This window comes from Kitasatospora herbaricolor (assembly GCF_030813695.1).
GTDB lineage: Bacteria > Actinomycetota > Actinomycetes > Streptomycetales > Streptomycetaceae > Kitasatospora > Kitasatospora herbaricolor.
Genome location: NZ_JAUSVA010000002.1, coordinates 1,142,512 through 1,198,859, shown reverse-complemented (window position 1 = coordinate 1,198,859; position 56,348 = coordinate 1,142,512). Strand labels below are relative to the sequence as shown.

Sequence of the window (56,348 nt, the reverse complement as noted above, 5' to 3'; positions counted from 1 at the left end):
GCGCGCCGGCCGCCGGAACGGGCCGGTTGCCCCGATGCGCCCACCGCGGGCCGGCCTCCTGTCACCCTGTCGACGGCGGGCCGGACGACCGGTCGCCGCACCGGCCTGTCGCTGCGCCCCGCACGCGTCCGCCGGGGCACAATCGAGGCGGCCACCGGTCGCGGAGCGCGCCGGCCGGGCCGGGAGGAGCCCGCGATGAACTGTGCCGGTCTGCTGGCCGACGCCTTCGGCCGGATCCGGACGGCCGTCCACGACGTGGTGGAGGGGCTGGACGCGGACGCCCTGGGGCTCCGCCTCGACGAGGGCGCCAATTCGATCGCCTGGCTGGTCTGGCACCTGACCCGGATCCAGGACGACCACATCGCCGACGTGGCGGGCACCGAGCAGGTCTGGACGGCGCAGGGCTGGGCCGACCGCTTCGCGCTGCCCTTCCCCGCCCGGGCCACCGGCTACGGCCACACCGCCCGCGAGGTCGCCCTGGTCCGGGTACCGTCGGGCGGGCTGCTCACCGGCTACCACGACGCCGTGCACGAGCGGACCCTGGCCTTCGTCGGCACGCTCACCGGCGCCGCCCTCGACCGGGTGGTGGACGAGGGCTGGACGCCGCCCGTGACCCTGGGCGTGCGGCTGGTCAGCGTGCTCTCGGACGACCTCCAGCACATCGGCCAGGCGGCCTTCGTGCGGGGCGCGCTGCTCCGGCGGTAGCCCCGGCGCCGACCGCACCCGCGCCGCAGCCCGGCTGCGCCGGTGGATCGCCGCCGCCGACCCGCCGAGCCGTGGCGCCCGGTTCGGCGACGCTCTCACCTCCACCGACTCGCTACCTGGAGCCGCGAGCCGGGGCCGGGGCTCGGCGCCGGGCTCAGGCTCCGGCCGTTCCGGTGGCCGAGCCGCCCTCGACGCCGCCCCCGCTCCGGGCCTCGCGCCCGCCGAGGCCCAGCCGTGCCAGGAGCCCGCCCGACCACTCCGCCGAAGGGCCCGGCGCCCGCGCCGAGAGGTCCCGCAGCCTGCGGGCCGTCGCCAGCCACCGCGCGCAGTCGGTGCAGGAGTGCCCGTGCCCGTTCGCCTCGACGGCCTCGACGGGCCCGCCGGTGTCCTCGCCGTCCAGGCGGGCGGACGTCGCGGCGCGGTACTCGGCACAGGTCATGGGTCCATCGTCCCGCAGCCCGCCCACCGGCCGTCGGGGTGGTCCTGCCGCGCTGCGCCGTCCCGGCGGTGCCCGGTGACCGGCCTCGGCGCTCTCAGGGCTGGGCGGCCAGGTCACCGGTGAAGCCGTCGACCTCCAGGTGCAGGCTGCCGTCGCTGTTACGGGTGTAGATCTGCCGCGCCGGGTTCGCCACGCAGCCGCTGAGGCCGGAGGTCGGCGCGGTCCGCAGCACCAGGCGGTCGGAGCCGACCGAGATCAGCAGGGCGTTGCTGTCGCAGTACGGCGTTCCGGCGCCGGTGTTGTTGTGGATGCTGCCCACCGGGTCGTCCTTCCCGCCCTGGCCGATGGTGATCCGGAAGTCGGCCCTGAGCGCCACCGCCGGGGAGGTGAGCACCCCGGACCAGGTGCCCAGGTACTCGGCCGGGACCAGGCCCGCCGGCTGCTGCCCGGTCGGCCCCGCCCCGGTGCCGGGCCCGGTCACGGACGGGGTGGCGGCGGGCGTGCTCCGCTCCGGCGATGCCGTACCCGACCCGCTGCTCGACCCGGCGCCGGGCGTGGTGCCTGCGGCCGGCCCGGTGGCGGCCGGAGGCGCGCTGTGTTGGTCGCCGGAGGAGCCCCACCCGTCGGCAAGCCAGCCGGCCAGGCCCGCGACGGCCAGGACCGGCAGGACGGCGAGGAGCAGGGCGCGTCGTCGCCGTGCCGCCGGAGTCCGGGGCGCGGCGGGCGGGTTGACACCGGTCGCGGTGCCCGGGCCGGGCTGTCCGGGCCGGCGGCCCGGGGCGGCGGCGGGCGGCGGGGGCGAGACCCACGGCTCCGGCGGTCCGAAGTGGCCGCCGGTGGCACCCGGTGCCCCCGGCGGGCCGGCTGGGTGGTTGCCGGGAGCGGTGGGCGTCGGCCCGCCGCCCTGGCCGGTGACCGGGTGGGCCGCGCCGGCGGGGAGCGCCTCGCCCGGTGCGGCCGCAGCGCTGGCGGAGTCCAGGTCCAGCAGTTCGACGGCCAGGCGGGCGAGCGAGCCGGCGACCGCGGGGGGCAGCCAGTCCCCGCCCAGCCGGTTCGCCGCCGGGCCCGCTCCGGGCCCGCTCGCCGGGGCCAGCAACTCCCGCAGCCGCTCCGGCGTCGGTCTCCGTCCGGGGTCCTTGGCCAGGCAGGCGGTCAGCAGCTCCAGGAACTCCGGTTCCTGCCCGCCGAGTCGGCCGAGGTCGGGCTCCTCGTGCACCACCCGGTAGAGCAGCGCCGGGGCGCCGGTGTCCGACCCGAACGGGGCGATGCCGGTGGCCGCGTAGGCGAGGACGGCGCCGAGCGAGAACACGTCGCTCGCCGGCCCGGAGGGCAGACCCTGGGCCTGCTCGGGGGAGAGGAACCCGGGGGAGCCGATCACGAATCCCGTCCGGGTGAGCGCGGTGGCCGCGTCCAGCGACCGGGTGATGCCGAAGTCGATCAGACGCGGACCGTCCAGCGCCAGCAGGACGTTGGACGGCTTGACGTCCCGGTGCACCAGACCGAGCGCGTGCACGGCCGCCAGCGCCTCGGCGAGTCCGAGCGCCAGCACCCGGACGGCCGGGCCCGGCAGCGGGCCGAACTCCCGTACGGCGGTGGCGAGCGACGGCCCCGCGACGTAGGCCGTGGCGACCCACGGCCGCTCGCCCTCGGTGTCGGCGTCCAGCACCGGAGCCGTCCACCGCCCGCCCACCCGCCGTGCCGCGCTGACCTCCTGGCGGAACCGCACCCGGAACTCGTGGTCCGCCGCGTACTCCCGGTGCACGGTCTTCACCGCCACCGTCCGCCCGCCCGCCGTGCGGCCGAGATAGACCTGGCCCATGCCCCCGGCCCCCAGTCGCCGGAGCAGCCGGTACTGGCCGATCTGCCGGGGATCCGCCGCGTCCAACGCCTCCATGGCCTGCCCCGCCCCACCGATTGCGCCGAGGACCGGGCTCCGGCACCCGTGCGTCCCGCTCCCCGCGGTGCGCTCGGGCCGGCCCGGCCGATTCCACCACGGACTGTACGTCAAAGCCCCTACCGGGGGGCCGCCCCGAAGGCGTGCTCCGCCCTCGTCGGCGGTCCGAGGTCCCGGTAGCTCGTGAACCGGGGCCCGGGGCGGCGTCCTGGCCTGGCCGGCCTTCCGGCGGAGGCCTGGGCGGCGCTCGGCGAGGGCGGCGACCAGTCGGTCTCAGGCGCCGGACATCGCCGGTGGCAGGCAGCCGGTCAGGCCGTCGACGCGCGGCGGCCGCCCCGGTGGCGGAGTTCGTCCCGCACGGCGCAGGGCCGGCACCACCGGGTGCCGGCCCTGCCTGCCCACCGGATCAGGGGAGGATCAGTAGAACAGGACGGAGAGGCGGGCCGTGTTCGGGGCCGTGTCACAGAAGTACGTGACCGCCTGACCGGACGTCACGTACGCCTTGCCGGCGCTCTCGCACGCGGCGGCGCTCGGGTACATGCCGATGTAGGTGTAGCCGGACGCCTGGGCGGCCGGGGCGGTCAACAGCGCACCGCCGGCGAGGAGTCCGGCCAGGGCCAGGGTGGAGACTGCCTTGCGAATAGCCATGATGGTGTAGTCCGTTCTTGTAGAGGAACACCAGGAGGCCGCACCCTCGCTGTCTGTGAGCGAGCCTCTCCCACTCGCGTACCGCCGGGCAATGGGCCTCGGGAACTTCGGCCGGAAGCCACCGGATCATGAACAGCCCGCAACCGGAACCGAAGTCCTCACCTGTGAAAACGGGCACACAATCCATTCAAACCTCGGCGGGCCGCGGCCGGAATCCGCCCGCGACCGCCGAACCGGGCGGCCGCGGGGCCGAGGCGCGGGCCGACGGGGCCGGCGGCGTTCACGCAGGCCATGGTCGGTCGTCCCGGTACGTCGGGCACGGCCCGCCCGGCGGTGGCCGGCCTGAGCCCGGCCGATCGGCTCGGCCTCGGAATGTGAAGAACGGCGTGCGCAAGCGCCGCCGAGCGATGGTGACCGGAGGTGGGGGAGAGGTCCGGACCGGTCCCGTCGCTCGGGGACGGGCCGGGGTCGGTGTGCCGGGCACACCCCGTGCGAGGGGAACGCCGATCAGCCCTTCTTGCTCGATCATGACCATTTCTGCTTGAATCCGCGCACGACAGTGCAGGCGCCTCTGCATCCTTGACGGCGGGCCGGCCGGCCGGTGCCCGTCACTTCCGCCGAGGTCCGCCGTGAAGTGTCGCGAGTTGCGCCCGACCCGGGTGCGAGGTCGTCCCGGTCGATCCGCCGTCCCGTGCGTACCTCGCGCCGGCAGTCCGCCGCCTGGTCCCTCCGGCCCGAGGGCCGCCCTCGCGCCGCGGGACACCCGCTCCCCGGCGGGCGCAGAACGCGCGCCGGCCTCGGCGTGCGTCGGACGGGCGCTGCGGCCGGGGTGACGGGTGCTCCGGCCCCGGCGGCCCCGGCGGCCTCGTCCGGTTCGCGGTCCGGAGGCGGCGGCAGGCCGGCCCGTGCATGAAAGGATCTTGGACATGAACGACAGGTTCTTCGGGCTCCCGGTCCTCCGGACGATCAGCGCGTCCGTCAGCGAGCGCCGGCTGGACCAGTTGCCGGTCCTGGTGATCGACCATCCGCGGGCGCGGGCCGCGGTGACCCTGCAGGGCGCGCAACTGATCGCCTGGCAGCCCACCGGGGCCGAGCCGGTGCTCTGGCTGAGCGAACAGGCACGGTTCGAGCCGGGCCGGGCCGTCCGGGGCGGGGTGCCGATCTGCTGGCCGTGGTTCGGCCCGGCCGCCGAGCCCTCCCACGGCTTCGCCCGCCTGCTGCCTTGGGAGCTCACCGAGTCCGGCGAGGACGGCTCCGGCGTGACGCTGACCCTGACCCTGCGGGCGAGCCGGCGGTCGAGGACGTACTGGCCGCACGCGTTCACGGCACGCGTCACCATCAGGCTCGGCCCGGACTGCGCGATCGACCTCGAGGCCCACGGCGACTACGAGAGCACCGCGGCTCTGCACAGCTACTTCCGGGTCGGTGACATCGACACCGTCACCGTGGCCGGCCTCGGGAAGACCTACCTCGACGACCTGCTCGGGACGGAAGGCCGGCAGGAGGGAGACCTGGCCTTCACGACCCCGCTGGACCGGGTCTACCCGCAGGCCGATGACGTCAGCCTGATCAACGACCCCGGCCGGGGGCGCACGATCGAGGTCCGGCACCGCGGGCAGAGCGACGTGGTGCTGTGGAACCCGGGGGAGCCGGGGTGCAGCGACCTGGCCGCCGGAGGCCACCACGACTTCGCCTGCGTGGAGACCGCCAGGATCCGCCGACCGCTGGTCAGCACCCCGGGCAGCCCCGCGCGTCTCGGGCTCACCGTGCGGGTCGGGCAGCGCTCGCGGGCGGGCGGGGAACCGCCGGGATCGAGGTCGGCGGTGGACCCGCACCGGTGAACCGGCTCTCCCCGCGCGGCCGGCGCGGTTCTGGTCACCGAGGGCGCCGGCTCGCACGCCCGGCGGGGGACACCCGGTCGCCACGGGGTGTCGGCGGGATCGTTCCGCTGGCTGCCGCCGGGGGTGCCGCACACCTACGGCCCTACGCCGGGCACCTGGTCGGAGTACCGGGTGCTGTTCGAAGGGCCCGCCACCGGCCGCTACGAGGACCTCGGTCACCTGGCCGCCGGCCCGGCCCTCGTCGAGCCGGCCGACCCCGCCGGCACCCGCGCGGCCCTCGACACGCTGCTGGAACGACACGCTGCTGGAACTCGGCCCACGACCCGAGTCGTCGAGCTCCCACGTCGCCGCGGCGGCCACCCTGCAGGTACTGATCGCCGCGGTCGGCACCCCGCTCGTGGCACCGCGACCCGCGGCAGACGCGTCGCTGGACGTCGGACGACGGGCGCTGGCCGTCCTCGCGCGTGACGCGGCCGGCCCGGTGAGCATCAGCGCGGTCGCCCGGGAGCTGTCGGTATCCCGCGACAGGCCGGCCACCCAGGTCCGTCGCCTCACCGGTTCGACGCCCACCGACCACCTCACCCGGCTGCGCCTGAACCGGGCCAAGGGGCTCCTCGCGTTCACCGACCGCTCGGTCGCCGACGTGGCCCGCGCGGTCGGCTACCCGCACCCCGCGTACTTCACCAGGGCCTTCACCCGCCGGATCGGAGTCCCCCCGAGCACCTTCCGGCAGCAGCAGGGGACATGAGGGAGTGTGCTTCAGGGCTGCCGCTGCGGCGGAGCCGGCCGGCCGTGGCGGCGAGGGGGACGACGTCCCGGCTGCGGGGAACCTAGGGGAGCACCTCGGCCGGGCCGGGGCTGCCGAACTCGCGCAGCGACTCCTCCACGATCGCGTTCAGGCTGGCGTGGTGGGCGCCGCGCCAGTAGACCTGCCCGCAGTCCGTGCACTGCGCGAACGCGTCGTACGCACGCTCGGTGCCGTCCTGCAACTGCTCGTGCACCGACTCCTTGGCGGCCTCGCGGAGCGTTCCGTTGCAGGCCGTGCACCTGGTCCAGGGGGCGAGCGGCGGGGCGAAGCGGGAGAGGACGTCCCGCAGCTGCTCGGGCGGGCGGTGGCTGTAGACGTACGCGCCGGCCCAGAGTTCGCGCCGGTGGAGCAGCCCGCGGTCGCGGGAGAGCATCACCCGCTGCTCGGCGGCCGAGCGGGTGGCCAGGGCCGCGTCGCCGATGTCGACGCTCTCGTAGGCGGCGTCGACGCCCAGCAGCCGCAGCCGCCGGGCCAGGGTGCCCAGATGGACGTCGAGCAGGAAGCGGGGCGGGCCGGGGAGCGGTTGCGGCCGGGGGACGGCCAGGACGGTCACCTCGTCGCCGTCCCCGGGGACGTGCGAGACGGGTACCGGGCGCCCGCCGACCAGGAGCGCGCCCGCCTCGGTGAGCGGGACCCCCAGCGACTCGACCACGTGCCCGAGCGTGGAGACGCCGTCGGTCCGCACCGCCGACCGTCCGGCCCGCCGTACCGCGGCGACGAAGAGGTGCAGTTCAGGGGCAAAGCTCAGCCAGATCTCCGGTTTCTCCACCCGGCCAGCATGCCAGTGTCCGCCGGGCGGCTGCCAGGCAATTCGGGGACGGCGCGGGCGGGGCCGGGGCCCGTAAGCCCGGCGGTGGCGGATCAGCGGACGATGCCCACCAGGGCGTCGCCCTCCCGGGCGCAGACCAGCGCGCCCGGGCAGCAGGTTCTCCAGCCGCCGGAGCCGGGGCCGAGCAGCGTCACCCCGCGCCAGTCCGCCGACTCGGAGGGCCCGCCGCGCCACAGTCGCAGGCCCAGGGGCTCCACCATCACGTCCGCGGGGGCGGTGCCGGGCACGTCGGCGGGGTCGGGCAGGACGCTCGCTATCTCGTCGGCGGGGTAGCCGAACAGGTCGATGTCGTCCCAGGCGACCACACCCGGTCCGGGCCCGGCCGGCGGCTCGTCGGCCCGGATGTCGATCCGGGCCAGGCCCTCGGGGGCGCCGGGACCGCCGCCGCCGACGGTCAGCACGACGCCGCCGACGACCGCGCTGAGGTTCCAGTCGGGTTCGAAGAGCAGGCCGCTCAGCCAGGCGTCGTGGGCGTGCCGCAGTTCCGCGTACTGCGCCAGGGACAGTCGCATGCACGGGCGGCTGCGCCTCACCTCGCCGCCCGCCGTCAACAGGCCGTGGACCTCGGCGGGGGACATCCCGAACCTCAACAACCCGGCCGCGTCGGGCAGGGCGACACCGACTCCAGGGCGCAACGTCAACATCGCACCATTCTTCGCCCTGGGACCGACAACGCAAGAGCCAATGGCACCCGGCTCCGGAATTCCGCCCGCGCCGTCACCCGGCCGACGGTGAACGGCGGGCTGCCCCGGTCGGCCCGGTACGCGCCGGGGAGCGTGCCGACGGCCTCACGCGCGGGCCTGCGCCCTCGGCCGCACGCCCAACCCGGCGCGGCCGGCGGCCCGGACCGTCCCGTCGGCGCCGCCGATGCCCTGCCAGGGGTCGTGGGCGAGCAGCAGGTGCCCGTCCAGGTCGACCCAGTGGGCCCGGTCCACGAGATGGACGGCGGGTGCGATGCCCAGCGAGCTGGCGGTCAGGCAGCCGAGCATGACCCGGGTGCCGCTGCCGCGCAGCGCCTCGCAGATCCGCAGGGCGGCGAACACCCCGCCGCACTTGGCGAGTTTGACGTTGACGCCGTGCACCCGGCCGGCCAGCCGGACGGCGTCCCGGTGACCGGCGGCGTCCTCGTCCGCGATCACCGGGAGCGGGGAGTCCGCGGCCAGGGCGGCCAGCGCCCGGTGATCGCCGGGGGCGATCGGCTGCTCGACGGCCGAGACCCCCAGGGCGGCGAACCGCGGGAGCAACTCCCCGGCCCGGGCGGCGGTCCAGGCGCCGTTCGGGTCGAGCAGCAGCCGGGCCTGCGGGGCCGCGGCCCGGACGGCCTCGACCCGGGCGAGATCCTCGGCCGGGTCGGCGCTGCCCGCCTTGACCTTGAGCACGGTGAACCCGGCGGCGGCCAGCCGGGTGGCCAGCGCGGCGGCCCGGGCCGGGGCCGTGATGCCGATGGTCCGCGCGGTGGCGGCGGCCGGGGCGGCGGCCGTGCCGAGCAGCCGGTGGGCCGGCTGCCCGGCCCGCCGGCCGGCGAGGTCCAGCAGTGCGGCCTCCAGTGCGGCGGCCACCCCCGGGGCGAGCGTGTCGAGGAGCGCGGTGCCGTTCCCCAACTGCTCGACGGCGGCCTCGGGCCCGGTCATCGCCTCGATCCTCGCCCGCACCGAACGGAACTGGCGAACGATCAGCGCGGTCGGCAGGCCCAGGTAGTGGCTGCTGACCACCTCGCCCGAGCCGCTCAGCCCGTCCTGCCGGAGGGTGACCACGACGGCGTCCCGCGCGGCCGTCACCGACCGGGAGATCCGTAGCGGCTCGGCCAGCCGCAGCCGCACGGTCCGGGTCTCCATCCTCATCGCCGGCCTCCGAGGGGGTCGGTGACCGTACGGCAGCGGGCCCAGCCGGCCACCTCCACCGCGCCGGGGTGCGGGATCTCCACCGGCCGGACGGCCGCGTGCTCGGGGCCCAGGCGGTGGGTGCGGCAGTAGGCGTCGTCGTAGATGGTTCCCAGGTAGCGGTGCGGCCCGTCGGGGAAGACCGTGGCCACGGCGGCTCCCGTGTCGGTGCGCGCCGCCCAGGCGGCGACCAGGGCCACCGCTCCGGTGCTCCAGCCGCCGCTGACGAAGGAGTGCGCGGCGAGCCGGCGACAGGCGTCCGCCGCCTCGGCCGGGCCGACCCAGTGCACCTCGTCGAAGGCCTGGTGGGCGACGTTGCGGGGGTGGATGCTGCTGCCCAGCCCGCGCATCAGGCGGGCCCTGGCCGGCTGGCCGAAGGTGGCCGAGCCGACCGCGTCGACGCCGATCACCCGCAGGCCGGGCCAGCGTCCGCGCAGCGGTCCGATCAGCCCGGCGCTGTGCCCGCCGGTTCCGACGCTGCAGACCAGGGTGTCCAGGTGGTCCATCCGGCCGATGATCTCCTGCGCCATGGTGTGGTAACCCGCGGCGTTGTCAGGGTTGTTGTACTGGTCCGGCCAGTAGGCGTGCGGGTGCCGCCGGAGCACCCGGCGGACCCGGGCCAGCCGCGCCGCCTGCCAGCCGCCGTGCCGGGCGGGCCGTTCCACGATCTCCAGCGCGGCGCCGTAGGAGCGCAGCAACTGCCGCATCGAGGGTTCGAGTTCGGCGTCACCGACCAGGACCACCGGGTGCCCGAGGGCCTGCCCGGCGAAGGCGAGGCCGATCCCGAGGGTGCCCGAGGTGGACTCCACGACCGTTGCCCCCGGCCGCAGTTCGCCGCGCGCACGGGCCCCGCGCAGCATGGCCACGGCCGGGCGCGCCTTCATCCCGCCGGCGCCGAGGTACTCCAGTTTCGCCCAGAAGCCCGGCTGCGGGAACGGCAGCGCGGTGCGGATCCGGGCCATCGGCGTGCGTCCGAGCAGGGGCAGCAGGTCCGGGTTGGCCGGGTGCGTCAGGTCGGCGGTGGCCGCCGGGGCGCTCACCGCCCGCCACCGGACGGCCGGACACGGACCGGCCCGCCGTAGCGGTGGACGACGCCGGGGCCGCCGTCCAGCCAGAAGAAGGGGTACGGCTCGGCGCACACCGCGCTCACGCCCCGGCCGAGGAACTGCGGGAGCACCGCGCTGCCGCTCTGGGCGAACATCACCAGCGGTTTGCCGGTCGCCCGGGCGTGGTCGAGGAAGGTGTCGAAACTGCCGTTGCCCAGCGTCATCCCGGAGACCAGCAGCGCGTCGCAGGCGCCGAGCCGGCCGACGGCGTCGGTGTGCACGGGTTCGCCCCACTCGGTGGTGCCGCCCTTGAGGTCGCAGGGCAGGTAGCCGACGCCGTGCCCGCGCAGCTGCTCCAGCAGGGAGTTGACCACGCCGACGACCAGGACGTTCCGCACCCGCCGCAGCGGCAGCAGGTCCACCACGGCCCGCGCCCGGGCCCGGGACTTGGCGAGCGGGTCGCCGGCCGGCAGCGGGTACGGCTGGGCGCCGTTGCCGGGGGAGTGCGGCCTGGCCAGCATCAGCAGCGCGTCCAGGGCCGCCACCCGGACGGCGGGCAGCGGGTGGGCGAGCAGTTCGCCGAGGCCGGCGCCCGCGCAGTCGTCCAGAATCGAGGCGCCGACGGTGCCGGGCTCGACGGCGCAGGAGCCGACCGCCGGGCCGAGCCGCAGGCCGAGCACCTCGTTGCGGTAGCCGCCGGCCCGGCCCTGGTGCCGGACGGCCTGGGTGGTGGTGAAGGCGAGGGCGACGCGCTGCTCCGCCGGGTCGAGGCCGAAGCCGCCCGCGAGGGCCCGGCGCAGGAGGGGGTCCAGGTGACTCATGCCGGGACCTCGGCCGTGGTCCGGTAGCCCACCGTGAGCCGGTCGACCAGGTGGGCGGCCCGCCGGCCGGCCTCGCCGCCGCCGGCGCCGGTGGTCATCACATGCCCGAGGTAGTCGTTGTTGCTGGTGGCCCGGCGCACGACCCGGCCGGGCCCGGCGAGTTCCAGTTCCAGCACGGACCGGTCCTGTCGGACGTGCTCCGCGCCCTCGACGTGGCTCAGTTCGCCGTCGCGGTCCGGGACGAGGAAGGCGATCGCGGCGCCCTGCACGCCGGTCGGGCGGGCGGCCAGCCCGGGTTCGCGGCCGAGCGCGACGTCCACGCAGGCGGCGGCCAGGTCGACGCCGGTGACCCGGCGGATCAGTTCGGTGATCCGGTTGCCGGCCGGGCGCGGGTTGACCTCGATCACCCGGGGGCCGTCCGGGGTGAGCTTGAGTTCGGTGTGCGCGACCACCTGGTCGAGTCCGAGGGCCCGGACGGCCGCGACGGCGGTGCCGGCCGCGGCGGCGGCGAGCGCGGGGTCGAGGTCGGCGGGGAAGTGGTGCCCGGTCTCGACGAAGGAGGGGTCGCCGGCGACGGTCTTCCCGGTCACGCCGACCACGCGCGTGCGTCCGCCGGCGGTGACGGTCTCGACGCTGACCTCGGGCCCGGTGAGCAGTTCCTCCAGGAGGACGGCGGGCTCGCGTCGCTGACCGCGCGCGTTGACCGGGAAGGCCGCGAGGGCCCGGTGGGCGTCGGCGAGTTGCGCCTCGTCGGCGATCCTGCGGACGTACATCCCGGCGCACAGGTCGACCGGTTTGAGCACCAGGGGGTAGCCGATCCGCCGGGCGGCGGCGGCCGTGGCGGGCCAGTCCCGGCCGAGGGCGTGGCGGGCGCCGGGCACGCCGGCGGCCGAGAGTCGGTCGTGCGTGAGGTCCTTGCGGCAGGCGGCCAGCACGGCGTCGGGGTGCGGGCCGGGCAGGCCCAGGCGGGCGGCGACGGCGGCCACCGCGGGGAGGTAGTAGTCGCAGGAGGAGACCACGCCGTCGAATCCGAGGGCGTCGTGCAGCCGTTCGACGTGGGGGAGCAGCGTCCGGGGGTCGTTGGTCTCCGCGTGGAGGATGTTCTCGGCCGCGAGCAGCGGGTGCGGGCCTTCACCGGGTGGGTGGCGGAGGTAGTGCGCGAGGTCGCGGGTGAGGAAGCTGAACCGGTGACCGCCCTCGGCGACGGCCCTCGGCAGCAGTCGGCTCATTGAGCCGACCCAGCTCTCGATCACCAGTAGATGTGCCATGTGTTCCCTCTCGGTGGGTGGCGCCCGGTGCGGCGGTGCCTGGGAGAAGCTAATCCAAAAGCGTTGTCATTTTCAATAACCACGGAAGGTCATCGTTCTCGGGCGTCCCGGGCGGGAGTCGACGGCGGGGCCGGTCGCGGCTCGTCCGGCCGTTCCGGGAGTCCGGTGGGCGGTGGTCATGACGGGTGCTCCAGGCGGCAGGCCCCGCCGGCGGAGCCGTCCTCGGCCGGGGCGTCCCGCCCGCCGTCCGCCCGCCCCGCCCCGGCGCCGTGGGCCCGGCCCTCTTGTCCAGCGCCTGTTGATGCGTCAACCTTGTTGCGAACAAGTCGACTTGACGGATATTCAGCAATGCATGATCGCGAGGGCGATGGACGGGTCGCGGTACCGGACCGAGGGGGACCGATGGCGGCAAGGCGGCATGTGTACCGGGGACTGGCCGCGGTGGCGGCGGCGTTGGCGCTCGGCGCGGGCGGCGCCCTGCCGGCCGCGGCGAGCGCGCCGGAGGGCGTGGTCCGCGGTGCGGGGGCGCCCGGCACGGTTCCCGGCAGCTACCTGGTGCTGCTGCACCCGCAGGCGGCCAGGTCGGCCGCGGGGCAGGGCGCGGCGCTCACCGCGCACTACGGCGGCACGGTCCGGCGGACCTTCGGCTCGGCGCTGCACGGCTTCTCCGCCGCGCTCACCGAACGCCAGGCGCGTCGGCTGGCGGCGGATCCGGCGGTCGCCGAGGTGGTCCGGAACCGCACGGTCTCCCTCGACGCGAGCCAGCCGGCGCCGCCCTCCTGGGGGCTGGACCGGATCGACCAGAAGCGCCCGCCGATGACCGACCGCTTCGACTACCCGGGCGGCGCCGGACGCGGCGTCACCGCGTACATCGTCGACACCGGCGTCCGGATCACCCACGAGGACTTCGGCGGCCGGGCCTCGTACGGCTTCGACGCGGTGGACGGGGACGCCGAGGCCGACGACGGCCACGGGCACGGCACCCATGTGGCGGCCACCGTGGCCGGCGCGACCTACGGGGTGGCCAAGCAGGCGTCGGTGGTGGCGGTGCGGGTGCTCGACGACTGGGGCTCGGGCACGGTGGAGGGCGTGGTCGCGGGGATCGACTGGGTGACCGCCCACGCGGTCAAGCCCGCCGTGGTCAACCTCAGCCTCGGCGGCGACCCGGACGACGTGCTGGACACCGCCGTGCGCAACTCCATCGCCTCGGGGCTCACCTACACCGTCGCGGCGGGCAACGACGGCGTCGACGCGTCGCAGCACTCGCCCGCCCGGGTGCCGACGGCCATCACCGTCGGGGCGACCGCGAGCGACGACCGGGTCTCCTGGTTCTCCAACCACGGCCCGCTGGTCGACCTCTACGCCCCGGGCACGGACATCACCTCGGCGGGGATCGCCTACGACCAGGACTCGACCACCATGTCGGGCACCTCGATGGCCTCCCCGCACGCCGCGGGCGCCGCCGCCCTCTACCTGGCGGACCACCGCACGGCCACGCCGGCCCAGGTCGCCGCCGCGCTGACCGCCTCCGCCACCGTGGGGTCCCTGCGCGACCTGGTCGAGGGCACGCCCGACCGGCTGCTGTACACCGGCGGCATCCCCAACCGCCCGCCCGGCCCCCGTTTCACCAACGCCGTGGACGTCCCGATCGAGGAGGCCACGGTCGAGTCGCGGATCACCGTGACCGGCGTCCCCGGCCGCGCCCCGGCCGACCTCGACATCGCGGTCGACCTGCCCCACCAGTGGCCGGACGACCTGGTGCTCGACCTGCTCGCGCCCGACGGCACGGCCTACCGGCTCAAGAACGCGGAATTCACCAGCGGTTGGGACGACGGCATCCACACCGTCTTCGGCGTCGACGCCTCCGCCAGGACGGCCGCCGGCGTGTGGCGGCTGCGGGTGGCCGGCGGATCGGAGTACTTCTCCGGCTACCTCGACAGCTGGGCCCTGCAGTTCTGACGCCCGGCCCGCCGGCCCGGTCGCACGGCCGTGGGGCCACCCGGCCGGGCCGGCGGGAACGGCGGTCCGTGCCGGGAATAGGCGGTGGCCCGTGGCGACTTGTGCTGAGACATGACTGCCACCTCGTTCGACCCGCGCACCCTGCTCGGGGCAAGCCGGCTCGGAGTCCTCGCCACCATCAAGTCGGACGGCCGCCCCCAGCTCTCCCCGGTCATGCCGTTCTACGACCGGGAGGCCGAGATCCTCTACGTTTCGATGACCGAGGGCCGGGCCAAGACGGCGAACCTCAGGCGGGACCCGCGGGCCGCGCTGGAGGTCACCAGTGCCGACGGCCGCTCCTGGGCCACCGCCGAGGGCGAGGTGACGCTCACCGGGCCGGGGACGGATCCGCACGGCCCCGAGGTGGAGGCGCTGGTGCGCTACTACCGCACCGCCGCCGGGGAGCACCCGGACTGGGACGAGTACCGGGCGGTGATGGTCGCCGACCGCCGGGTGCTGATGACGATGAAGGTCGACCACGTGTACGGGGCCCAGGCCGGCTGACCCGGGTGGCGGCCCCTCCCCGGGGTGTCAGCCTCGCTGCATGAAGGCCGCCACCCGGGCCCGGCGCCGCCGCCTCGCCCGCTGACGCCGCCACTGCCGCAGTGTCAGCACGACGAGCCCGGCCAGCGGCAGCGCCAGCAGGGCGCCCCAGCGGGCGACCAGTCGCGCGCCGGCCAGGGCGGGGTGCTCCGCGGCCTGCCGCGCGGGGGCGTCATGGCCCGGCGTCGCGGTCGGGGCATGGACCAGGGAGCCGACCGGTGCGACCCGGGCGCGCGCCGCGAATCCCCAGTCGAGCAGTTGCCGGGTCTCGTTGTAGACGGCGTTGGACTTGCCGCTCTGCGGGTTGAGGACGGTCGCGACCAGCGTGTGACCGTCCCGGGCGGCGGCCGTGACCAGGGTGTTCCCGGCCTGCGCGGTGTAGCCGTTCTTCCCGGCGATCAGGCCGGGGTACCGGGTGACCCCGTCGGTGCCCGCCAGCAGCCGGTTGCCGTTCTGGATCTGGAAGGAGGGGACGAGCCCGCCCTTGGCGTCGCGCCCGCCGGGGAACTGGGCGACCCTGGTGGCGGCGTAGCGGGTGAAGTCCGGGTTGGCCAGCGCGGACCGCAGGAACAGCGTCAGGTCGTAGGCCGAGGACACCTGCCCGGGGGCGTCGTAGCCGTCCGGGGAGATCACCCGGGTGTCCCGGGCGCCCAGCGTGTCGGCCAGCGCCTGCATGGCCGTGACCGCCGCCGGCACCCCGCCGTTCATCATGGCGAGGGTGCGGACGGCGTCGTTGCCCGAGCGCAGCAGCACCCCCAGCCACAGGTCGGACACCTTGTAGGACTGCCCGGCCTGGATGCCGACCAGGCTGCTGCCCGTGCCCAGGCCGGCCAGCTCGGCGGCGGTGACCTTGTGCACGGTGTCCGCCGGCTGGCGGGGCAGCTCGGCCGCGGCGAACAGCGTCTTGAGCGTGCTGGCCGGAGGCAGCGGCCAGTGCGCGTTCTTGGCCGCGAGGACGTCGCCGGTGTCGATGTCGCTGATCATCCAGGCGAGCGCCGACAGCTCGGGGAGGGTGGTGGCCCCGGCCCGGTCGACCTGTACGCCGGGTTGCCCGAGCCGGGCCCCGCCGACCACGGACATGCCCGGCGGCGGCTGGCGCGGCGGCTGGACCTCGGCCCGGGCGGGCGCGACGGGCAGTACCGCGACGGGCAGTACCGCGAGCACCCCGGCGCCCAGGGCGACGGCGGTGCGGATCGGGAGGGTGCGGGGGAGTCCTGGGCGGCCCATGCACCACGGTAGGAACGCGCCGCGGACACCCGCAGCGCCGACTGGGCCACCCGGCGTAACGGCGCCGGTCCCGGCCCTGCCCGACGGGCTCGTCCACCGGGGGGTCGGTGGCCGCCCGGCGCTCAGCCCCCACCAGGGGCGAGCGGAGTGATCGGGGGGCGACCCAGAGTGGCGGCCGGGGTGTCGCCCGGGGCAGGAGTAGGGTCGGAATGGCTCGGTTCGTCCGGGCGGGTGGCCCGAATGGCGCATCCGGGTGTGGCATGGGTCACGGCGTCGAAAATCGTCTGACGGACCGTCAAAACAACTGACGCACAGTCATATCGCTTGTGCGGCAGGGCATACATGGGCTGATGGATCGTCAGGTCCGATTGATTGTGCGCCAGTTGACTGCATCGCCGGCCGGTCGTGCCGGTCACAGCCGGGCTAGTATCGATCGGGTTGCCCTGCTCCGGCCTGGAGCGGAGCGCCCGGCCGGACTCGTTTTCGCAGTCCTCGAAGGCCTGGCACCGGTCCGTCGGCCGGCACGAGGGACGAGGAGCGAACCGCTTTCATGACGCACAGTCTCACACCGCGGAGCCTGAGCACGCCGGGCCTGAGCACGTCGGACCTGGACCTGCCCGGCCTGGACGCGGCCGGCCTGGACGCGCCGGGCGCCGGCACGCCGGACCTGGGCGGGCCGGACCTGAAGCCGCTCACCGTCGCCCGGCTCGATCTGGCGCCGCTCGAACTCGCACCACCGGAGCCCGTCGCCGCGCCGGAGCCCCCTGCCGCGCCCGAGCCCGTCGTGCCGGACCCGGCGCCGCAGAACACCGCGGCGCCCGCGGCACCCGCGGCGCCCGCGGCACCGGTGAACGCGTCCCCGGTCGCACCGGTTCCCCCGGTCTCCGACGGCCTCGCGCTCTTCCCCGGCCGCCCGGCCCCCGCGCCGCGGACCCTGGTGGACCTGCTGGACGCCACCGTGCGGACCCACCCGAACGAACCCGCCCTCGACGACGGCCGCACCGCGCTGAGCTACCGGGCCCTGGCGGCCGAGGTCGAGACCCTGCGCAAGCGCCTGGTCGCCGCGGGCGTCGGCGTCGGCGACCGGGTGGGGGTGCGCGTCCCCTCGGGCACGAACGACCTGTACGTCTGCATCCTCGCCGTCCTCGCGGCCGGCGCCGCCTACGTCCCGGTGGACGCCGAGGACCCGGACGAGCGCGCCGCCCTGGTGTTCGGCGAGGCCGCCGTCAGGGCCGTCCTCGGGGCCGGCCGCAGCATCACCCCGACCGGCACCGGCACCCCGTCCGCCGAGGGCGCCCCGGCCGCGCCCGGCCGCCCCGGACCCGGCGACGACGCCTGGATCATCTTCACCTCCGGCTCCACCGGCCGGCCCAAGGGCGTCGCCGTCACCCACCGCAACGCCGCCGCCTTCGTCGACGCCGAGGCCGCGCTCTTCCTCCAGGACGAGCCGATCGGCCCGGGCGACCGGGTGATGGCCGGGCTGTCCGTCGCCTTCGACGCCTCCTGCGAGGAGATGTGGCTGGCCTGGCGGCACGGCGCCTGCCTGGTCCCCGTCCCGCGCTCCCAGGTGCGCAGCGGCGCCGACCTGGGCCCGTGGCTCGCCGAGCAGGAGATCACCGTGGTCTCCACGGTGCCGACCCTGGCCGCGCTCTGGCCGGCCGAGGCGCTGATCGAGGTCCGGCTGCTGATCTTCGGCGGTGAGGCCTGCCCGCCCGAGCTGGTCCAGCGGCTGGTCACCGAGGGCCGCGAGGTGTGGAACACCTACGGCCCGACCGAGGCCACCGTGGTCGCCTGCGCGTCCCTGATGACCGGCGAGGGCCCGGTCAGGATCGGCCTGCCGCTGGACGGCTGGGAGCTGGCCGTGGTCGACGAGGCCGGCGACCCCGTCCCGATGGGCGCCACCGGACAGCTGGTGATCGGCGGCGTCGGCCTGGCCCGCTACCTCGACCCCGAGAAGGACGCCGAGAAGTACGCCCCGCTCAAGTCGCTCGACTGGGAGCGCGCCTACCGCAGCGGCGACCTCGTCCAGGCCGAGCCCGAGGGCCTGCTCTTCCTCGGCCGCGCCGACGAGCAGATCAAGCTCGGCGGGCGCCGGATCGAGCTGGGCGAGGTGGACGCCGCCCTGCAGGCCCTGCCGGGCGTCGCCGGGGCCGCCGCCGCCGTGCGGACCGCCCGCGGCGGCAACCAGCTGCTGGTCGGCTACCTGGTCACCCAGGAGGGCTGGGACCACGCCGCGGCCGTCGTGCGGCTGCGCGCCGAGCTGCCCGCCGCCCTGGTGCCGCTGCTCGCCCCGGTCGACTCGCTGCCCACCCGGACCTCCGGCAAGGTGGACCGGGCGGCGCTGCCCTGGCCGCTGCCCGGCCTGGAGACCGGCGGGCCCGCCGAGCAGCTCTACGGCACCGAGGCCTGGCTGGCGGAGCAGTGGAGCGAGATCCTCGGCGTGCAGGTCACCGGCGCCCAGGACGACTTCTTCGCGATCGGCGGCTCCAGCCTGGCGGCCGCGCAGCTCACCACACTGCTGCGGACCCGCTACCCCTCGGCGGCCGTCCTCGACATCTACCAGCAGCCCGTTCTGCGCAAACTGGCCCGCCACCTGGAGCGCTCCGCCCAGGGCGACGGCGCCACCCGCACGATCGCCCCGGTGCCGGCCCGGGCCAAGATCCTCCAGCTGCTGCTGATGCTGCCGCTGCTCACCCTGGTCGGGCTGCGCTGGACGACCGCCCTGCTGGCGCTGGGCAACGTGCTCGCCTGGTTCGGCGGCTACCTCTGGGCGCCCACCGCCTCCTGGTGGGCGGTCGGCGCGGGCGCGCTGCTGCTGTTCAGCCCGCCCGGCCGGCTGGCCGTCTCGGCCGGCGGCGCCCGGCTGCTGCTGCGGGGCCTGCGACCCGGCAGCTACCCGCGCGGGGGCAGCGTCCACCTGCGGCTGTGGACCGCCGAGCGGCTCGCCGAGCTGAGCGGGGCGACCTCGCTGTCCGGCGCCTGGCTGGTCCGGTACGGCCGGGCGCTGGGTGCCCGGATCGCCCCCGAGACCGACCTGCACTCGCTGCCGCCGGTCACCGGCATGCTCCGGCTCGGCCGGGGTTGCGCCGTCGAGGCCGAGGTCGACCTCTCCGGCTACTGGCTGGACGGCGACCGGCTGGAGGTCGGCACCGTCCGGATCGGCTCGGGCGCCGTGGTCGGCACCCGCAGCACGCTCTTCCCCGGCTCCCGGGTCGGCAAGCGGGCCGAGGTCGCGCCCGGCTCGGGCGTCACCGGCCAGGTGCCGACCGGCCAGCGCTGGGGCGGCGCCCCCGCCAGGAAGCTCGGCAAGGCCGACCGGAGCTGGCCCAAGCAGCGCCCGCGGCGCCGGGCCCGCTGGGCGGCCGCGTACGGTGCCAGCGGCCTCGGGCTGAGCCTGCTCCCGGTCCTCTCCTCGCTGGCCGCCCTCGTCGTGGTCAGCGGCTTCGTCCGGCCCGGCGACACCCTGGCCGAGGCCCTGCGCGGCGCGCTCCTCGCGGTGCTGCCCGCCACCCTGGCCTTCGGCCTGACGTACGCGGTGCTGCTGGTGGCCGCCGTCCGGCTGCTGAGCGTGGGCCTGCGGCCGGGCCACCACCCGCTGCACGGCCGGATCGGCTGGCAGGCCTGGACGGTCAGCCAGCTGATGGACCTGGCCCGGGAGACGCTCTTCCCGCTGTACGCGGGCCTGGTCACGCCGCTGTGGCTGCGTGCGCTGGGCATGAAGGTCGGCAGCGGCGCCGAGGTGTCGACGGTGCTGGCGCTGCCCAGCCTGACCACCGTCGGTGACGGCGCCTTCCTGGCCGACGACACCCTGATCGCGCCGTACGAGCTGGGCGGCGGCTGGCTGCGGCTCGGCGAGGCCGAGATCGGCGAGCGGGCCTTCCTGGGCAACTCCGGGATGACCGCGCCCGGCCGGGCCGTCCCGGACCGGGGCCTGGTGGGCGTGCTGTCCGCCACCCCGAAGAAGGCCAAGAAGGGCAGCTCCTACCTGGGCATGCCGCCGATGCGGCTGCCGCGCTCCGCGGATGCCGGCGACCAGAGCCTCACCTACGACCCGCCGGCCCGGCTGCTCTGGGCCCGCGGGCTGGTCGAGGTCTGCCGGCTGGTGCCGGTGCTGGCCTCCGCAGCGCTGGGCGTGCTGACCCTGGCCGGGCTGGCGTGGCTGGCCGAGGCGGGCTCCGTGCTGCTGGCCGCGCTGCTCTCCGGGGTGCTGCTGATCGCCGCCGGCACGGTCGCCTGCCTGGTGTCGATCGCCGCGAAGTGGCTGCTGGTCGGCCGGTTCCGCGCGGTGGAGCACCCGCTCTGGAGCGGTTTCGTCTGGCGCAACGAGCTGGCCGACACCTTCGTCGAGGTGCTGGCGGTGCCGTGGCTGATCGGCGCGGTGCCGGGCACGCCGGTGCTCAACCTCTGGCTCCGCGGGCTGGGGGCCCGGGTCGGCCGGGGCGTGTGGTGCGAGAGCTACTGGCTGCCGGAGGCGGACCTGGTCACCCTGGGCGACGGGGTGACGATCAACCGCGGCTGCGTCGTCCAGACCCACCTCTTCCACGACCGGATCATGCGGATGGATACTGTGATCCTTCGCGAGGGCGCCACGCTCGGCCCTGGCGGGATCGTCCTGCCCGGCAGTACCGTCGGGGCCCGGAGCACCCTGGGGCCGGCCTCGCTGGTGATGCGGGCCGAGTCCGTCCCGCCGGACACCCGGTGGCTGGGCAACCCCATCGAGGCCTGGCAGGCGTAGCGGGCCCTCGCGTACCGCAGACCGGACGGCGGCACCGCCCCCGGCACGCCCGCCGTGCCGGGGGCGGGCGCCGCCCGACCGCGTCCGCCCCGCCCACCCGCAACCCAGGCCCCGCCCGCCCCGCAGACCACACCCGCCCCGCCGAGCACCAGTCATCCCGCAGAGCACACCCGCCCCGCACGCCATACCCGGAACTCAGGGCACACTCTTAACCCGGAGCACACCCGCCCCGCCCGCAAGCCAGCACACCGCACGCGGTACACCGCACATCGCAGGTCAGAGAACGCAGGGAGCGTACGAACCGGTGAGTCCCAAGCAGCTGCCCGCCCCCGGCGTGGACACCTACTTCCCGGGACACGGCGACGCCCGGTACCGGGTCCACCGCTACGAACTGGCGCTGGACTACCGGCCCGGCCCCAACCGGCTCGGCGGCACGGCGAGGCTCAGCGCGGTCGCGGGGGCCGAGCCGCTGCGCGAGTTCGCGCTCGACCTGGCCGACTTCCGGATCGGCCGGATCCTGGTGGACGGGCGGGCCGCGCACTACACCCACCGGGCCGGCAAGCTGCGGATCCGGCCGGCCAAGGCCCTCGCGGCCGGCGCCGCCTTCACCGTCGAGGTGCACTACACCGGCAACCCGAAGCCGGTCCGCAGCCAGTGGGGCGGCCTCGGCTGGGAGGAGCTGACGGACGGCGCGCTGGTCGCCAGCCAGCCCGTCGGCGCGCCGTCCTGGTACCCCTGCAACGACCGGCCGGCGGACAAGGCCTCGTACCAGATCTCGATCACCACGCCCTCGCCCTACACGGTGATCGTCGGTGGCCGGCTGCTCACCCGCACCACCCGCGCCTCCAGCACCACCTGGGTCTACGAGCAGGCGGCGCCCACCTCCAGCTACCTGGTGACGGTCTCGATCGGCCAGTACGAGACGCTCCGGGTCACCGACCCCGCCGCCGGGGTCGAGCCGCTGCGCCGGGTGCCGCAGACCGCCTACCTGCCCACCCCGCTGATGCCCCGGTTCACCCACGACTTCGGCCGCCAGCCGCAGATGATGCACCTCTTCGAGGAACTCTTCGGGCCCTACCCGTTCGGCGAGTACGCGGTGGTCGTCGCGGACGAGGAGCTGGACGTCCCGTTCGAGGCGCAGGGGGTGTCCACCTTCGGGGCCAACCACCTGGACGGCATCCGGGGCTCCGAGCGGCTGGTCGCCCACGAGCTGGCCCACCAGTGGTTCGGCAACAGCGTGACGATCGCCGACTGGCGGCACATCTGGCTGAACGAGGGCTTCGCCAAGTACGCCGAGTGGCTCTGGGCCGAGCGCTCCGGCGGCCGTACGGCGGCGCAGCACGCGGCCACCGCGCACGCCAAGCTCGCCGCGCTGCCGCAGGACCTCCGGCTGGCCGACCCGGGCAGGAAGCTCATGTTCGACGACCGGCTCTACGAGCGCGGCGGGCTGACCGTGCACGCGCTGCGCTGCGCCCTGGGCGAGCAGGCGTTCTTCCGGATGGTCAAGGACTGGACGGCGATACACCGGCACGGCGTGGTCGGCACCGCCGACCTGGTCGCGCACGCCGGCCGCTACACCGACCGCCGGCTCGACGCCCTGCTGGACGCCTGGCTCTGGCAGGGCCCGCTGCCCCCGCTGCCGCTCGCCCCCTGAACCCCGGGCCGCTGAACCCGGGCCGCCCGGCGGCTTGCGCCGGCCCGGCGGCCCCGCGACAGTGACGGGATGACGACCGACGAGCGGGCGATGCTGGCGGTGGCGCTGGAGGAGGCCCGGCGCGGCCTCGCCGAGGGCGGGATCCCGGTCGGCGCCGCCCTCTTCGGCCCCGACGGCGTCCTGCTGGGCCGTGGCCGCAACCGCCGGGTCCAGGACGGCGACCCGTCCGTGCACGCCGAGACGGCGGCCTTCCGCGCGGCCGGCCGGCTGCGCGGCTACGCCCGGACGACCATGGTGACCACGCTCTCGCCCTGCTGGTACTGCAGCGGCCTGGTCCGGCAGTTCGGCATCGGCCGGGTCGTGGTGGGGGAGGCGAGGACCTTCCACGGCGGGCACGACTGGCTGGCCGAGCACGGGGTGCGGGTGACGGTGCTGGACGACGAGGAGTGCGCCGCCCTGATGCGCGGCTTCGTCGCGGAGCGCCCGGAGCTCTGGTACGAGGACATCGGCGAGTAGCGCCGCCGGCTCCCGTGCGTCAGGTCCGCAGGTCCGCCGGTCCGTCTCCGGTCCGCCGCGACCGGACGGGCCTGACCGGGTTGCGTCAGGCCCAGAACTCGTCGGCGACCGCCAGGTCCTCCACGCATTCGTCCAGGTCGGTGACCTTCTCGCCGACGATCCGGAACATGATCCCGCCCATGGCGTCCAGGCTGTGCGCGCCGCGGGTCGCGGTGGCCCGGTGCACGGACATCACGTGCCCGCGGCCGTCGACGAACAGGCGCTGCAGTTCGACCCGGAAGGTCCCCGCGGTCTGGACGCCGAGCTGCTGGTAGTAGCCGAGGACGGCGTCCAGGCCCTTGTAGTCGCCGGACAGGGTGTGGGTGCCGGGGACGTGGTGCGTGGCGTCCTTGGCGATGATCTCGGACATCGTCTGCATGTCACCGCGGGAGAACGCCTCGTACCCTCGGCGGACCAGGGCGATGTGCGGGTGCTCGGCCATGGGAATCCACCCTTTCGGAGCGGTTCGTCCGTTCCCTCCAGCTTGGCACCTGCCCGGCCGGCGAACCACCGCTCGCCGCCCCCGGGCAGCGGGAGCGGCGAGCGGTGCGGTGCGGTCAGGCGTTCACGGACGCGGGCAGCAGCGCCGGCGGCGGTGAGGCCGGCTCGGAATCCTGCTCCGAGGTCGAGGTGGAGGTCGCGCTCGCCGTCCCGCCGGCGGAACCGGTGGCGGTGGCGGGGTTCGCCGAGCTGGCCGGCGCCGTCGCCGTCGTGGTGGCCGTGGACGCCTCCGAGGCCGACGGCGAGAGGGTCGCCGGCGGCGAGGACTTGCTCGCCGACGAGGTGGCCGAGGAGGAGGCGGAGGACGGCGACCCCGTGGACGGGGTCCCGGTGGCCGGGTGCGAGGAGGTCGACGAGGTGGCCGAGGAGGAGGCGGAGGACGGCGATCCCGTGGACGGGGTCCCGGTGGCCGGGTGCGAGGAGGCCGACGAGGAGGTCGACGAGGAGGCCGAGGCGCTCGCCGTCGGCGAGGTGCCGGGGACGCCCGGCGCCAGCGGCTCCTTCGGCGCGGGGACGGGCTTGTCCGCCGTGGTCGGGTGGCCCGTCTCACGGGCGAACCACGTCCCGGTGGAGACGTTGACCAGGACGATCTGGGTCACCGGCGCCGGCGCCGGCGTCACCACGATCAGCGAGGAGGGCTGGAAGGACGACCAGGCCTTCCCGGTGTACGTCACCCCGCCCGAGGCCAGCACCGGCGGGGTCAGCGGGTTGCCGCAGGCGCAGCGGACCCGGGGGACGCCCTGCGAGTCGACCAGGACGGCGGTGCCGGCCTGCAGGACGGCCTGGTAACCGTTGGCGCTGCCGTTCCGGTAGTTGTGGTTGGTGACCCGGGTGTCGGCCCGCAGCACCACCGAGGTCAGCGAACGCAGGTAGCCGGGGATCGCCGACTGCTCGATGCCCTCGGCGGCGGCCCAGGCCTTGCCCTTGTCACCGGAGGCCGTCTGGGTGATGAGCTTCTCGACGTCGCAGGCCGGCTTCTTCATCTCGCCGCCGTACAGGCCGGTGGCCGACCCCTGGACGCTGCGGATGGCCGTGGCGCCGGACGGCGACACCTGGCCCCCGGCGGAGGCCGCCGTGGACTCCGCCGGCCCGGTCTCGGTCGCCACCGACTCCGTGAACGGGGCGTCACCGGCGTCCGCCGGCGTCTGCAGGGCGACCTCCTTGACGGCGGGGCTGCTGCTGCCCCCGCTCTGGTGAGTGACGATCAGCAGGCCTGCGACCAGTGCCAGGACGGCCGTCCCCGCGATCGGCGCCACCCGGCGCCAGTTCCGCCACCACGGTGACGGCGGCTGGCCGGTCGGACCGCTCGGCGGTGACGGCGGCGGGCCCGAGCCGGGGCCGGAGCCGGGGCCGGAACCGGGGCCCGAACCTGCGCCCGACGAGGACCCGGAGAGCGGTCCGGAGGGCGGACCTGACGGGGGGCCGGATTGCGGTGGGGAACTCATCGGGTCTCCATTCCGGCGGCAGCCGGGGGACGCTGCCGACAGGCTGATGTCCTGTCCTTTCTGCCCCGGAACATCACCACCCGCAACAGCAGGAGCAGTTGGCCGCCCCGGGCGTCCGGCCGGGCCGATGCCGGCCGGCGGCGCAAGCGGGCGCAGCCGAACGGGGTGCCCGGGGGCGGCCGAACGGGCCACGCCGGGTCGTGGCGGCGGCCCGCCGGGTGCGTTCGGCCCAAGGCGGGTGGGCGGGCCCGGCGGACCTGGGCGACCCTGGACCCACGGGTGACCCGCGGCGCGGTTGCCGCCGCCCCGCGGCAGGCGACACGGACTGGGACCACCTCGGCACCCGCGCGACACCGACCCTCCCGGACCTCAGGAGCAGGTATGCAGCAGCAGCCCCCGCCCGGCCCGGACCGGCCGCCCGGCGAGGCGGTCCCGCCCCGCCGGTCCGGCTCCCCGGGTCTGCTGCGCGGCTGGCTGGACGCGCTGGCGGTGGTGCTCTCGGGGCTGGTGGTGATGACCGCGCTGGCCGCCGGAGGTCTGCTGCTCGGCCGGGCCGACTCCCTCCCGGGCGGGTCGTTCCCTTCGGTACTCGCCGCGACGCTGGCCCTGGCGGTCGGCGGCAGCGTGCGGATCGACGGCGGTGCGGGTTTCTTCGCGGAGGTGAGCGCGGGCATCACGGTGATGCCGCTCTCGGTGGGGCTGGCCGGCGCCCTGGTGATGGTCGAGGTGTTCCTGCGCCAGCTTCGGTTCCGGGCGGTCGCCGCCGGCGGCGAGCTGCTGGGGCGGGTGGCGCGGGTGGTGGTGCTCTGGCTGGCGGCGCTCGCGGTGATCGTCTCGGTCGCCCGGCACACCTTCGTGGTGGAGATCGGCGGAGACCTGGCCCGGACGATCGGCGGGGCGCTCGGCCTGACCCCCGAGGTCGGTTTCCACGCGGACGTCCCGCGCACCCTCGGCTTCGGGCTGCTCTGGTTGCTGGTGGTGCTGGCGGCGGCGTTCGCGGTCTCGCGTCGGGCGCCCCTGCCGCGCGCGGCCCTGCCCTACCAGCAGGCCGTCCGCCCGGCGGCCTTCGCGGTGCTGATGGTGCTGCTGGCGTACGCGGTGATCGGCGTGCTCGTCGGGGTGGTCACCGCGCTGGTCCACGGGAACGCGCGTGAGACCCTGGCCGTCGTGCTGCTGGCGGTGCCCAACCTGGCCTGGCCGGCCTTCGGCCTGGGCCTGGGGGCGCACTGGCACGGGCACCTGACCGGTGCCATCGGCCTGCCGATGCCGCAGGTGCTGGCGGACGTGCTGCGCACGCCGGACGGCCGGGAGGTCACCGTGAGCCTGGGCACCCTGGCCGAGGCCGACGGGCGGATCGGGTGGCTCCCGGTGCTGGCCGGGGTCCTGCTGCTCGGGGCCGGCTTCCTGATGGCCCACCGCTCGCCGAAGGGCGTGCGGCTCTGGCAGCACGCCGTGCGGATGAGTCTGGCGCTGGCGGTCACCATGCTGCTGATCGGGGTGCTCTCCCGGGTCTCCGCCGCCTACGGCCTGGCCGTCCTGGGGGTGGACACCGACGAGGGCGGGCTCGGCGGGCTGCTGGGCTCGGTGCTGGGCGGGAGCACCGCGCGGGACCTGGGCAGCGGCTCGCTGTCGCTGCAGCCCGAGCTGTGGTGGGCGGTCCTGATCGGGGCGGGTTGGGGTCTGGCAGCCGGTGCGCTGGGGGGCCTGCTGGCGGGCCGGGTCCGGCGCCGCGGCGAGGTCCCCGAGCAGGCCGGCCCGGGCTGACGGGCGGGTCCGGCCTCTCAGCGGCCCGGGCCGCCGGCTCCCGTCCCCGGCCGTCCGGGCGCGAACACCGGCAGCGCCCAGGCGGGCGGCGAGGGCGGTGCGGCCGGCACGGGCGGCATCCCGCCCGGCCGGGCGGCGGCCAGGGCAGGGACCACCTCGGTGGCCGGCCCGGCCGACTGCCAGCGGCCGCCCTCAGCGGGCGCCCCCGTGGTGGCGGCGCGCAGCTCCGCGACGAAGCCCAGACAGGTGTCGTACCGCTCCTCGGGCGTCTTGGCGAGCGCGCCGGCCAGCACCGCGTCCACCGCCGGGGGGAGGTCCGGCCGGAGCGGGGTGACCGGCGGCGGCGGCTCGTTGAGGTGGGCCCAGAGCAGCGCGACGTCGTCCTCGCGCCGGAACGGCGGGGCGCCCGCCAGCATCTCGAACACCACGCAGCCGAGGCTGTAGAGGTCGCAGCGGCCGTCCACCGGCCGCCCGGAGATCTGTTCCGGCGCGGCGTAGTCCAGGGTGCCGACGATCTGTCCGACGGTGGTCAGCCCGCTGAGCGAGAGCGACTTCTTGGTGAGTCCGAAGTCCGCCAGGTAGAGGTGCTCCGGGTGCTCGCTGTCCGTCCCCGCCGCGACCAGGATGTTGCCCGGCTTGACGTCCCGGTGGACCAGCTCGTGCTCGTGCGCGGCGTCGAGCGCGGAGGCCACCTGGGCCGCCATCCGGACGGTCTGGTCGGCCGGCAGCGGGCCGTCGCGGTTGAGCAGGGTGCGCAGGTCCCGCCCGGGGACGTAGCGCATGGCGATGTAGAGGATCCCGTCCGCCTCGCCGGCCTCGAAGACGGGGATGATGTTCGGGTGGTCGATCGCGGCGGCGACCTGCGACTCGTGGATGAAGCGCCGGCGGAACACCTCGTTGCGGGCCAGCTCGGGTGCCAGCAGCTTGACCGCGACCGTCCGGCCCAGCCGCAGGTCCTTCGCGCGGTAGACCACGGCCATGCCGCCCCGGCCGCTCTCCCGCTCCAGCTCGTACCCGGCGATCCGGCGGCCGACCATGCCCGAGGGCAGGCTGGGCGAGGGCTCGGTGGTCTTCTCGGGCGCCCGTTCGGTCGGCTGGTCCGGCTGCGGCCCCGGTCCGGCGTTCACCGGTCACCCGTCCGGGTGGGTTCGTACCCCGCCGGGCGGGCGGCGCCCCCGGGCGTGGCCGGGCCGGCGGGCGGCGGGCTGCTGGGCCGGGCGGGCCCGCCCGGCGGGGGAGCGCCCGGTGCGGCCGGGTCGGGCGGCGGCGTGGCCGGCGCCGACGGGTCGGCGGGGCGGCCGGCCGCGTAGGTCTGCAGCTGGAGGCCGTCGCAGTAGCACCAGCGGTCGTGCACGTGGTCGTACAGCCAGAGCGACTCACCGTCGACCAGGACGCCGATCCGCAGCCCCTGGGCCCGGCGGCCGAAGGTCTCCAGGTCGATCCGCCCCTCGGCGAGGTCGTCCAGCAGCCCCCGGTGCAGGCCCAGCGCGCGTTCGGCCTCGGCCAGCATCGGGCGGGGGTCCGCCGCCCGGCTGAGCGGGCCGGTGGCGGTGCCGGGCTCGGCGGGCAGGGTGATCAGCAGCCGGCCGTCCACCCAGGCGGACCATCCGTTGGAGCAGACGATCCGGCTCCAGTCGCCCTGCCGGTCGAGCAGCTGGACGGGCAGCAGCGGGTCGAGCCGGGCCGAGGGGTGCGAGGGATCCGGCGCCGTCCAGGTCGGCATTCCGTCCTGCGGGGCCACATGGGTGGGACGGAACACGAACTCGTTCATACTCCGGTCCTATCCATCGGGAGGCCCGTCCGCCACTCGGCGCAGGCCCGGCGGGGCCTGCGCCGAACGGGGCCGGCGCGGCGCCGTCACTTCCGCATGATGGCGGGCTCGTGCCGGCGCAGCAGCAGGGAGACCGCGACGGCGAGTGCCAGCGACAGCACCACCAGCATCCCCATGCAGGTCAGCCAGACCGAGGAGGTGTGGCGGAACAGCGGGTCGGCGGTGAGGTTGGTCGGCAGGATCTTGTGCAGGTCGATGGTGGCGGCCATCGCGCCCAGGCCCCAGCGGGACGGGACCAGCCAGGCGAACTGTTCCAGGCCGGGCACGTCGTGCAGTTTGAGCATGGCACCGCTGAAGACGATCTGGATCACCGAGAGCAGCACCAGCATCGGCATGGTGGCCTCCTCGCGGCTCACCAGGGCGGAGATGAGCAGGCCGAGCATCATCGCGGTGAACGAGAGCAGCGCGACGGCGAGCGTGATCTCGATCAAGGGGTCGAAGTACAGTCCGCTGCTCACCGCCACGCTCAGGTCGACCCCGAGGAGCCCGACCGTGGTGAGGACGACCGCCTGGACCACGGTGATCACCCCGAGGACCACGATCTTGGAAACGAGGTAGGCGGACCGGGACAGGCCCACCACCCGTTCCCGGCGGTAGATCGCCGTCTCCTTGATCACTTCACGGACGGCGTTGGCGGAGCCGGTGAGCACGCCGCCGATGCAGAGCGTGAGCAGGCAGTTGAGCGCGTTCTCGGAAGTCAGCTTGGACCCCGCCATCGCGCGGCACATCGCGCCCACGATGAAGGGCAGCGCGACCATGATGACGAGGAACATCCGGTCGGCGGCCAGCACCGAGGAGTAGCGGCGGACCAGGGTGCTGAGCTGGGATCCCCAGCTCTGCGGCTTGGGTGGCGGCGCGTAGGCCTGCGCTGCCGCGGCCGGCGGGGCCGGCCGCTCGACGGCGGAGGCGATGTACTCGCCGTACCGGGAGGACTCCCGGAACCGGCTCGCCCAGGCCCGGTCGTCGTCGCTCTCGAAGGCCTCGAAGGCCTGCGGCCACTCGTCGAAGCCGAAGAAGGCCAGCGCCTCCTCGGGCGGGCCGTAGTAGGCGGTGCGCCCGCCCGGCGCGAGCACCAGCAGGCGGTCGCAGACGTCCAGGCTCAACACGCTGTGGGTGACCACGACGACCGTCCGGCCGTCGTCCGCCAACCCGCGCAGCATCTGCATCACCGAGCGGTCCATGCCGGGGTCGAGACCGGAGGTCGGCTCGTCGAGGAAGAGCAGCGAGGGCTTGGTGAGCAGTTCGAGGGCGACGCTCACCCGCTTGCGCTGCCCGCCGGAGAGGCTGGAGATCACCTGGTCGGCCCGTTGGTCCAGGCCGAGTTCATGGATCACCTCGGTCACCCGGGCCTCGCGCTCGGCCTTCGCGGTGTCGCCGGGGAAGCGTAATTCGGCGGCGTACCGCAGGGCCCGGCGCACCGACAACTGGGTGTGCAGGATGTCGTCCTGCGGGACGAGCCCGATCCGCTGGCGCAGTTCCGCGTAGTCCCGGTAGAGGTCGCGGCCGTCGTAGAGGACGCTCCCGTCGTCGGCGGGCCGCAGGCCGGTGAGGGCGTTGAGCAGGGTGGACTTGCCCGCGCCGCTCGGCCCGGCGACGGCCACCAGGGTCTTCTCGCCGACCGGGAAGCTGACGTTGTCCAGCAGGACGCGCTGCTCCTTGCCGACCCGGACGGTCAGCCCCTGGACGTTCAGGGACACCGAGCCGGTGTCGGCGTACTCGACCAGCTCGCCGCCCTGCAGGCAGAACGCCGAGTGCCCGATGCCGATGATGTCGGCCGGGCCGACCGGGGCCGCCGTCACGAGGCCGCCGTTGAGGAAGGTCCCGTTGTGGCTGGCCAGGTCGGCGATCTCGTAGCGGCCGTCCGCCAGCACGCGCAGCTCGGCGTGGTGCCGGGAGACCACCAGGTCGTCCAGCACCAGGTCGTTGTCGTCGGCGCGGCCGATCCGGATGGTCCGGGTGGGCAGCGGCCGGACCCGGGTCGGCTCCCGGAAGATTCCCGACGCCTCGGGCGCCACCAGCGAGGGGCGCTCGTAGACGGTCGGCTCGGGCAGGCTGCTGAAGCTCGCCGACGGCCCGTCGGTCGGATTGCCGAACCGGACGGTGCTGCCCGGCTCCACGCCCCACTGCCGGACCCGGTGGCCCTCGGCGAAGGTGCCGTTGGTGCTGCCGACGTCCTCCAGCAGCCAGTGGCCGTCGTCCGCCCGCAGCACCGCGTGGTGCCAGGACACCCGTGGATCGTCCAGGACGATCTCGCTGGTGGGGTCCCGTCCGACGTGGTACGCCCGGCTCGGGGCGATCAGCTGCGAGTCGGTGTCGGTGGCCAGGACCAGTGGCGGCGCGGTGGGCGCGCCGGCGCGCTCTCCCATACTCGGAGTCTAGGCCCACCCGCCGCCCGGCGCCCCGTCAGCGTCTCGCCCGGCGGCGGGCGACGAAGAAGCCGATGACCATCCCGACCAGCAGGGTCACCGTCAGCACCACCCAGAGCGGCAGGGTGACGGTGGGGATCCACAGCCGGATCGAGACCGAGCCGGTGTTGGCGGCGATGAACCAGATCGCGAGCACGACGAGGATGCCGATCCCGATCGTGCGCAGCCGTACCGCCCGGCCCTTGACCGTGACCTTCGAGGGCTCGTGCGGCGGCAGGGTTTTCTCAGCCATGGCCCCAGTATCGTGCGAATCGCCCCACTCGCACCGTTCGGGCGATCTGTTCCACCGGCCACCGCCGTGACGGACGGGGCCCTTGTTCGCTGTCGGTGTTCGCCGTTTTGCTCCCTGTAGCGGGCACTTCGTTGGACAATCGGGGCATGAGCGAATCGGTGGGCGAGGGCGGGGACCCGGGGCGGCGGACCGACCGGGATCGTGACGCGGAGGGCCGGGCCCGCAACGCGCGGCCGCGGGACGGTCTCGGCCGGCCGCTGCCGTACGGCGCGGCCGGTGTGACCAGGCAGGAGGAGGGGGTGCCGCGCTCGCCCGAGGAGGCGCTCGCCGAGGCCCAGCGCCTGCTGGACGCCGGGCGACCGTTCCACGCGCACGAGGTGCTGGAGGACATGTGGAAGGCGGCTCCGGCCTCCGAGCGTCAACTCTGGCGCGGGCTGGCTCAGTTCGCCGTCGGCCTCACCCACGCGGCGCGCGGCAACTCGGCCGGCTCCGGAGCGCTGATGGCCCGGGCGGCCGAGGCGCTGGCGCCCTTCGCCCGGAGCGCCCCGTACGGGATCGACGTGACCGCGCTGGCCCGTTGGGCCGGTGAGCAGGCCACCCGTCCCGCCTACTCGGTGGCGCCCGACACCCCGAGGCTGCGGAGCGGGGCGGCCGGCCGCTGAGCCGGTACCCGCGGGCCGGGCCACCGGGCGTGGCGTTCGCTACTCGGCCTCGGTGAGGACGCGTGCCAGGGCCGCCACGGCGGCGGCCGCGTCCTCGCCCTCGGCCCGTACGGTGACGTCGGTGCCCCGGGTGGCGCCCAGGCCCATCACCGCCAGGATGCCGGTCGGGCTGACGGACCGGCCCGCGTGCTCCACCCGGATGCCGCTGCGGAACCCGGCGGCCGCCCTGGCCAGCGCACCGGCCGGGCGGGCGTGCAGGTCGACGGGGAGCCGGACGGTCGCCTCCGCGGTCGCCGGCGGGCCGGCCTGGACCCGGGCGGGGGAGGGGGGCCGGGCTCCGGGGCCGCCGGTCGGCGGGGGCGGTGCGGCGGGGACGGCTTCAGAACTTCCGGACATCGCGGGCCTCCTCGGCTGCGCCGGCGACGGCGTGCAGGTCGGCTCCCACCGAGGCGGTGACGGCGGCGGCGACCGCGCCCTCGACGAAGGGGGCGTCGACCAGGACGACGCCCGGGCGCGGATGGTCCGCCAGGACGGCACGGGCCGTCAGCACCGAGCTGCCCAGGTCCGGCAGGAGCACCACGCCGGCGCCGTGGTCCGCCCGGTCGAGGGCTTCGAGGACCAGGTCGTAGCTGGTGCCGATGCCGCCGTCCGCGGTACCGCCCGCGGCGATCACGGGGACGCTGTCGGAGCCGATCTGCGCCAGGAGATCGCGCAGTCCGCAGGCCAGTCCGGGGCTGTGGGACACGAGTACGATGCCGACAGTTTGACTCATGGGCAGATGCTAGATTTTGGAACACTGTTCTGCAATACCGAAAGCAGGTAAACCCTCATGGTTCAGTCGGTCCACCGGGCGGTCCGTGTCCTTCGGGAGTTGTCCACCGCCGGCCCCCGGCTGGGCGTGACCGAACTGGCCGAGCGGATCGGCATCGCCAAGCCCACCGTGCACGCGCTGCTGCGCACCCTGGAGGCCGAGGGCCTGGTGCGCCAGGACCGGGAGACCGGCAAGTACCTGCTCGGCCCGGGCCTGCTCCAGCTCGGCAACTCCTACCTGGACACCCAGGAACTCCGCACCCGCTCGGTGACCTGGGCCGACGCGCTGGCGACCGGGACGGGCGAGGCGGTCTGGGTGGCCGTGCTCGCCGGTGACCACGTGCTGGTGGTGCACCACGCCTTCAGGCCCGAGGGGGCGGTGCAGATCCTGGAGGTCGGGGCCAGCATCCCGTGGCACACCTGCGCCCTCGGCAAGGCGGTCGTCGCCTTCCAGTCCTCGGCGCAACGGGCCGCCCTGCTGGCCGGCGAGCTGGGGCGGCTGACCGGCCGGACCCTGACCGACCCGGCCGCGCTCGCCGCGCAGTTGGAGGAGGTGCGCGGGATCGGGTACGCGACCGAGGAGCAGGAGGCGGCGCTCGGCGACGCCGGCATCGCCTCGGCCGTCTTCGACCGCTCCGGCGAGGCGGTCGGCGCGGTCGGCGTGGTCGGCCCGGTCGAACGGCTGCTGGCGGACGACGCGGTGCGCCAGAAGCACGCGGTGGCCGTCCGGGAGGTGGCCAGGAACCTGTCGCGGGAACTCGGTGCCGGCCGCGGCACCCCCTGGCAGGCCGGGGCCTGAGCCGGGCCGGCCGCTCGCCCGGCCGGGGATCGTCCGAGGTCGCGGCCCCTGCCGGGCGGCGGCCTCGTCGGCATGCCCGGCGCCGGGGGAGGCCGCCCGCCGGAGGCCGGCCACCGTGCGTGCAGCGGTGGCCGACAGAGTGTGGACAGGGCTCTTGACACTCCGCGAAACGCGGGCTTAAGTTCCGAACACGTTTCAGGTATGACGAACGGGTTTCCTGAGTGTTTCTCCACCCCGGCCAGGGCCCGACCCCCTTCTTGATCCGCGCACGCGGAGGAGGTGACCGCCCTGTGTCCCGAGCGGGTCGCAGGCGTACCCCATGACAGAGAACTCCCTTTCCCGGAAGCTGTCCGCCGAGCTGCTGGGCCCGGTGACCCCGGCCCGGGTCGGCGTCGGCGCGGTGCCCGCGACGCCGCTCCTCGGGGCTGACGCACCGTTCGCCACGGCCCGACCGGGCATGACGGCGCCGGCGTCCGCGCCGGCGCTGGTGGCGCTGGGATACGCGATCGGGCCCGTCGCGGGCGGCCGGACCGACCCCGCGGTGACCCTGGCGCTCGCGGCCACCGGCCGGACGCCGGTGCGGGAGGTCCCGGGCTACCTGCCGGCCGCCGGCCACCGACCCGCCGCCGGGGTGCCGGCCGCGGCCAGGGCCGCCGCCGACGTCGAAGGAGTGCGCTCGTGAAGAAGTTCCTCAACACCCCGGAGTCGGTGCTCGACGACGCGCTCGCGGGCCTGGCCGCCGCCCACCCGCGGCTCGACGTCGACGTGGCGGCGCGGGTCGTCCGGCGGGCCGGCGCCGTCCGGGCCGGCAAGGTGGCACTGGTCTCCGGCGGCGGGTCCGGTCACGAACCCCTGCACGGCGGCTTCGTCGGCACCGGGATGCTCGACGCGGCCTGCCCGGGCGAGATCTTCACCTCCCCGGTGCCCGACCAGATGCTGGCGGCCGCGACCGCCGTCGACCAGGGCGCGGGGGTGGTCCTGATCGTCAAGAACTACACCGGCGACGTGCTGAACTTCCGGATGGCGGCCGAACTCGTCGCCGACCAAGGCATCCAGGTGCGGACGGTGCTGGTCGACGACGACGTGGCGGTGACGGACTCCACCTGGACGGCCGGCCGCCGCGGCACCGGCGCCACGGTCTTCGTCGAGAAGATCGCCGGCGCGCTGGCCGAGCAGGGCGCCGGACTCGACGAGGTGGCCGCCGCCGGTCGGCGGGTCAACGAGCTGTCCCGCTCCTTCGCCGTCGCGCTGACCGCCTGCACCACCCCGGGGGCCGGCAAACCCGGTTTCGAGCTGCCCGAGGACGAGATGGAGGTCGGCGTCGGCATCCACGGCGAACCCGGCCGCCGCCGGGAGAAGCTCGGCACGGCCCGCGGGATCGTCGCCGAGGCCCTGGCGGCCATCCTCGCCGAGCCCGTGCTCGCCGGTACCGACCAGGCCCTGGTGATGGTCAACGGACTGGGCGGCACCCCGCTGATCGAGCTGTACGTCCTGTTCAACGAAGTCAGCAACCAGCTCGCCGCCCAGGGCGTCACCATCGCCCGCAGCCTGGTCGGGAACTACGTGACCAGCCTGGACATGGCCGGCGCCTCGATCACCGTCTGCCGGGCGGACGAGCAGCTGCTCGCGCTGTGGGACGCGCCCGTGGACACCCCCGCCCTGCGCTGGGGCGGCTGAGACCGGGTGCGTCCGGACGGTGACCCCCACTCCCGGCCGGGCGCACCCACCCCCCACACGGGCGCACCCACCCCCACCCGGGCGCACCCACCAGCCCCGGCGCGCCCCGACGCCCGTACGTGCCAGGGGAGTTCCGAGCCCGGCCCGCGTACCGGCCGGACCGGTACAGACCGGCCCCCGTACCGCCCCCCGCGCCGCCCAGCCCGAGTCCGACCAGCATGAAGGAGAACCCCGATGGACATCGCCCTCGCGAGGCACTGGGTGCAGGCCATCGCCGTCGCCATGGACGAGCACCAGGACCGGCTCACCCAGCTGGACTCCGCCATCGGCGACGCCGACCACGGCGCGAACATGCACCGCGGCTTCAACGCCGTCCTCGCCACCCAGGTCTCCTACCGGCCCGACTCGGTGGGCCAACTGCTGGTCAAGGTCGGCAGCACGCTGATCTCCAGCGTCGGCGGCGCCTCCGGTCCGCTGTACGGCACCGCGTTCCGGGCCGCCGGCAAGGCCCTGCCCGGCACCGACCCGGACGCGGCCGAACTGCTCGCCGCCCTGCGGGCCGGGCTGGACGCGGTGCGTGAACTCGGTGCGGCCGCCCCCGGCGACAAGACCATGGTCGACGCCTTCCTGCCCGCCCTGGACGCCTTCGAGGAGGAGCTGCGCGCCGGCGGCGACCTCGGCGCCGCCGCGGCGCGGGCCGCCCGCGCGGCCGAGGACGGCGCCCGGGCCACCGTCCCGCTGCAGGCGCGCAAGGGCCGGGCCTCCTACCTCGGCCCGCGCAGCATCGGCCACCAGGACCCGGGCGCCACCTCCACCGCGCTGGTCTTCGGCGCCCTGGCGACGGCGGCGGCCGCGCGATGAACCGGCGCTCGTTCGGCGGGCGGGCCGCCTCGGCCGGCGTCGCGCTCGGCACGCTGCACCGCACGGACCGTCCGCCGGCCCTGCCACGGCCGCGGGTGGCCGGGAGCGGGGCGGTGGACGGCGGGGCCGCCGCGGGCGGGAGCCGGACGGCCGCCGCGGAGGGTGTGGCGCGTGCGGAGGCGGCCCGCGAGGAGACGGTCCGCGAGGGGACGGTCCGCGAGATCGAAGCCGCCTTCGACGCCGTCGCCGAGCACCAGGACCGGCTCTCCGCCTCGCTGCGGGCCGGCGGCCGGATCGAGCAGGCCGACATCATGGAGGTCGTCGGCTACCTCGCCCAGGACACCGACCTGCGCACCGCCGCCACCCGCCGGGCGGCCGAGGGCGCCTCCGCCGCCGAGGCCGTCCGGGCCGCCGTCGAGGAGTACGCCCGGGTCATCGGCGCACTGGCGGACCCCACGCTCGCCGAGCGGGCCGCCGACCTCCGCCAGGTCGGCCGCCGGGCGTTGGCCTGGCTGGGCGGTGTCGGGCTCGCCCGCCCCGCCGGCCCGCTCGTCCTGATCGCCCACGAGGTCGGCGCCGCCGACCTGCTCGAACCCGGCAGCGAGGTGGTCGCCGCCGGCTCCGTGACCGGCGGCCCCAACTCGCACGCGGCGATCGTCGCCCGCTCGCTCGGCATCCCGCTGCTGCTCGGCCTGGACCCTGCCGTCCTCGACCTGCCCGACGGCGCCGAGGCGCTCGTCGACGCCGCCCGGGCCGGCCTGACCGTCCACCCCGCCCCCGGTGAGCGGGCCGGCGCCCTGGCCGCGATGGACCAGGCCCGCAGCCGCCGGGCCGCGCTGGCCGCCGAACGTCACCTGCCCTGCGAGACCCTGGACCGGCACAGCGTGATCCTGCGCGCCAACGTCGGCACCGCGGCGGACGGCGAGGCGGCCCTGCGGGCCGGCGCCGACGGGGTCGGCCTGCTGCGCACCGAACTGCCCTTCCTGGAGGCCCGCCGCTGGCCCGACGAGGAGCAGCACGCGGCGGCGCTGGCCCCGGTGCTGCGGGAACTCGCCGGCCGTCCGGTCACCGTGCGGACCCTGGACTTCGCCGACGACAAGGTCCCGCCCTTCCTGGCCGGGGCCGGCCCGGACGGCCGGATCGGGCGCGGCCTGCCGCTGATGCTGGCCCGGCCGGAGGCCTTCACGGCCCAGTTCCGCGCCCTCCTCACCACGGGCGCCGGCACCGACCTGCGGATCATGATCCCGATGGTCGCCGCCCCCGGGGAGCTGCGGGCCTGCCGCGAACTCCTGCGGGCGGCGGCCGCGTCCCTCGGCGTCCCGGTGCCGCCGCTCGGCGTCATGGTCGAACTGCCCGAGGCCGCCGCCCGGGCCGAGGAGCTGGCCCGGGAGGCGGCCTTCCTCTCCGTCGGCAGCAACGACCTCACCAGCCGGATCCTCGGGCTCGACCGCCGCGACCCCGCCGCCGGGCCCGCCCACACCGCCCACCCGGCGGTGCTGGCGGCGATCGGGCAGGTGGTCGAGGCCGCCCACCGGCACCGCCGGCAGGTGTCCGTCTGCGGGGACGCGGCCGCGCACCCTCTGGTGATTCCGCTGCTGATCGGTCTCGGCTGCGACGTGCTGTCCGCCGCCCCGGCCGTCCTCGACGAGATCCGGGCCAGGATCCGCCGGCTCGACGCCGAGGCCTGCGCCCGGGCCGCCCGCGAGGCTCTCGTCGCCCGGGACGTCGAGGAGGTCTGGGGGATCGTCGAACGGTACTGCTCCCCGGTGCTGCCCCCGTGGTCGACGTCGGGAGTTCGTCGGGTTGATCATGCGGTGAGGTGGAACGAGGATTCGTCCGGGTGACGGGTGGTGTGGCGGTCGAGCCCGGCCGGCAGATCCTGCGCACGGTGTCCGTCAGCGTGCGCCGCGTGGACGTTGAAGATCCCAAAGAGGTGGTCCGGCGAGGGTGTGACCTGCTCTCGGAGCACTACGAGCGGGCATTCGGCAGCGAGACGAAGTACGGATCGTGGATCGAGGATTTGCTCGGCCGGCTGTCGGAGGCCGGCACCGTCCGAGACGAACCGCTCATGGCTCGTGCGGGCCGCCCGTCCGGGGTTCGTCGGGCTCCCGGCTCCGGGTCAGCGGCCGGCTCTGCGGTTGCCCCAGGCCGGGGCGACCAGCGCCACCAGCAGGACGGCGAAGCCGAGCTGCAAGGCATGACGGGTCCAGTCGATGCCGGAGGTGTGCGCGACGCCGATCCAGCCCGCCACGGCGTTGCCGAGCCAGGCACCGGCGGCACCGAGAAGCATGGTCAGCCACCAGGGGATGGACTGCGGGCCGCGCAGCAACAGCTTGGCCAGCACGCCGAGGACGAACCCGATCAGGAGAATCCAGAGCAGTTGGAACACGATGTCCTCCGGTCCTTGGCCAGCCAGGGCACCGCCGGTGGGCGGCGTGATCACCAGCATCGCGCGGATGGGCCCGTTCGGCATGTCCGGCCCGGTCCGGCCCGGGAGCCGGGCGGGCCGCCACCGCGCCTGGACCGGCCCGCGGGCTTCCTGGCCGGCCTTCCCGGAGGGGTGCCCGGACGGTCTCCGAACACGCCCGAGGGCGCCTCCTGGTGGGGCGCCCTCGGGCGTTGCGGTGCGGTGGTGCGGTTGCGACTCGTGCTGGGTCCCGGCGGTTGCGGGGGTTACGGGAGGTCCCGGGGGTTACGGGAGGTTGCGGGCCATGACGATGCGCTGGATCTGGTTGGTGCCCTCGTAGATCTGGGTGATCTTGGCGTCGCGCATCATCCGCTCCAGCGGGTAGTCGCGGGTGTAGCCGTAGCCGCCGAGGAGCTGGACGGCGTCGGTGGTGATCTCCATCGCGGCGTCGGAGGCGAAGCACTTGGTGGCGGCGCCGAAGAAGGTGAGGTCCTCGTGGGCGCCGCCGTGCGAGACGCGCTGGGAGCGGGCGGCGGCGGCGTAGGTGAGCTGGCGGGCGGCCTCCAGCTTCATCGCCATGTCGGCGAGCATGAACTGCACGCCCTGGAAGTCACCGATCGGCTTGCCGAACTGCTTGCGCTCCTTGACGTAGCCGGCGGCGTAGTCGAGGGCGCCCTGGGCGATGCCGATCGCCTGCGCGGCGATGGTGACCCGGGTGTGGTCGAGGGTCTTCATCGCGGTGGCGAAGCCGGTGCCCTCCTCGCCGATCATCCGGTCGGCGGGGATCCGCACGTTGTCGAGGTACACCTCCCGGGTCGGTGAGCCCTTGATGCCGAGCTTCTTCTCCGGGGCGCCGAAGGTCACGCCCACGTCGCCCTTCTCCACCACGAACGCCGAGATGCCCTTGGAGCGCTTCTCCGGGTCGGTGACCGCCATCACCGTGTAGAACTCCGAGACGCCGGCGTTGGTGATCCACCGCTTCACACCGTTGAGCACCCAGAAGTCACCGTCGCGCACCGCACGGGTCTTCATCCCCGCCGCGTCCGAGCCCGCGTCCGGCTCCGACAGGCAGTACGAGAACATGCCCTCCCCGCGCGCCAGCGCACCCAGGTACTTCGCCTTCAGCTCCGGCGAACCGGACAGCTGCACCGGCAGCGAACCGAGCTTGTTGACCGCCGGGATCAGCGAGGACGACGCGCAGACCCGCGCGACCTCCTCGATCACGATCACCGTCGCCAGCGCGTCCGCCCCCGCACCGCCGAACTCCTCCGGCACGTGCACCGCGTGCAGGTCACTGCCCTGCAGCGCCTCCAGCGCCTCGTGCGGGAACCGGCCCTGCTCGTCCACCTCGGCCGCGAACGGAGCGATCTTCGCCTCGGCCAGCGAGCGCACCGCCTCCCGGAGCATGTCGTGCTCCTCGGTGGTCCGGAAGAGATCGAAGTCCTGGTTCATGGAAAGCTCCCTCGCAATGGCACTCAGTACCCCAAATTATGCACACTGAGTGTCGCCCGGCCCAGCTCCCGAGGGTACTCGGTGCTACCGTCCCTGCATGAGCGAGGTGCGCAAGCAGGACCAGGCGGCTGCGGCCGTCGAGAAGCCGACCATGCGGGACGCGCTGGTGACGGCGGCGTTCCGGCTGTTCATGGAGCGGGGTTTCGAGCAGACCACCATCGACGACATCGTCGCCGAGGCCGGGGTCGGGCGCCGGTCCTTCTTCCGGCACTTCCCCTCCAAGGAGGACGTGGTCTTCCCGGACCACGACGGCTGCCTCGCCGAGATGACCGCCTTCCTCCAGGGGGCGGACGACGCCGGCGATCCGGTCGAACAGGTCTGCGACGCCGCCCGGCTGGTGCTGCGGGCGTACGCGGTGAACCCCGCCTTCTCGGTGCAGCGCTACCTCCTCACCAAGAAGGTCCCGAACCTCCGCGCCCACGAACTGTCGGTGGTCTGGCGGTACGAGCGGGCGCTGGCCGCCCACCTGAGGGCCCGGTACGCGGCCCGGGCCGACGGCGCGCTGCGGGCCGACGTGATCGCCGCGGCGGTCGTGGCGGCGCACAACCACACCCTGCGCACCTGGCTGCGCTCCGGCGGCGAGGGCGATGTGACGGAGGCGGTCGGCCAGGCGCTGAGCTTCGTGGCCGAGACCTGGAGCGGCCCGCAGGCGCCGTCCGCGCCGGAGTCGCAGGACGACGAGGTCGTGGTGGTGGTGGCGAAGCGGGGGACGCCGATGTGGCGGGTCGTGCGCGGGGTCGAGGCCGCCCTCGACGCCTGAGGTTCCGCCGCCTGCTCCGGCCGGTCCGGCTGCCGCCCCTCGTGCCCGCCGCCCCGCTCCGGCCCGCCCTTTTCCGGCGCCGGCGGGCGCTGTCGCGGGGGTGGACGGCACTGCGTTCCCTCGAAAGGGGCACTGAGTGCCTTTACAGGTCGACACCGAGTGCCATATCGTCCGGAGAAGCGGGCCCCTCGGCCGCTGGCTCGGCGCGAGCGGCGGCCGGGCGGCCCGGCAAGGCGGTGCCGAACCGCCGCGCCGTCCGTCGGCACCAGGGAGGTACGGCATGGCTCCGGGGCCACCGGACCTGGTCGGGGTCGCCGGTTGCGGCGTGCGGGAGGCGGGGGTGATCGGCCGGTGCGACGGCCGGGACCGCCGTGGGTGCGCCGTGGACCGATCCGTCCGACCCCGCCGGAGCACCGGCGAGCCGTCCGGACAGCACGAACCGTAGTACCCGGACAGGTCCGGCGAGATGCCGGCCCTCGACGACATGGCGTCCGGAAGGGAGCCCGGGGCGGGCCGCCCGGGCCGGGCGCCGGACCGCCGGCCCGGGCCCGTCTTCCTGTTCTCCTCACCCCTCAAGGAGTCACCATGGAACTCGCCGTCGCCACCCCCACCGCCTTCCCCGCGGCCGGCCCCGCCGGTGCGGGCGCCGCGCTCGCCGACCTGCCGCTCGCCGAACCTGCTTCCCCGGTCGTCGAGTTGATCCACCTGCGGTGCCGCTGGTGCCGCGCCGCCACGGCGCCGACCTGCCTGCTCTGCCCGGTCTGCGGATCGGCCGACCTGATCCGGGAGCGCGGCTCCGGCGCCGGTACGGTGCAGCGGCTGCTGCCGGCCGCCCAGCGCGGACAGCACCGCCTGACCCCGTACGTGATCGCGCTGGACGAGGGATTCACCATCCGCGCGGCGGTGGTGGGCGCGCTGCCCGGCGCGGTGATCGCGGGCACCCGGGTCGAGCTGGCCGCCGTGACGGGCGCCGGACGGGTCCTCACCTTCCAGGTCTCCCCGGACCAGGTCTACGGGCACCTGCGCAACCCGGCCCCGGCGCCGGACCGGCACTCCGTCAGGTCCAGCTACTGGGACCTGTGATGCCGCACTCCACCGAGGCGTAGGCCCCGGGCGCCGGGTGCCGACCGCGGCCGGGGCTCAGGGGCGGGGCGGGGTGAGCTGCTCGGCGAGCTGCCAGAGGTCCGGCAGGGCGGCGGAGATCCGGTCCAGGGCGTCGGCCGGCAGGGCGGCCAGCGCGGTGGCCACCCCCAGGTGCAGGTTGGAGTCGATCTGCAGGCCGGCGTCGAGCATCGTGCGGGTCGGCCGCAACTGCGCCGTCCGGCGGTCCTCGGGGTGCGGCGTCCGGTCGAGGAGCCCGTCCCGCACCAGGAGGGTCACCAGCGTGCTGACGTTGTGCGGCTGCATGTGCAGGGCCTCGGCCGCGTCGCGGACGCTGATGCCGGGCTCGTCCAGGACCAGCTGGAGCAGCTCCACCTGGGCCGGCGGGCGGACCTGTTCGCCGGCGGCCGGCCGGCCCGCCTGGTTCAGGACGCGGTGGAGTGTCCACACCAGCCGGGTGAGTTCGGCCGGCACGTCACGGGTGTTCATGCTTCGGATTTTACGTCTGAACTGGGACGATCCGGCTCGGCCCGCCGGTGCGGGAGGCGACAGGGCCGGTGCGGACGACCCGCTGCGGACGGCCCGGTGCGGAGGGTGTCTCCCGGGACCGGTGGGGCGTACCATGCAAAATGACTCTAGCGATAGAGCGTTCCGCGTCGACGGCGGACGGGCGGCCTCTCCCGGAGCGGGCGGCCCGGACGGGCCGCGCGGGGGCGGTCGCCCGCCCGGGAGTGGATCTCTTCGAGGGACCCGGCCGGGCGGCTTCGCGCGAACGGGCCGTCGCCGCCTCCGGCGCCGGCGTGCTCCGGCCGCGCGAGACGGCCGGCAGACCGTGGGGACGGGATGCCGGCCGTTCGTGTGCTCAGGGACGCACCGGCGCCGGAGGCGGACCGCCCTGCGCACCGGTCAGCCCTGGGACGGCCCCTGGCCTTCCGCCACCTCCCGCGCCTCACCGGTCTCCGCCGGACCGAAGGCCGCCGTGGCGTGCTCCCGGGAGGACCGGTCGAGCAGCAGCACCGAGGCGGTCTCCGCCAGGGCGGCCGGCACCGGGGTCCTGGGCGGCGTGCTCCCGTCGCCGGCCCGGCCCGACGTGGGCTCGCCCGCGCCGGCGGTGGGGCCGCCCGGCGGCGGCAGGTCCCGCAGCAGCCGCTCCAGGCCCCGGCAGTGGCGGGCGAACACCCGGTGGGAGGCCCACCGGCCGCGCTCGCGCTGTCCCGCCAGGGCGTCCGCGGGGCTCAGGTCCAGCAGCACCAGGTGCAGCTCGCGGCCGCGCCGGGCCGCGCCGGCGGCCAGCCAGCGCCGCAGCCACGGTCGGCTGCCGCAGTCGTGCACCAGGAGCGGGCCGCCGCGGCGCAGCGCCGTGCGCAGCAGGCGGAAGTGCACCAGCCGGGCCCAGGGGCGGTAGACCGGGTAGGGGAGCCGGGCCGGCATCACGGCCTCGCAGGCGAGGTGGACGTCCCGCGGGTCGATCACCGGCGCGTAGGCCGACCAGCGCCGCAACAGGGTGCTCTTGCCGCTGCCGGGCAGGCCCGAGATCACCACCACGGCGTCCGGCGGGTACCGCAGGACGGGCGTCGCGCCCGGGTGACCCCGCAGGTCCAGCAGCCCGCGCGGGTACGGCGAGGCGGCCGCCCCGCCGGGTTCGTCGACCTCGTCGTGCGGCGCGGTCCGCACTCCCGCCACACCTGCCCGTCTCGTACCGCGCACTGCCGCTCCCTGCCCCGAATCCACTGCTCACAGCCTTGCACAGGGCCCCAAGGGACCCGGCGGTGGGCGTCCCGCAGGCCGGAAGGTGCCTTGACGCGACCACTGGTCTATGCCAATCTCCCTCCAGGTCCGGACCTCTGCGGGCGATCCGGAGCCGGCACGACACAGTCTGACGTCGCGTCAGCACAGCTCGCAGCACGGGGAAGGATGGCGTGACGTGGCCCTGGTGGCGCATGCGGCGGCGACCTCCTGCAGGCAGGGCGGCACCCTGCGGTTCACGGTCACCGGACACGGCACCGGCCGGGTGGACGTCGAGGACGCCGTGGACGGGCGTCTGGTGCACCGGGCCGAGGTGGGCGCCGGGCCCTGGGACCTGACCGTCCCGCCGCACTGGCGCAGCTCCCTCTACCGGGCGGTCTTCACCCCCGGCGACGGCGAGCTGAGCGAGGTCTGGTTCGTGGTCCGCCCGGCCGAGCCGGGCGTGCGCTCCCGGATCCTGCTGTCCGTCCCCTTCGCCACCTGGCAGGCCTACAACCGCGCCGGCGTCCCGGGCGAGGGGCTCTACTGGACCGAGGACCCGGCCCGGGCGGCCCGGGTCGGCTTCGACCGGCCCGGCGGCGGCCCGCCCCCCGAACGCTGGGAGGCCGGCTTGATGACCTGGCTGCGCGCGCACGGCCCCGAGGTCGAGTACTGCTCCAACCTCGACCTGCACCTCGATCCGCAGGCCCTGGCGCCCTACCAGCTGCTGGTGGTCAACGGGCACGACGAGTACTGGACCTGGGAGATGCGCGACCGGGTCGAGGCCTTCGTCGCCGCCGGCGGCAACCTGGCCGTCTTCGGTGCCAACACCGCCTGGTGGCAGATGCGGCTGGAGGACGGCGGCCGCACCATGGTCTGCTACCGCGACGCCGTCGCCGACCCGATGGCGGCCGTGGCGCCGGAGCGGGCCACCGTCGAATGGTCCAGCCACCCGGTGAACCGCCCGGAGAACAGCCTCACCGGCCTCAGCTTCCGCGAGGGCGCGGGCTGTTGGGGCCCGGGCATGCCGCAGATGTACCGCGAGGCCTACACCGCGGCCTTCACCGGGCACTGGGTCTTCGAGGGCACCGGGCTCGCCGACGGGGACACCTTCGCCCGCGGCGGCCTCGGCTACGAGACCGACGCCGCCGAGCTGGAGTTCACCGACGGCGTCCCCGCCGCCACCGGCCGCGACGGCACCCCCGCCTCCTTCACCGTGCTGGCCACCGCCGACCTGCGGCACTGGGACGCCTACGGGCAGGGCGGCTGGGCCGTGATGGGCGTCTTCGACTCCGGCGCCGGCACGGTCTTCAACGCCGGTACGGTCAACTGGGGCGCCGCACTGGACGATCCGGTGGTCGACCGGATCACCCGCAACGTGCTGACCCGGCTCGCCGCCCCGGCCCGGCCGGACCGGTGGACCGCGATCGGCACCGCCCCCGGGGCCACGGCGCTGGCCGGCGCGGGGGCCCGGCTCTACGCCGCGCAGGCCGACGGCACCCTCGGCGTCCGCCCGGCCGGCCCGCAGAACCTGCCGCTGCGCCCGCTCGGACCGGCTCCGGGCATCGTCGCGCTGGCCGCCCCCCGCGAGGCCGTCACCGGCGGACCGCTGTCCCTGTACGCGGCGGACGACACCGGCCGGCTGCTGCTGCGGCCGGCCCGCCCGGAGGCCGCCGGATGGACGCCGGCCGGCCACTGCCCGGCCGGGACGAGGGCGCTCGCCGTCTGCGACGGCCTGCTCTACGCCCTGGACGACCGGGGCGCGCTCTGGTCCGCCCCGCAGGGGCTGCCGGCGGATGCCGAGGCCCGGGAGTGGACCTGTCTGTCCCCGCCGACCGGGCTGGTCGCCCTGACCGCCGTCAACGGCCGGCTCTACGCGGTGACCGCCGACGACGTCCTGCTGCACCGGCGACCGGGGACGGCGGACGGGTGGCAGGAACTCGGTCCGGCCGGCGGCAGCGTGCTGCTGGCAGGGCAGGCGGGCCGCCTGGTCGGCCTCGACGCCGACGGCGTGCTGCGCACCCGTGGCGTTCTCCCGGCGGGAGGAGCGGGCCCGGCCCCGGCGGCCGGTGCGGCCCGCCCGGCCGTGGTGGCCGGCGCCGCCCTCGACGGGACCAGGGCCTGAGGGGCCGGTGACGGTGGCGCCCGGGGAGGGTGCCACCCGGACCGGGCGTGGGCCGCACGGATCGGGCACGGGTCACGGGCCGGCCCGCGGCCGCGTGGCACCGGTGGGACGGAACTCGCACACATGAGGAGCGCAGGGGCATGACGGAACTCGCGGTCGGGGAGCAGGTCCGCCTGGAGAGGGTGGAGTTCGGCGGGCAGTCGTCCGGCACCGCGCCGCTGACCTGGGGCCAGCGGGCCATCTGGTCCGCGATCGGCCGGACCAGGCCGGGGGACTGGTACTTCAACTTCTGCCGGACGCTGATGCTGCCGCGCCGGTACGACCTGCCGCAGGTGCTGGCGGCGATCCGGTTCGTCCTGGAGCGGCACGAGTCGCTGCGGACCAGACTGGTCGGCACGGACGGGGACCCGCTCCAGTCGGCCGCCGCGGCCGGGGTGCTGGAGGTCGAGGTGCTGGAGGTGGCCGCCGGCGACCGGGAGGCGGGCACCCGGGTGGCCGAGCGCTACGCGGCCCGGGGCTTCGACTACGAGCAGGAGTGGCCGGTCCGGATCGCGGTGCTGACGAAGGGCGGGGTACCGGCCGAACTGGTCATGGGATTCTGCCATCTGGCGGCCGACTACGAGGGCACCGGGTACCTGCTGCGGGACCTCCGGGCCGCGCTGGTCGGGCGGACGGCGGGCCTGCCGCCGGCGCCCCGCCCGTCCGAGCTGGCGCGGTACCAGGAGTCCGCCGAGGGGCGGCGGTTCGCCGAGGCGGCGGCCGCCCACTGGGAGCGCTCGTACCGCCGGATCCCGGTCTCGATGTTCACCGAGGGCCATCACGCGCCGGCCGAACCGCGCTACCAGCGGCTGGAGTTGATCTCGCCCGCGCTCGCGGCGGCCGTCCCCGCGGTGGCCGCGCGGCTGGCCGTCAGCAGCTCGACCGTCCTGCTGGCCGCCGCCGGTGCGGTGCTGCGCGACCGGACCGGGCACGACACCTGCGCGCTGCTGGCGATCGCCGGCAACCGGGTCGCCCCCAGGACGAGGGAGCTCGTCTCCACCATGTCCCTGGAGGCGCTGGTGGTGCTCCCGCTGGAGGGCGTGACGGGCTTCGAGGAGGCCGTCCGGGTCACCGGGCGGGCGGCGATGGCGGGGTACCGCTTCGGCTCCTACGACGAGCGGGACCGGGACCGGGTGGTGGCTGCCGAGAGCACCCGGCGGGGCGAGCCGGTGCACCCGTACTGCTGCGTCAACGACCTGCGCGGGGCCGGGCAGGGGGCGGGCGCGGAGGAGGTCCCCGCCGGTGTCCGTCCGGCGGATCTGCTGGAGCGGACGCGGCTGCTGGAGCTGTCGCCGCTGGAGCGGTTGAGCTGCCGCTTCTGCCTGCACTTCGCCGACGCCCCGGGCGCGTTGTCGATCCGGTTGACCGCGGACACCGGCTACCTCCCGCTGTCCGACATGGCGTGGTTCCTGCGGGAGACGGAGCGGCTGGTGGTGGCGGCGTACGACGGTGACGTGCCGCTGGCGGTGCCCGGAGCCCCCGGGCGGGCGAATCCGCTCTGATCGGAAGGGAGTTCCGGCCCGCTGATCCTTGACCGCCCAGATGGTCTATGCCAATCTCTCTGCAGGTCTGGACCAGTGCGCCTTGTCGAGGCGCCGGGGCCGGCCGGGAAGAACAACGGGGAGAGTGGCAAGTTCCATGCACAGAACCAGATCCGGCGATCCCGGGAACGCCTTGGCACGGACGTCCGCCGGGACGGTGCACGGGCTGCTGGAGGCCAGATCGCAGGCCCAGCCCGACCGGGTGGCGATCGCCACCGACGACGGCCGGTCGTTGACCTTCGCCGCCTGGCACCGGCGCTCGACGGCCGTGGCGCACGCCCTGGCCGGGCGCGGGATCCGCCCCGGGGACCGGGTCGGCCTGCTCTTCGGGCTGGGCAGCTGGCCCGAGTTCGCGCTCGCCTACTGCGCGGTGACCAAGGCGGGAGCGGTCGCCGTACCCGTCTCCGACCGGCAGCCGGCCGAGGCCGTCCGCCGGCTGCTCGGCCACTGCGGAGCGGCCGGCCTGCTCGCGGTCCCGGAGTCCGCCCGGCCCGAGGGGCCCTGGTGGACCGGTCACCTCGAAGAGCTGGAGACCGAGGCCCCCGCCGAGCCGGCGGACCTGCCCGAGGTGACCGCCGCCGACCTGGCCCAGGTGCTCTACACCTCAGGAACCACCGGACGGCCCAAGGGTGTCGCCGCCACCCACGGCAACCTCACCCATGGCACCCGGCCCACCGCCCGGCACCGGCCGCTGGCCCACTCCGAGCAGTTCCTGCACTCCTTCGCGGTCGGTACCAACGCCGGGCAGACCATGCTGCTCAACGCCCTCGACGCGCACGCGGCCGCCCTGGTCGCCACCCACTTCACCCCCGGCCGGTTCGCCCGGCTGATCGAGCAGCGGTCCGTCGGAAGTGTCTTCGTGGTTCCCGCGATGGCGGCCGAGCTGCTGCACGCCAAGGTGCACACCCGCTTCGACCTCTCCTCCGTCCGCCTGCTCGGTTCCACCGCCGCCGCGCTGCCGCCCAAGGTCGCCACCGGGCTCACCGAGGCCTTCCCCCGGGCCACCGTGGTCAACTACTACACCTCCACCGAGGCGGCACCGGCCCAGACCGCGATGATCTACGACCCGGCCCGCCCGACCGCCCTCGGCCGCCCGGCCCAGGGTGCCGTGATGGTGGCGGGCCCGGACGGGCGCCCGCTGCCGCCCGGCGAGAGCGGCGACGTCCACCTGCGCTCGCCCGGGTCCCAGCGGCACTACTACCGGGACGCCGAGGCCGGCGCCGAGGTCTTCCGCACCGGCTGGGTACGGATGGGCGACATCGGCTTCCTGGACCAGGACGGCTATCTGCACCTCGTCGACCGCGAGTCGGACGTCATCAAGTCCGGTGCCCACAAGGTCTCCACGCTCCAGGTGGAGGCCGCCGCACTGGAGCACCCCGCCGTCGCGGAGGTGGCCGTGGTCGGCCTGCCGCACCCGGTGCTGGGGATGAGCGTGGCCGCGGTCGTCGTCCCCGCCGCCGGCCAACCCTTCGACGCGGCCGAGTTGCGGGCCTTCCTGGCCGGACGGCTGGCCGCGCACGAGATCCCGACCCGGATCGCCACGCTCGGTGAACTGCCGCGCAACGAGGGCGGTAAGCCGCTCAAGCGCGCCCTGCGCGACCTGCTGGCCGCACCCGCCTGACCGGGCCCGCGCGGCGAGCGGCCCGGCCCCCGGGGGCCCGGCGCCGGCTGCCCGGGCCCCACCTGTCCCGCTGATACTTCCCGACCGTGGCCGGCGTCGCCGAGGCCGTCGACGAGGCCGTCAAGGAGCAACCATGACCGACAACCGCACCGCCGTGACCGCCCCGGCCGAACTCCGCACGGCGCTCGCCGCCCTGGCCTCCGAGGCCTGCGACGGCGAGCTGTCCGCCGCCGAGCTGCTGGCCGCCGGAGGCACGCCGTTCGTCCTGCTGGGCGTCGGCTCGCTGGCCCAACTGCGCCTGCTGGACGCGGTGGAGAGCACCTACGGGGTGTTCTTCGACCTGACCGGCCCGATCGGCTTCCCGGCCGGGCTCGACGCGCTGGCCGAGAACCTGGTCACCGAGCACGGCGTCACCCTGCCGGTGGCCGCCGGCTGAGCCGTGCCCGGTGCGCCGGGGGAGACCCCGGGGGCGGGCCCGCGTCCGTCAGTGTCCGACGGTGGCCCCGGACACGGGCGCCGAGATCGGTACGCTCTGCCCGGCCGAGCCGGTCTTGACGAACTGCCAGGTGATCCCGTTGATCACGCCCTGGCCGAGTGGGGCGAACCGGGCGAAGGCGGGCTGGCTGAGGTCGATGTGGGTGGAGTCGCAGGACGGACACTTGTCCCGGACGGGCACCGTGACGGTCCTGCCGCCATAGCTCACCTTGACGGAGATCCCCTGGCAGAGCGGGTCGTTGTTGGGGTTGGCGGTGGTCCACCAGGCGTGCGGGACGGCCACCAGCAGCTGGGTGGCGGCGTTGATCTGCGTGCCGCAGGCGCCGTATCCGCTGTCGTTGTAGTACGTCGCCTTGCCGGTCATCGGCTTGCCGACCGGTATCGCGGCGCCGGCCGTGCCCGCGCCCAGGGCGATCAGTGCGGCGGCGGCGAGCGGGGCGCCCACCGTGATCCTGAGGTTCCGGGTGATTCGCACGTTTCCTCCGGTTCGTGTCGTCGGCATGACGGGGTGCGGGGCGGCGTCGGCATCGCGGCTCGAAGGCGTTGCCGGGAAGCCGAGTTGACGGGAGGTGCCGCCCGCTCCCGGAGCGAACGTATGCGGAAGCGGAGACGAGGTCCAGACCTTTGGCATGTTGTCATGAACACAAGGCGGGATGCTTCACCGAGCCGGCCGGAGCGAGGACGATACGCGCACCGAGGAGCCCGCCGCCCCGTCCGGGAACCGGCCGCGCCGTCGGCGCCCCTGCCTCCGGTGCCGCCCGTTGTCAGTGGTGTCCGCGATGCTGGGGCCGCAACTGTCGACCCGAGGGGTACCCGATGACGATTCATGTGGCCGGCCGCCACCGTGGGCCGGCCTCGCTCGCGGCCGCCTTTCCCGGGGCGGAGGTCATCGACGTGACCTCCCGGGCAGCTGGGCCGTGGGTGCGGCTGAGCCCGTTCCATCCGCACGGCGGAATCCCGGTGCCCTGGTCCGACGGGGTGACCGGGCAGTCCGTGGAGGGGATCTGGCAGGCGCTCAAGGTGTTCGAGGGGAGCGATACGGACGAGTCGAAGCTGGCGATCACCTCGATGAAGGGCCTGAAGCGGACGGTCCGCCGGTACGGGCCCGTCCGGGGGCACCGGGCCGGCCTGACGGGCGCGCGGCTGCTCGGGTACGAGGAGGCCCGGCGGCGGATCTATCTGCCGTCCTACCGGTGGGTCCTGGAGAACCGGGTGGCGGACCTGGTGGAGCGGATCCGGGCCAAGCCGGAGGTGGTGCTGCTCGACCACACCACCAACGGCGAGGTCACCGACCTCGCCACCCCGCTGTCGCACGCCGCGCTCGTGCGCCTGCACATCGAGGGCCGCTGGCCGTCCGAGGACTGACCGACGGCACGGCGGGACAGGCGGGACGGCCCCGGCGGCGTGCTCGGCCCGGGGCCGTCCCGCCGGAGTGCTAGAAGGTGAGGTTCCAGGCGTCGATCCTGCCCGTGTCCTGGCTGGCGATGTCGCGCACGCGCAGCTTCCAGGTGCCGTTGGCGGCCTCGCCGGAGGCGTTCACGGTGTAGGTCTTGATGACGTTGTCGGCGCTGTCGCTGTCGGTGAAGTCCTCCAGGAGGTAGACCGTGCCGCTCGGAGCGACCAGCGAGACGACCAGGTCACCGCGGTAAGTGTGCTTGATGTCCACGCCGACCTTGAGGGTGGCCGGGGCGTTGCCGCTCACGCCGGTGACGCTGATCGGGCTCTCCACCGTCGCGTTGTCGGGCACGGTCACGTCGGTGAGGTTCTCGAAGTACTTGCCGGGCGGCGGGGTGGCGCCGACCGCCTTGAGCGCGTCGACCTGGCCCTCGCCGAAGAAGGAGTTGACGGCGGCGGTGCCGGTGCAGCGGCTGTCCGAGGGGCAGGCCGTGTCGGTGGCCTGCGAGGCGAGCCTGGCCCGCAGGTCGGCCGGGGTGGCGGCGGGGTCCGCACTGGCCAGCAGCGCGGCGACGCCCGTCACGTGCGGGGAGGCCATCGAGGTGCCGTTCTTGCTGCCGTACTTGCCGCCGGGAAGCGTGGAGTAGACGCCCGAGGAGCCGTCCCCGCCGGGGGCGGCCACGTCGATGACGCCGGTGCCGAAGTTGGAGTAGGAGGCCTTGACGTTGCCGCTGCCCATGGCCGCGACCGTCACCACGCCGGGAAGCTCGGTGGGGATGTCGAGGCAGGCGTTGGTGATGGTCCGGGTGGTGGCGGTGGAGTCGTTGGGGCTGGCGGTGTCGGTGGTCTTGTGCGCCAGGTCGTAGTCGGAGTTCCCGGCGGCCGCGACCTGCAGCGAGCCCTTGCCCTCGGCGTACGCCTGGGCGCGCCGGACGCCCTCGATGATGGCCGCCTGGTCGATGTTGTCGGGGCAGTTGAACTGCCACGGGTCCGTGTAGTAGCTGTTGTTGGTGACCTTGAAGCCGTGGTCGCCGGCCCAGACGAAGCCGCAGACGGTGTTCTCCGCGAAGAACAGCGTGCTGGTCGGCTCGGCGATCCGGACGGAGGCGATCTTCACACCGGGGGCGACGCCGACGACGCCCTTGCCGTTCTTGGCGGCGGCGATGGTGCCGGCCACATGGGTGCCGTGGGTGTCCACGTCGCGCCAGGCGCCGGTGCGGGTGTCGGCCTTGCCGTAGGCGCAGGAGACCGAGTCGGCGGCGTCGAAGTTCGGCGCGAGGTCCTGGTGCAGGTCGTCGACGCCGGTGTCGAGGACGCCGACCTTGACGCTGGGCGAGCCGGTGGTCACGGCCCAGGCCTGGTCGGCCTTGATCTGGGTCATGTCCCAGCGGGCGGTCTCGGTCAGTGTGGTGGTGGCCTGCGCCGGGGTGGCCGGCAGCGCGGGGTTGTAGGCGTCGGCCGGTACGTCGGAGGTCCGGGTGGCGCCCACCTGCTGGACCCCGCTGACGGCGCGCATCGCGGTGGGGAAGCCGGCGGCCGCCGAGTGCGCCACGATCACCCCGATCGCGTCGTAACTCGCGAAGACCGTACCGCCGTTGGCCGTCACCGCCGCCTGCGCGGAGGAGGTGGCGCCCGGTGCGGTGACGACCAGGTAGGCGCGGGTGCCGGCGACCCAGGCCGCGGCCGGCGACCCGGCCGGCAGGGCCGGGGCGGCCGCCCGGGCCGCCGGGGTCGGGGAGTCCGAGAGGGGGGCGGCATGGGCGGTCCCGGTGGGGGCGACCAGGGCGACCGCCGCGCCGAGGGCGGCGACGGCCACGGCGGAGCGCCGCAGTCGGCCGGCTATGTGGGGAATCAATGCGTCCTCCGGAAGCCATGTGGCTCTGGTGCGGTGGCACCGAATGAGCCATGTACATGATGTGATGGACGCAAGATGTCAGATGATCACCCCGGAAGGGAAGTCCCGTCGCCCTACCGGGATTTGCTTCGGACGCGACCGACGGGACTGGGCGGAGCGGGGATCGGCGCCGATCCCACCGGTGGGTTGCGGGCCGACCGGCCCGGATCCGGTCGGGTCCTCACGGAGGGGCAGGACCCCCGCCCGGCCGATGCCGACAGGACCCGGGCCGCGCAGGACGGCCCGCCCTCGCGCCGGCCGGACCGTCGCCGCGTCCACGCCCGACCCCGGCTCCGCCGCCCCTGGTGCGGCGAAGCCGGAACGCGGCGCCCGGTACCACCCACCGCCGGAGCGGGTGGGGGCACCGGGCGGTAGGGCCGCTCCTAGACGGCGGCCTTCAGGTTCCACTTCTGGTTGGCGCCACCGTTGCAGTCCCAGATGTCCAGCCGGACGCCGTTGGTGGTGTCGGAGGCGGGGACGTCAAGGCAGCGACCGGAGTTGGGGTTCACCAGAGTGCCGTTGACGGCCTGCCACTGCTGGGCGCCGGTCCCGTTGCAGTCCCAGAGCTGGACCAGGGTGCCGTTGGCGGTGCCCGACGAGGTGACGTCCAGGCACTTGCCGAGGACCTGCAGGGCCCCGTCGGTCGGCGTCCAGGTCTGGGCGCCGCTTCCGTTGCAGTCCCACAGGACGATCGCGTTGCCGGAGGTGGTGGACGAGGAGAAGTCGTCCACGCACTTCCCGCTGTTCAGGCCGGAGGTGATCGGCCCGGCCTGCGGGCCCGGCCCGGCGGGACCGGAGGCATAGGCCTCCAGCTCGTAGAGCCGGGTGACCGTGTTGCCGCCGGTGTTGGACGGGGCCGAGACCACCACCCGGACGTACCGGGCGCTGCGCGCCGTGAAGGGGGTGTAGGTGCGGCTGGAGCGCGAGCCGGTGACGCCGGCCGCGGTCGTCCAGGTACTGCCGTCGGTACTCGTCTGCACCTGGAAGGCACTGGTGTTCCACGCGGTGTTCTCGCCGCCGAGCCCGGCGTGCTTGACGACCACCGAGGCGACCGTCTGCGCCGACCCCAGGTCGACCTGGAGCGAGGCACCCGCCGTCGGCGAGCACCACTTGCTGTTGTTCCGGAGGGTGGAGTCGACCGCCTTGTCGCTCGACTCGGCGGCGGCGCACGCGGCCGAGCCACTGGTCGCCCTGCCCTGGGCGAGGTTGGTGCCGAGCTCCGGGGCGGCGGGTACGGCCGTCGCGCCGTCCTGGAAGGAGGGCGGTACGTCCGAGGCGCCGGTGCCCCAACTCGTGCTCGGCGCGGCGCCCATGGTGAAGTCCAGGGTGCCCCCGGCCGCGACGTCGGGGTAGCGCAGGTAGTTGTGGCCGGTGGCCGTCCCGTTGACCTTCAGCCCTTGGACGAAGGAGCCGCCACCGGTGGAGTTGATGGTGATGTTGCCGCCCGGACGCTGGATCAGGACGGACGGGAAGGACGGGCCGTGCACGGCCAGGGTGTCCGCGCCGGGGGTCGAGGGGTAGAGGCCGAGGGCCGCCCAGACGTACCAGGCCGAGGTGGCGCCCAGGTCGTCGTTGCCCGGCAGCCCGCTGGCGCCGGTGCTGAAGGACTCGGTCATCACCTTGCGGACCGCCGCGGAGGCGCCGGCTGGGTCGCGGGCGTAGTTGTAGGCCCACGGCACGCCGTGCTCGGGTTCGTTGCCGATGTAGTAGTACGGCAGGCTCTGACCGGCGTTGACCTGGGTGAAGTGGTGGTCGAGCCGCTGCACGGCGGTCTGCCGGCCGCCCATGGCGTTGACCAGGTCGGCGAAGTCGTAGGGGACCATCCAGGTGTACTGGGCGGCGTTGCCCTCGGTGAAGTCGCTCTGCGCGGCCGGGTCGAGCGGCCACTTCCAGCTGCCGTCGGAGTTGCGCGGCTGGGTGTAGCCCGACTCGGGGCTGAAGGTGTTGCGCCACCACTGCGCCCGGGTCATGTAGGTGGAGTAGTCCGAGGTGTTGCCGAGGGCCTTGGCGAACTGGGCGACGGCGAAGTCGGAGGCCGAGTACTCCAGTGAGTCCGAGGGGGCGCCGGGCAGGTAGTGCAGGCTGGTGTACGTGGACTGGTTCCCGCGGATCGGCGAACCCTGGGCGGTGCCGCCCTCGGAGGACTTCTTCATCAGTGCCAGTGCTGCGGCGGTGTCGAATCCCCGTGCCCCGAAGGCGTACAGGCTGCCGACGATGATGGGTCCGGGGTCGCCGGTCATCACGAAGTCCTCGTTGGTCTGCTGGGACCACTTGGGCAGCAGGCCGCCCTGCTGGCCGTCCAGGACCATCGACTTGGCGATGTCGGAGGCCTCGGTGGGGGCGATGAGCGCTGTCAGTGCCGCCCAGGAGCGGTAGATGTCCCAACCGGAGTAGTTCTGGTAGACCGGTCGCGAGGAGTTGTGCACCGCGCCGTCGAAGCCCCGGTAGTCGCCGTTGACGTCACTGGCGATGTTGGGGCTCTGGAAGACGTGGTACAGGGCGGTGTAGAACTTCTCGAGGTCGTCCGCCGAGCCGCCGGTGACCCGGGCCCGGTCGAGGATCTGGTTCCAGGAGGCGTCCGCCGCGGAGCGGACGGCGCCGAAGTCCCAGCCGTTGTTCTCCGCGACCAGGTCGGCCTGCGCGTTGGCGATGCTCACGTAGCTCAGGGCCACCTTGAACTGCACCGTCCGGGAGCCGGTGGTGTCGAAGGTGACGTAGGCACCGGTGTTGGTGCCGGAGGTGCTCGCCGAGCCGGCGCTCACCGTGCCGCCCGCCCAGGTGCCGAAGCTGCTCGGGGCGCGGTCGAAGCGGATGTCGAAGTAGATCTGGTAGGTCTTGGAGGAGCCGCAGAACCCGCCGGCGGTGACGCTGCCGGTCACCTCCGAGCCGCTCACCCTGACCGAGCCGCCGCGGTTGCCGGTGGCGCTGCGGCTGGTGTTGATCAGCAGCTGCGAGGCGGCCTGGGACGGGTAGGTCAGCCGGCCCATGCCGGTGCGGGTGGTCGCGGTCAGCTCGACGTCGGTGGCGTACCGGTCGAGCCGGTTCTTGTAGAAGCCGGGTGCGGCGGACTCGTTGGACTTGGTGTAGTTCGAGGCGTAGCCGGTCCAGTTGGTGCCGGGCGAGGCGCCCAGGGCACCGGTCACCGGCAGCAGCGGCAGGTCCTCGTTGTTCGGGCAGCCGGCTCCGTCGAAGTGGGTGAGGCTGAAGTCCTCGATCGAGGTGTCGGAGTTGCGGTAGCCGGACGGCGAGGCCGTCGGTGTGTCGGGGCTGAACTGCACCCCGCCGAAGGGCACCACGGCTCCCGGGTAGGTGGAGCCGCCCGCGCCGCCGCCGACGGGGTTCGGGGCGTTGCTGTCGTCGGTGCCGATGAACGGGTCGACGTACTGGGTGAGGTTGGGCGCCGCGGCGTGGGCCGGGGTCGTGGCGATCCCGCCGGCGCCGAAGGCGGCCAGCAGAACGCTGCTGACCACCGCGGCGGCGCGGGACCTGAGGACGGTTGAGAGCACGGGGACCACCTTCGAGTGGAGACGGATCGCCGCGGGGATCGGCGGCCAGCGGTCTCAGGGTTCGGTCTTTGCTCCGAGCGGGATGGGAACGTTACCAAGCGAGACGCAATTGTTCCGACGCGGCGAATCGCTCGTCAAGACCATGACACAACATCAACTACCAGCGTTTTAAGGGAGTTGACGGGATATTGGCGGCTGTCAGGAGTATTGACAGGCCGTCATGCACGGCAGCAGACTCCGGTCACTCGCGTGAACGTTACCAAGACGGGTCCGGAGGCCAGCCCGATGACAGAACCCCTTTTGGAAGCCCGGAAGGTGAGCAAGCGCT

49 protein-coding genes (1 of these 49 running past the window's edge) are annotated in these 56,348 nt (G+C 75.0%); 24 read left to right on the top strand and 25 right to left on the bottom strand.

What is annotated here, in order from left to right; all coding sequences use genetic code 11:
• Positions 1-195 precede the first annotated feature (195 nt).
• On the top strand, positions 196-705 hold the full coding sequence (locus J2S46_RS05650) for a mycothiol transferase (protein ID WP_191292702.1): 510 nt from the start codon (positions 196-198) through the stop codon (positions 703-705).
• Between the two features lie 154 nt (positions 706-859).
• Here the strand turns inward: J2S46_RS05650 and J2S46_RS05645 are convergent, their stop codons facing one another.
• The 3 genes from J2S46_RS05645 to J2S46_RS05635 form a co-directional block, all read right to left on the bottom strand.
• Positions 860-1,144, bottom strand: a complete 285-nt coding sequence (locus J2S46_RS05645; RefSeq protein WP_191292701.1) for a zf-HC2 domain-containing protein — start codon at positions 1,142-1,144, stop codon at positions 860-862.
• A gap of 94 nt (positions 1,145-1,238) precedes the next feature.
• Positions 1,239-3,038, bottom strand: coding sequence for a serine/threonine-protein kinase (locus J2S46_RS05640; RefSeq protein ID WP_191292700.1), 1,800 nt, complete (start codon positions 3,036-3,038; stop codon positions 1,239-1,241).
• Positions 3,039-3,455: 417 nt separating this feature from the next.
• Positions 3,456-3,686: a hypothetical protein gene (locus J2S46_RS05635; RefSeq protein WP_191292699.1), complete on the bottom strand. Its 231-nt coding sequence runs from the start codon at positions 3,684-3,686 to the stop codon at positions 3,456-3,458.
• A gap of 926 nt (positions 3,687-4,612) precedes the next feature.
• On the opposite strand from J2S46_RS05635, the gene J2S46_RS05630 reads away from it, so the two are divergent.
• Genes J2S46_RS05630 through J2S46_RS05625 form a run of 3 tightly spaced genes read left to right on the top strand, consistent with a single transcriptional unit; the run spans position 4,613 to position 6,275 of the window.
• Entirely contained in the window at positions 4,613-5,527 is a 915-nt protein-coding gene (locus J2S46_RS05630; protein WP_191292698.1) for a D-hexose-6-phosphate mutarotase, read from the top strand.
• A 30-nt stretch (positions 5,528-5,557) separates the two neighbouring features.
• Entirely contained in the window at positions 5,558-5,995 is a 438-nt protein-coding gene (locus tag J2S46_RS40800; protein ID WP_370882302.1) for an AraC family ligand binding domain-containing protein, read from the top strand.
• Positions 5,925-6,275, top strand: coding sequence for a helix-turn-helix transcriptional regulator (locus tag J2S46_RS05625; RefSeq protein ID WP_229913138.1), 351 nt, complete (start codon positions 5,925-5,927; stop codon positions 6,273-6,275). Before J2S46_RS40800 ends, J2S46_RS05625 begins: the two co-directional genes overlap by 71 nt.
• Before the next feature lie 82 nt (positions 6,276-6,357).
• On the opposite strand, the gene J2S46_RS05620 is transcribed toward J2S46_RS05625, so the two are convergent.
• From J2S46_RS05620 to J2S46_RS05595, 6 genes are all read right to left on the bottom strand, one after another.
• On the bottom strand, positions 6,358-7,104 hold the full coding sequence (locus tag J2S46_RS05620; protein ID WP_191292697.1) for a Mut7-C RNAse domain-containing protein: 747 nt from the start codon (positions 7,102-7,104) through the stop codon (positions 6,358-6,360).
• 92 nt (positions 7,105-7,196) lie between these two features.
• Positions 7,197-7,808: a hypothetical protein gene (locus J2S46_RS05615; protein WP_191292696.1), complete on the bottom strand. Its 612-nt coding sequence runs from the start codon at positions 7,806-7,808 to the stop codon at positions 7,197-7,199.
• Between the two features lie 144 nt (positions 7,809-7,952).
• The gene (locus J2S46_RS05610) at positions 7,953-9,005 is read right to left on the bottom strand and encodes an enolase C-terminal domain-like protein (protein ID WP_191292695.1); all 1,053 of its coding nucleotides are present in this window, start codon (positions 9,003-9,005) and stop codon (positions 7,953-7,955) included.
• On the bottom strand, positions 9,002-10,084 hold the full coding sequence (locus J2S46_RS05605) for a PLP-dependent cysteine synthase family protein (protein WP_229913137.1): 1,083 nt from the start codon (positions 10,082-10,084) through the stop codon (positions 9,002-9,004). Before J2S46_RS05605 ends, J2S46_RS05610 begins: the two co-directional genes overlap by 4 nt.
• Positions 10,081-10,911 (bottom strand): Rossmann-like domain-containing protein, encoded by an 831-nt coding sequence (locus J2S46_RS05600; RefSeq protein WP_191292694.1) that lies wholly within the window; start codon positions 10,909-10,911, stop codon positions 10,081-10,083. Before J2S46_RS05600 ends, J2S46_RS05605 begins: the two co-directional genes overlap by 4 nt.
• Complete coding sequence (locus tag J2S46_RS05595; RefSeq protein ID WP_191292693.1) at positions 10,908-12,179, bottom strand: ATP-grasp domain-containing protein; 1,272 nt, start codon at positions 12,177-12,179, stop codon at positions 10,908-10,910. Before J2S46_RS05595 ends, J2S46_RS05600 begins: the two co-directional genes overlap by 4 nt.
• 402 nt (positions 12,180-12,581) lie before the next feature.
• On the opposite strand from J2S46_RS05595, the gene J2S46_RS05590 reads away from it, so the two are divergent.
• Positions 12,582-14,138 (top strand): S8 family peptidase, encoded by a 1,557-nt coding sequence (locus J2S46_RS05590; protein ID WP_191292692.1) that lies wholly within the window; start codon positions 12,582-12,584, stop codon positions 14,136-14,138.
• A gap of 111 nt (positions 14,139-14,249) precedes the next feature.
• Entirely contained in the window at positions 14,250-14,681 is a 432-nt protein-coding gene (locus J2S46_RS05585; protein WP_191292691.1) for a PPOX class F420-dependent oxidoreductase, read from the top strand.
• A gap of 27 nt (positions 14,682-14,708) precedes the next feature.
• On the opposite strand, the gene J2S46_RS05580 is transcribed toward J2S46_RS05585, so the two are convergent.
• On the bottom strand, positions 14,709-15,947 hold the full coding sequence (locus J2S46_RS05580; RefSeq protein WP_191292690.1) for a D-alanyl-D-alanine carboxypeptidase family protein: 1,239 nt from the start codon (positions 15,945-15,947) through the stop codon (positions 14,709-14,711).
• 550 nt (positions 15,948-16,497) lie between these two features.
• Between J2S46_RS05580 and J2S46_RS05575 the strand changes: the two genes are divergently transcribed.
• The 3 genes from J2S46_RS05575 (at position 16,498) to J2S46_RS05565 (ending at position 22,852) form a co-directional block, all read left to right on the top strand.
• A complete protein-coding gene (locus J2S46_RS05575) occupies positions 16,498-20,682 on the top strand; it encodes a Pls/PosA family non-ribosomal peptide synthetase (RefSeq protein ID WP_229913136.1) in 4,185 nt (1,394 codons plus the stop codon).
• A gap of 304 nt (positions 20,683-20,986) precedes the next feature.
• Complete coding sequence (locus J2S46_RS05570; protein WP_191292689.1) at positions 20,987-22,336, top strand: M1 family metallopeptidase; 1,350 nt, start codon at positions 20,987-20,989, stop codon at positions 22,334-22,336.
• A gap of 69 nt (positions 22,337-22,405) precedes the next feature.
• Positions 22,406-22,852 (top strand): nucleoside deaminase, encoded by a 447-nt coding sequence (locus J2S46_RS05565; RefSeq protein WP_191292688.1) that lies wholly within the window; start codon positions 22,406-22,408, stop codon positions 22,850-22,852.
• Between the two features lie 85 nt (positions 22,853-22,937).
• On the opposite strand, the gene J2S46_RS05560 is transcribed toward J2S46_RS05565, so the two are convergent.
• Together J2S46_RS05560 and J2S46_RS05555 are read right to left on the bottom strand one after the other, a co-directional pair.
• The gene (locus tag J2S46_RS05560) at positions 22,938-23,333 is read right to left on the bottom strand and encodes a nuclear transport factor 2 family protein (RefSeq protein ID WP_191292687.1); all 396 of its coding nucleotides are present in this window, start codon (positions 23,331-23,333) and stop codon (positions 22,938-22,940) included.
• Positions 23,334-23,448: 115 nt separating this feature from the next.
• Entirely contained in the window at positions 23,449-24,648 is a 1,200-nt protein-coding gene (locus J2S46_RS05555) for a DUF6777 domain-containing protein (protein ID WP_191292686.1), read from the bottom strand.
• Positions 24,649-25,218: 570 nt separating this feature from the next.
• On the opposite strand from J2S46_RS05555, the gene J2S46_RS05550 reads away from it, so the two are divergent.
• On the top strand, positions 25,219-26,601 hold the full coding sequence (locus J2S46_RS05550) for a streptophobe family protein (protein ID WP_229913135.1): 1,383 nt from the start codon (positions 25,219-25,221) through the stop codon (positions 26,599-26,601).
• Positions 26,602-26,618: 17 nt separating this feature from the next.
• Here J2S46_RS05550 and J2S46_RS05545 read toward each other — a convergent pair whose 3' ends face one another.
• The 4 genes from J2S46_RS05545 to J2S46_RS05530 all read right to left on the bottom strand — a co-directional run bounded on the left by J2S46_RS05545 (position 26,619) and on the right by J2S46_RS05530 (position 31,090).
• A complete protein-coding gene (locus tag J2S46_RS05545; RefSeq protein ID WP_191292752.1) occupies positions 26,619-27,638 on the bottom strand; it encodes a serine/threonine-protein kinase in 1,020 nt (339 codons plus the stop codon).
• 86 nt (positions 27,639-27,724) lie between these two features.
• Positions 27,725-28,372, bottom strand: a complete 648-nt coding sequence (locus J2S46_RS05540; RefSeq protein ID WP_191292685.1) for an SH3 domain-containing protein — start codon at positions 28,370-28,372, stop codon at positions 27,725-27,727.
• An 86-nt stretch (positions 28,373-28,458) separates the two neighbouring features.
• A complete protein-coding gene (locus tag J2S46_RS05535; RefSeq protein ID WP_191292684.1) occupies positions 28,459-30,798 on the bottom strand; it encodes an ABC transporter ATP-binding protein/permease in 2,340 nt (779 codons plus the stop codon).
• Positions 30,799-30,835: 37 nt separating this feature from the next.
• Entirely contained in the window at positions 30,836-31,090 is a 255-nt protein-coding gene (locus J2S46_RS05530) for a LapA family protein (RefSeq protein WP_191292683.1), read from the bottom strand.
• A gap of 146 nt (positions 31,091-31,236) precedes the next feature.
• On the opposite strand from J2S46_RS05530, the gene J2S46_RS05525 reads away from it, so the two are divergent.
• Complete coding sequence (locus J2S46_RS05525) at positions 31,237-31,752, top strand: DUF309 domain-containing protein (RefSeq protein ID WP_191292682.1); 516 nt, start codon at positions 31,237-31,239, stop codon at positions 31,750-31,752.
• Between the two features lie 39 nt (positions 31,753-31,791).
• Here J2S46_RS05525 and J2S46_RS05520 read toward each other — a convergent pair whose 3' ends face one another.
• Entirely contained in the window at positions 31,792-32,148 is a 357-nt protein-coding gene (locus tag J2S46_RS05520; protein ID WP_191292681.1) for an HPr family phosphocarrier protein, read from the bottom strand.
• A complete protein-coding gene (gene dhaM / locus J2S46_RS05515) occupies positions 32,132-32,524 on the bottom strand; it encodes a dihydroxyacetone kinase phosphoryl donor subunit DhaM (protein ID WP_191292680.1) in 393 nt (130 codons plus the stop codon). The genes J2S46_RS05520 and dhaM overlap by 17 nt, the downstream gene beginning before the upstream one ends.
• A gap of 57 nt (positions 32,525-32,581) precedes the next feature.
• Between dhaM and J2S46_RS05510 the strand changes: the two genes are divergently transcribed.
• The 5 genes from J2S46_RS05510 (at position 32,582) to J2S46_RS05490 (ending at position 37,743) form a co-directional block, all read left to right on the top strand.
• A complete protein-coding gene (locus J2S46_RS05510) occupies positions 32,582-33,361 on the top strand; it encodes an IclR family transcriptional regulator (protein WP_191292679.1) in 780 nt (259 codons plus the stop codon).
• Between the two features lie 319 nt (positions 33,362-33,680).
• Entirely contained in the window at positions 33,681-34,043 is a 363-nt protein-coding gene (locus J2S46_RS05505) for an MIP/aquaporin family protein (protein WP_191292678.1), read from the top strand.
• Positions 34,040-35,038: a dihydroxyacetone kinase subunit DhaK gene (gene dhaK / locus J2S46_RS05500; RefSeq protein ID WP_191292677.1), complete on the top strand. Its 999-nt coding sequence runs from the start codon at positions 34,040-34,042 to the stop codon at positions 35,036-35,038. Before J2S46_RS05505 ends, dhaK begins: the two co-directional genes overlap by 4 nt.
• Before the next feature lie 234 nt (positions 35,039-35,272).
• Complete coding sequence (gene dhaL / locus J2S46_RS05495) at positions 35,273-35,899, top strand: dihydroxyacetone kinase subunit DhaL (RefSeq protein WP_191292676.1); 627 nt, start codon at positions 35,273-35,275, stop codon at positions 35,897-35,899.
• Complete coding sequence (locus J2S46_RS05490; RefSeq protein ID WP_191292675.1) at positions 35,896-37,743, top strand: putative PEP-binding protein; 1,848 nt, start codon at positions 35,896-35,898, stop codon at positions 37,741-37,743. The genes dhaL and J2S46_RS05490 overlap by 4 nt, the downstream gene beginning before the upstream one ends.
• Positions 37,744-38,018: 275 nt before the next feature.
• Here the strand turns inward: J2S46_RS05490 and J2S46_RS05485 are convergent, their stop codons facing one another.
• Positions 38,019-38,372 carry a GlsB/YeaQ/YmgE family stress response membrane protein gene (locus tag J2S46_RS05485; RefSeq protein ID WP_370882166.1) on the bottom strand — a complete coding sequence of 118 codons (354 nt, stop codon included), beginning with the start codon at positions 38,370-38,372 and terminating at the stop codon, positions 38,019-38,021.
• A gap of 219 nt (positions 38,373-38,591) precedes the next feature.
• Positions 38,592-39,758, bottom strand: a complete 1,167-nt coding sequence (locus tag J2S46_RS05480) for an acyl-CoA dehydrogenase family protein (protein WP_307348894.1) — start codon at positions 39,756-39,758, stop codon at positions 38,592-38,594.
• Positions 39,759-39,855: 97 nt separating this feature from the next.
• On the opposite strand from J2S46_RS05480, the gene J2S46_RS05475 reads away from it, so the two are divergent.
• A complete protein-coding gene (locus tag J2S46_RS05475; RefSeq protein WP_191292830.1) occupies positions 39,856-40,578 on the top strand; it encodes a TetR family transcriptional regulator in 723 nt (240 codons plus the stop codon).
• Positions 40,579-41,163: 585 nt separating this feature from the next.
• Positions 41,164-41,661: a Zn-ribbon domain-containing OB-fold protein gene (locus J2S46_RS05470; RefSeq protein WP_191292829.1), complete on the top strand. Its 498-nt coding sequence runs from the start codon at positions 41,164-41,166 to the stop codon at positions 41,659-41,661.
• A 57-nt stretch (positions 41,662-41,718) separates the two neighbouring features.
• Here the strand turns inward: J2S46_RS05470 and J2S46_RS05465 are convergent, their stop codons facing one another.
• Complete coding sequence (locus J2S46_RS05465; RefSeq protein WP_191292828.1) at positions 41,719-42,168, bottom strand: MarR family winged helix-turn-helix transcriptional regulator; 450 nt, start codon at positions 42,166-42,168, stop codon at positions 41,719-41,721.
• A 417-nt stretch (positions 42,169-42,585) separates the two neighbouring features.
• Complete coding sequence (locus tag J2S46_RS05460; protein ID WP_229913158.1) at positions 42,586-43,353, bottom strand: AAA family ATPase; 768 nt, start codon at positions 43,351-43,353, stop codon at positions 42,586-42,588.
• 250 nt (positions 43,354-43,603) lie between these two features.
• Between J2S46_RS05460 and J2S46_RS05455 the strand changes: the two genes are divergently transcribed.
• The 4 genes from J2S46_RS05455 (at position 43,604) to J2S46_RS05440 (ending at position 49,166) form a co-directional block, all read left to right on the top strand.
• The gene (locus J2S46_RS05455) at positions 43,604-45,529 is read left to right on the top strand and encodes a N,N-dimethylformamidase beta subunit family domain-containing protein (protein WP_229913157.1); all 1,926 of its coding nucleotides are present in this window, start codon (positions 43,604-43,606) and stop codon (positions 45,527-45,529) included.
• Positions 45,530-45,669: 140 nt separating this feature from the next.
• Positions 45,670-47,070, top strand: coding sequence for a condensation domain-containing protein (locus J2S46_RS05450; protein WP_191292827.1), 1,401 nt, complete (start codon positions 45,670-45,672; stop codon positions 47,068-47,070).
• 136 nt (positions 47,071-47,206) lie between these two features.
• A complete protein-coding gene (locus J2S46_RS05445; RefSeq protein ID WP_191292826.1) occupies positions 47,207-48,730 on the top strand; it encodes a class I adenylate-forming enzyme family protein in 1,524 nt (507 codons plus the stop codon).
• A 133-nt stretch (positions 48,731-48,863) separates the two neighbouring features.
• Positions 48,864-49,166: an acyl carrier protein gene (locus J2S46_RS05440; protein ID WP_229913156.1), complete on the top strand. Its 303-nt coding sequence runs from the start codon at positions 48,864-48,866 to the stop codon at positions 49,164-49,166.
• Positions 49,167-49,214: 48 nt separating this feature from the next.
• Here J2S46_RS05440 and J2S46_RS05435 read toward each other — a convergent pair whose 3' ends face one another.
• Positions 49,215-49,700, bottom strand: coding sequence for a cysteine/serine endopeptidase inhibitor (locus J2S46_RS05435; RefSeq protein ID WP_229913155.1), 486 nt, complete (start codon positions 49,698-49,700; stop codon positions 49,215-49,217).
• A gap of 341 nt (positions 49,701-50,041) precedes the next feature.
• Between J2S46_RS05435 and J2S46_RS05430 the strand changes: the two genes are divergently transcribed.
• Complete coding sequence (locus J2S46_RS05430) at positions 50,042-50,590, top strand: DUF6939 family protein (protein ID WP_191292824.1); 549 nt, start codon at positions 50,042-50,044, stop codon at positions 50,588-50,590.
• Positions 50,591-50,660: 70 nt separating this feature from the next.
• On the opposite strand, the gene J2S46_RS05425 is transcribed toward J2S46_RS05430, so the two are convergent.
• Both J2S46_RS05425 and J2S46_RS05420 read right to left on the bottom strand, forming a co-directional pair.
• A complete protein-coding gene (locus tag J2S46_RS05425) occupies positions 50,661-52,436 on the bottom strand; it encodes a S8 family peptidase (RefSeq protein ID WP_191292838.1) in 1,776 nt (591 codons plus the stop codon).
• Between the two features lie 461 nt (positions 52,437-52,897).
• Positions 52,898-56,020 (bottom strand): GH92 family glycosyl hydrolase, encoded by a 3,123-nt coding sequence (locus J2S46_RS05420; RefSeq protein ID WP_191292823.1) that lies wholly within the window; start codon positions 56,018-56,020, stop codon positions 52,898-52,900.
• A gap of 315 nt (positions 56,021-56,335) precedes the next feature.
• Between J2S46_RS05420 and J2S46_RS05415 the strand changes: the two genes are divergently transcribed.
• Positions 56,336-56,348, top strand: partial view of an ATP-binding cassette domain-containing protein gene (locus J2S46_RS05415; RefSeq protein WP_307348887.1) — the start only. The gene runs 899 nt beyond the window's last position; the window shows 13 of its 912 coding nt (coding positions 1-13); its start codon is at positions 56,336-56,338; its stop codon lies beyond the right edge, outside the window.

Coding starts and splice junctions, on each gene's coding strand:
- J2S46_RS05530 (WP_191292683.1), bottom strand. CDS start 31,090: ATGGCTGAGAAAACCCTGCCGCCGCACGAGCCCTCGAAGGTCACGGTC.
- J2S46_RS05560 (WP_191292687.1), bottom strand. CDS start 23,333: ATGGCCGAGCACCCGCACATCGCCCTGGTCCGCCGAGGGTACGAGGCG.
- J2S46_RS05505 (WP_191292678.1), top strand. CDS start 33,681: ATGACAGAGAACTCCCTTTCCCGGAAGCTGTCCGCCGAGCTGCTGGGC.
- J2S46_RS05550 (WP_229913135.1), top strand. CDS start 25,219: ATGCAGCAGCAGCCCCCGCCCGGCCCGGACCGGCCGCCCGGCGAGGCG.
- J2S46_RS05645 (WP_191292701.1), bottom strand. CDS start 1,144: ATGACCTGTGCCGAGTACCGCGCCGCGACGTCCGCCCGCCTGGACGGC.
- J2S46_RS05630 (WP_191292698.1), top strand. CDS start 4,613: ATGAACGACAGGTTCTTCGGGCTCCCGGTCCTCCGGACGATCAGCGCG.
- J2S46_RS05535 (WP_191292684.1), bottom strand. CDS start 30,798: ATGGGAGAGCGCGCCGGCGCGCCCACCGCGCCGCCACTGGTCCTGGCC.
- J2S46_RS05615 (WP_191292696.1), bottom strand. CDS start 7,808: ATGTTGACGTTGCGCCCTGGAGTCGGTGTCGCCCTGCCCGACGCGGCC.
- J2S46_RS05525 (WP_191292682.1), top strand. CDS start 31,237: ATGAGCGAATCGGTGGGCGAGGGCGGGGACCCGGGGCGGCGGACCGAC.
- J2S46_RS05545 (WP_191292752.1), bottom strand. CDS start 27,638: ATGGTCGGCCGCCGGATCGCCGGGTACGAGCTGGAGCGGGAGAGCGGC.
- J2S46_RS05585 (WP_191292691.1), top strand. CDS start 14,250: ATGACTGCCACCTCGTTCGACCCGCGCACCCTGCTCGGGGCAAGCCGG.
- J2S46_RS05635 (WP_191292699.1), bottom strand. CDS start 3,686: ATGGCTATTCGCAAGGCAGTCTCCACCCTGGCCCTGGCCGGACTCCTC.
- J2S46_RS05565 (WP_191292688.1), top strand. CDS start 22,406: ATGACGACCGACGAGCGGGCGATGCTGGCGGTGGCGCTGGAGGAGGCC.
- J2S46_RS05580 (WP_191292690.1), bottom strand. CDS start 15,947: ATGGGCCGCCCAGGACTCCCCCGCACCCTCCCGATCCGCACCGCCGTC.
- J2S46_RS05575 (WP_229913136.1), top strand. CDS start 16,498: ATGACGCACAGTCTCACACCGCGGAGCCTGAGCACGCCGGGCCTGAGC.
- dhaM (WP_191292680.1), bottom strand. CDS start 32,524: ATGAGTCAAACTGTCGGCATCGTACTCGTGTCCCACAGCCCCGGACTG.
- dhaL (WP_191292676.1), top strand. CDS start 35,273: ATGGACATCGCCCTCGCGAGGCACTGGGTGCAGGCCATCGCCGTCGCC.
- J2S46_RS05510 (WP_191292679.1), top strand. CDS start 32,582: ATGGTTCAGTCGGTCCACCGGGCGGTCCGTGTCCTTCGGGAGTTGTCC.
- J2S46_RS05485 (WP_370882166.1), bottom strand. CDS start 38,372: ATGCCGAACGGGCCCATCCGCGCGATGCTGGTGATCACGCCGCCCACC.
- J2S46_RS05475 (WP_191292830.1), top strand. CDS start 39,856: ATGAGCGAGGTGCGCAAGCAGGACCAGGCGGCTGCGGCCGTCGAGAAG.
- J2S46_RS05540 (WP_191292685.1), bottom strand. CDS start 28,372: ATGAACGAGTTCGTGTTCCGTCCCACCCATGTGGCCCCGCAGGACGGA.
- J2S46_RS05450 (WP_191292827.1), top strand. CDS start 45,670: ATGACGGAACTCGCGGTCGGGGAGCAGGTCCGCCTGGAGAGGGTGGAG.
- J2S46_RS05590 (WP_191292692.1), top strand. CDS start 12,582: ATGGCGGCAAGGCGGCATGTGTACCGGGGACTGGCCGCGGTGGCGGCG.
- J2S46_RS05650 (WP_191292702.1), top strand. CDS start 196: ATGAACTGTGCCGGTCTGCTGGCCGACGCCTTCGGCCGGATCCGGACG.
- J2S46_RS05600 (WP_191292694.1), bottom strand. CDS start 10,911: ATGAGTCACCTGGACCCCCTCCTGCGCCGGGCCCTCGCGGGCGGCTTC.
- J2S46_RS05480 (WP_307348894.1), bottom strand. CDS start 39,758: ATGAACCAGGACTTCGATCTCTTCCGGACCACCGAGGAGCACGACATG.
- J2S46_RS05465 (WP_191292828.1), bottom strand. CDS start 42,168: ATGAACACCCGTGACGTGCCGGCCGAACTCACCCGGCTGGTGTGGACA.
- J2S46_RS05490 (WP_191292675.1), top strand. CDS start 35,896: ATGAACCGGCGCTCGTTCGGCGGGCGGGCCGCCTCGGCCGGCGTCGCG.
- J2S46_RS05445 (WP_191292826.1), top strand. CDS start 47,207: ATGCACAGAACCAGATCCGGCGATCCCGGGAACGCCTTGGCACGGACG.
- J2S46_RS05470 (WP_191292829.1), top strand. CDS start 41,164: ATGGAACTCGCCGTCGCCACCCCCACCGCCTTCCCCGCGGCCGGCCCC.
- J2S46_RS05640 (WP_191292700.1), bottom strand. CDS start 3,038: ATGGAGGCGTTGGACGCGGCGGATCCCCGGCAGATCGGCCAGTACCGG.
- J2S46_RS05610 (WP_191292695.1), bottom strand. CDS start 9,005: ATGAGGATGGAGACCCGGACCGTGCGGCTGCGGCTGGCCGAGCCGCTA.
- J2S46_RS05430 (WP_191292824.1), top strand. CDS start 50,042: ATGACGATTCATGTGGCCGGCCGCCACCGTGGGCCGGCCTCGCTCGCG.
- J2S46_RS05520 (WP_191292681.1), bottom strand. CDS start 32,148: ATGTCCGGAAGTTCTGAAGCCGTCCCCGCCGCACCGCCCCCGCCGACC.
- J2S46_RS05595 (WP_191292693.1), bottom strand. CDS start 12,179: ATGGCACATCTACTGGTGATCGAGAGCTGGGTCGGCTCAATGAGCCGA.
- J2S46_RS05440 (WP_229913156.1), top strand. CDS start 48,864: ATGACCGACAACCGCACCGCCGTGACCGCCCCGGCCGAACTCCGCACG.